The sequence below is a fragment of the Marinobacter sp. F4206 genome (assembly GCF_019392195.1).
GTDB lineage: Bacteria > Pseudomonadota > Gammaproteobacteria > Pseudomonadales > Oleiphilaceae > Marinobacter.
Map to the genome: position 1 here is coordinate 1 of NZ_JAHXKI010000002.1, position 57262 is coordinate 57262.

Here is a 57262-nt window from a genome sequence, read left to right on the forward strand (position 1 = left end):
TTGGTGGGTCGTGAAGGATTCGAACCTTCGACCAATTGGTTAAAAGCCAACTGCTCTACCAACTGAGCTAACGACCCGTAACTGCTGATCAGCGCCTTGACCCTGACCAATTCCGGAATGACTCAGCACACTCCGGAACTTCTAATTTGGTGGGTCGTGAAGGATTCGAACCTTCGACCAATTGGTTAAAAGCCAACTGCTCTACCAACTGAGCTAACGACCCAAACGAGGCGCATATAGTAATGATTTTTTGGCGTTGATCAACCCTTTTTTCTCAGGTTTCTCAACATTTTTCCCATGACGGCCTGATAGTGGTTTCAGGACTCCAGAAACTTCTGCGCCAATTTGGCGGCACTGCTCTGCGGGTAGTCCCTGACCACACTTTCCATTCGACGCTTGGCTTCCTGCTTCTCGCCTAGCCGGTCCAGAGTGACACCCAACTTGTAGACCGCATCCGGGGCCTTGCGATGATCAGGATAGCGCGTTGCAACAATGGTGAAGGCCTGTTTGGCCTGCTCCAACTGGGGTTTAACCAGGTATACCTCACCCAACCAGTAATAGGCATTAACAGTCAGATCCCCTTCCGGATATTGATCGATAAACTCGTACAGGCGGCTGATCGCCTCATCGTAGTTTTTCTGATTCCGAATCAGATCCTGAATGGCCTCGTACGCCTTACGCTCCTCGGCATCAGGCTGACGATACTCCCTGGTCGGTGTACCGGTATTCCCGGCGCTGCTGGCTGCCCCCTCACTGGTCGGAGCTGCAGGTGGTTCAGCGACTTTCTCCGACAGCTCAAGGATGCGCTGGTCAAGATCAATATAACGATCTCGCCCCTGCTCTTTCAGCCGATCAATTTGATATTTCTGCTCTTCCACCTGTCCCTGGAGGCGCCGGATTTCACCCTGGAGCTGCTGGATCATGTAGAACAGCTCGGCGGTGGCCTGACTGCTATTCGCCTTGCGCTGGGCTTCCGAACTGCTGTTCTGGAAAGCCTGCGTGGATGATTGCGCCAGCGCCCCCCCCGTTTGCCCAAGGGCAAACGGGAGGATCACTGCCGCCATGAGTCTTTTTCTCATGGGCATTCCTGACATCTGATGCGTTTACTCGAACACGAGCTCCACACGACGGTTTTGAGCCCAGGCACTTTCAGTCGAACCCATGACCGCCGGCTTTTCTTCACCGTAGCTTACGGTTTCCATCTGGCCACGTGAAGCGCCGTTGACAACCAGGAAGCGCTGAACGGCGTTGGCACGACGCTCACCCAGGGCCAGGTTGTATTCCTTGGTTCCACGCTCGTCAGCGTGGCCTTCGAGACGCACCTGCTGACCGGGGTTGTTGGCCAGGAACTGGGCATGGGCAACCAGAACGTCACGAGCTTCAGCTTTGATCTCGGCAGTGTCGAAATCGAAGTAGAACGTCGTGATATCGCGCAGAGCTTCCTGTTCCGCCTGCTGCTGAGCAGCCATACGCTCTTCTTCTGTCATCGCAGAAGAGGATACGCCATCCTGATCGCCGCCGCCGTATACAGTGGAGCCACCTTCCTGATCAATCGCGTCCACATCAGAACCGTACGCACCCTCGCCTACGGTTTCACCGGTAGAGCTACAGCCAGCGAAAAGGCCAGCAGACAGCAGAACGGCAAAAAACTTGGATTGAGCTGACAACTTCATAAAACGTTCCTTTCAGTTGATTGACTAGTTTACTGAATCATTTGACGGGCAGCAGAAGGCTCCCGTTACCGCACCAGCGGGCCCCAGGCCGGTTCACGCACGTCGCCTTCCGAGGCGGGCAGACTGTAAGCCGCACCACCATCGACGGAAATAACCGTGAGCACGCTGTCTGAACCCTGCTTGGTTGCATAGATCAGCATTCGACCGTTTGGAGACACACTTGGGGATTCATCGGATTCTGTACGGGTGAGAACTGTTTCCTCACCGCTTTCAAGATTCGTTCGGGCAATGTGAAATGCGCTGTTCCGCTGATGCACGTAATAGACAAAGTCGCCGGTATTATCAGGCCGGGGGCGTGCGTTATAGCGGCTGCCAAAGGTAATACGCCGGGGCGCAGCACTCTCGCTTTTCTTGTAATAGATCTGGGGCCCACCGGACCGGTCGGACGTGAAGAAAAGGCCGTCACCGGAATGATCCCAGCTCGCCTCGGTATCAATGGCCCAGTGATTGGTTACCTTGGTCAACTGACGGCTTGCCAGATTCATCCGGTAGATTTCCGCATTCCCGTCTTTGGACAGGGTCATAAGCAATGATCTGCCGTCATTGGACCAGGCTGGCGCCGAATTCAGCCCGGGGAAATCCGCCACTTTGGTCCGGTTCCCGGTTGCCAACTCGTGGACGAAGATGACCGGTTTTCCGGTTTCAAAGGAAACGTACGCAAGCTTCTTGCCGTCGGGCGACCATGCTGGCGACAGAATTGGCTCCTGGCTTTCCAGCCGGATTCTGGCACGCTTGCCATCCACGTCGCTTACCTGCAACCGGTAGCGGGGCTTGCCATTGAACCTGTCCAGCGTTATGTATGCCAGCTTTGTGGAAAAAGCTCCGGGTACTCCGGTGATGGCTTCGTACACCTTGTCGCTTACGTGGTGAGCCAGAGACCTTATATTCGAGACCGGCGCGGCGGCCGTTTCACCCAGCAGACGCTCTTCCGTATTGACATCAAACAGTTCGTACCGAGCAGAGACCCGGTCACCCGTTCGGGTAAGGCCACCAACCAGGACGTAACGTTGGCCAAGCAGACGCCAATCCCGGAAAAAGACCTCTTCACGCCTGGACGGAAGACTCAGCATTTTTTCAGCCGGCAATGGGCTAAACTCACCGCTCATGGCCAGATCACTGTGGACAATGTCCCCGACTTTATCGCCCGGAGGCACAGCACCGCTCTCTGAAAACGGCACGACGGCAATCGGAATGGCAGCGTCCGCGCCTTCGGTGATGCGGATCAGCAGTTCCGCGTGTGCAGAGTTCGCCACCAGAACGGCCAGAGTGATCACTGCAAAGAGTTTTCGTAACGGCATAGTCCAAACCCGCTGTGTCATTGTGTCATCCCTTCCTTATCTCAACCGGCGAGGGTTGAACTCAATGGTAAACTGACGGAAATACCGCTCGAAAGTGTCTCGCTCATCCGGAATTGGATAACGGTTCAGCGAGCGAACTGCGCTGAGCGCCGAGTTGTCGAACGCGGTATTGCCACTGCTACCTACCAGTTTAACGCCCGCCAACTCGCCGGTTGGCAGCAAGGTAATCTGAAGGCGCGCCGTCATCTCTTCGGTCGCCGAGGAAGGCGGATACCAGGCCTGACTGAGACGCTCCCGGATCAGCGCCTGATACTTTTCGCTCTCTGTCAGCATCTGCGCTTCGCGTGCTCTGGCTGCAGCCGCCTGTGCCTGCCTGCGTGCCTCCGCTTCCTGCGCCTGTTTTGCCTCCTGGGCCAGCGCTTCCAACTGCTGCTCTTTCAATCGGCGTTCGGCCTCGAGCCGCTTTCGCTCAGCCTCCTTCCGCGCCTCTTCCTCGCGCTTCTTGCGCTCGGCTTCTTCGCGCTTTCGCTGCTCTTCCTGGCGCTGCTTCTCTTCTTCCGCCTTGCGCCGAGCCTCTTCCTGTTTACGCTGCTCTTCCTCCGCCTTCCTGCGCTCCCGCTCCTTGGCTTCTGCCTCGGCCTTCTGGCGGGCGGCCTCTTTTTCCCGGGCGGCCTCTTCCTTCTTACGCTGTTCGGCGATTTGGCGTTTGCGCTCTTCCTCTCTGGCCTGGCGCTCGGCTTTTTCGCGGGCCTTCTGTTCGGCTTCCCGGCGAGCCTCTTCCTGACGCTTCTGCTCTGCCTTGCGTTTCTGCTCCTCCTGACGCCTCTCTTCCTCACGATCAGGCTGGTCAACCGGTTCCACAATTGGACTGGGCTCCGGTTGCTGCTGAGTGATCAACCGGGCTGAAATACTCCGGGGTGGCGGCTCGTGATCCGGACTGCTCCAGGTCCAACCCGCCAACGCAACGCCAATAATCACCAGATGCAGGGTTACCGACAATGCAACCGGGGATTTCCAGGGCGGAACGCCAGTGCTGGTAACTTCACGCTCGTGACCTATCACAACAAACCTGCCCGCACTGATGTCACTTGTCGTCCAGAGGCGCTTCGGTAATCAAGCCGATACTGCTTGCCCCCGCACCCTGCAATTCCGCCATGAGGCGGACCACCGTTCCATATTCCACGTGCTCATCACCACGCACCAGAATCTCGCCGTTGGCACGCTGGGAAAGAATTTTCCCGACCTGCTCGCGAACCTCACCCAGGGACATCGGGTCACTGCCCTTATCCCCCACTTCGACGTAATAGGCGCCATTGGTGTCTATAGACACCACAATCGACTCGACGTTCTTATCGGCTTGAATTGGGTCTGAGGTTGTTTCCGGCAGATCCACCTTTACACCCTGAGTCAGCATCGGGGCGGTGACCATGAATATCACGAGCAGCACCAGCATGACGTCAATGTACGGTACGACGTTAATCTCTGACATCGGCTTTCGCCGATGCTGTGGCATCATCCCCATGCCCTTCATCGCGCTACCCTCCGACCTTTACCAGAAACAATCATTTACGCCGCACTCTTTTCGCTGTTATGAACGCGACGATGCAAGATGCTGGAGAATTCCTCGGCAAAGGTTTCGTAGTTTTTGAGGAGCGCATCGGACATGGCCGAGAAACGGTTGTAGGCGATGACCGCGGGAATGGCCGCAAAAAGCCCCATCGCCGTCGCAATGAGCGCTTCCGAGATACCCGGCGCCACGGTTGCCAAGGTAGCCTGCTGCACCTGGGCCAGACCACGGAACGAATTCATGATGCCCCAGACGGTACCGAACAGCCCCACGTAAGGACTGGTCGAGCCGACCGTTGCCAGAAACGGCAGATGGGTTTCCAGGCGCTCCTGCTCCCTTGAGAAAGCAACCCGCATGGCCCGCTGCGTACCCTCCATAACAGCATCCGCATCACGGCTCTGCTGGCGCAGACGGGAGAATTCCTTAAAACCGGCCCTGAACACGGATTCCATGCCGGAGAACGGGGTCGGTTCGGCGTTGACTTCGCGATAGAGTTGGCCCAGATCCATACCCGACCAGAACCGCTCCTCGAAGGCCAACTGGGATTGCCTGGCTTTGCGGAAGACCTGGAGACGCTGGAAAATCAGCGCCCAGGAAACGACGGATGCCAGGGCAAGAAGCAACATAACGAGTTGCACCAGCACACCGGCATTGGACACGAGATACCAGACTGAAACTTCTGATTCCACCTTTTGCTCCTGGCTTATTCTGTTGTCTGAACGTTGTTGACTAACAACGCCTGCATGTTCTCGGGTAACCGGCGTGGACGGCCGCTATCCAGCGCCACACACGCCACGCGCACATCCGCCTCACACAGCAGTGCTCGGTCGTCCGCCCTGAGGACCCTTTGTTTAAAGTCCATCCATACCCTGCCAAAGGCTACAGGCTCAGCGGTGACCAGCAATTGATCATCCAGACGAGCCGGCACCGAGTAATGAATATTCATACGCTGTACAACATAGCTGATGTTGTCAGCGAGACCGGCTCGCAGCCCCACCCCGCAGCTACGCACCCACTCGGTACGTGCTCGCTCCATGTAATGAAGGTATTTGGCATGGAAGACGATACCACCGGCGTCCGTGTCTTCAATATAGACACGTATTGGCAACTCAAAAGCACCATTCGATTGCCGCTCAGCCAAAAAGATCGTCCTCCCGACCGGATTTTGGCGGCACCACACCGAAATGCTGGTAAGCATTAGAGGTAACCATGCGCCCCCGAGGCGTTCGAACCATGTACCCCTGTTGGATCAGGAAGGGCTCCAGCACATCCTCAATGGTGCCTCGTTCTTCACTGATTGCGGCGGCGAGGCTCTCGACCCCAACCGGGCCACCGTCAAACTTCTCGATCATGGCAAGCAGCAGGCGACGATCCATGTGATCAAACCCCTGACTGTCTACCTTGAGCATGTTCAGCGCCTGATCTGCAATATCCGAACTGATGTGCCCGTCGGAACGGACCTCAGCGAAATCGCGCACGCGACGCAGCAGGCGGTTCGCGATACGGGGCGTCCCCCTGGACCGCCTTGCAATTTCAAAAGCACCCGCTTCATCGATATCGACGGTCGACAAACGGGCGGACCGCAAGATGATGTGGGTAAGATCTTCGGTATTGTAGAACTCAAGACGCTGGACAATGCCAAATCGGTCCCGCAATGGAGACGTCAGCAACCCCGCACGGGTCGTGGCACCCACCAGCGTGAACGCCGGCAGGTCCAGCTTGATAGAGCGCGCTGCCGGTCCCTCACCGATCATGATATCCAGCTGATAATCTTCCATCGCTGGATACAGGACTTCTTCGACCGCCGCACTCAGGCGATGAATTTCGTCGATGAAGAGAACATCGCCCTCTTCCAGGTTGGTGAGCATGGCGGCGAGATCGCCCGCCTTTTCCAGTACCGGCCCGGACGTCGTTTTAATGGATACGCCCATCTCATTGGCAATAATGTTGGCCAGCGTCGTCTTACCGAGACCGGGCGGGCCGAAAATCAGCACATGATCAAGCGCTTCCTGACGACCACGAGCTGCAGAGATAAAAATATCCATCTGCTCACGCACCGAGGGCTGGCCGACGTACTCGGACAGTAAGGTAGGACGAATCGCCCGATCCTGCACCTCTTCGTATTCACCGGCCCGGGCTGAAATCAGTCGGTCGGATTCGATCATGGCATCATCCATTTGTGAGGAATCAACATCGTGCCTTAGCGCTTGCGTCGGAGTTAAATCGTTGCCCCAATTGTACAAACAGTCCAATGGGTGTCACGTTACGCTCTCTACAGGTTTGACACCATATTGGCGGCATATTAACCAGTTATGGTCAAGCTGGAATCATATTACGCAAGGCGAGCCTGATCAGCGCTTCACTCGTCATACCTTCCTCGGCGACCTTGCTGATCACCTTGGCAGCTTCCTGGGGCTTATACCCGAGGGCAATGAGAGCCGCTTCAGCCTCATCTCTAGGATCCTGGCCTCTCACCGGCAGCTCCTGCCCGGTTACGCCCGCTCCTGTCGCCTCTGGCGACGCGGGCACAAACTGACCTTCAAGTTGCCCTATCCGATCGGTCATTTCAATAAGCAGGCGCTCGGCGGTTTTCTTGCCAACGCCCGGCAGCTTGACCAGGGCATTGGCATCACGTGCTTCAACACAGCGAATGAATTGCTGGGCATCCAGTCCCGAGAGGATACCGACGGCCAACTTGGGACCGACGCCATTTACCTTGATCAAAAGCCGGAAAAGGTCCCGATCCAGGCGCGATGCGAAACCGTAGAGGTGCTGAGCATCTTCCCGGACAGCGAAATGGGTATGAAGGGTCACTTCCTGACCGTTTTCAGGGAGGTGGAAGAAGGTGGTGTACGGGATATCGATTTCGTAACCCAGTCCGGCACACTCCACCAATACCTGACCAGGCGCTTTCTCAATCAGTAATCCTCGGATACGACCTAGCAAAGGGAATCTCCTGTCGCTCCTGAGAGCGGGTTATTGTTCTCGTACGCGCCCGCTGCGGACCTTGCCTCCTACGCCGGCGACCCTCAATACGCTCTGGCTCATGTGCGCATGGCAGAGGGCAATGGCAAGCGCATCGGCGGCATCAGCCTGGGGTTTACGGGAAAGGGCCAGCAGGGCCTGAACCATATGTTGTACCTGGGACTTGTCCGCCCCACCCTTGCCGACTACGGCCTGCTTGACCTGGCGGGCGGAGTACTCATGAACGGCCAGGCCGCTGTTGGCTGCACTGACGATAGCGGCACCACGCGCCTGGCCCAACTTCAACGCAGAATCAGGATTACGCGCCATGAAAACCTGTTCGATCGCGAATTCTTCAGGCCGGTACTCACCGATGAGCGTGCCAAGACTGTGGAAAATCGTCTGCAGACGTTCCGCCATCGGCTTTTCGCCGACCCGAATACAGCCGCTATCAATATACTCAATACTGCGGCCTTCGGCGCGAATAATTCCAAAGCCGGTGATCCTCGATCCGGGGTCTACACCCAGAATGATCGCCAAATCGATACCCCTGTCGCCTCAGAGCGAGTCCATGATGTCGCCGGCAATATCGGCGTTGTAATACACGTTCTGGACGTCATCCAGATCTTCCAGCGTATCGATCAGCTTGAGAATAGTTTCCGCACCATCCCGATCCAGCTCAACCCGGGTGGCCGGCACCATGGTCACCTCCGCATTGTCTGGCTTGAGTCCGGAAGTCACCAGCGATTCCTTAACATCCAGAAACTGCTCGGGCGTAGTCACAATCTCGAAGGAACCGTCCTCCTGTTCCGCGAGATCCTCAGCCCCGGCAGTCAGCGCGGCTTCCATCAGCTTTTCCTCAGACACGTCAGGACCGTAGCTGATGATACCCTGCTTACTGAAAAGATAGGCCACCGAACCGTCGGTACCGAGATTGCCTCCCATCTTGTTGAAGGCATGTCGGATTTCCGCCACCGTGCGGTTCTTGTTGTCGGTCATTGCTTCCACGAAGACGGCAACACCGCCTGGACCGTAGCCCTCGTAGGTAAGTTCTTCGTAGTTGCTGTCATCACCACCGCCAGCGCCCCGCTCTACGGCACGCTCAATGGTGTCTTTCTTCATATTGGCTGTGAGCGCCTTGTCGATTACCGCACGCAGACGCGGATTATCTTCAGGATTACCGCCGCCCTGGCGGGCGGCGACGGTCAGCTCACGGATAATCTTGGTGAAGATTTTACCCCGCTTGGCATCCTGCGCTGCCTTGCGGTGTTTGATGTTGGCCCATTTACTGTGACCAGCCATAAAACAACTCCCACCAGCACCGGGGCGCGCTAAACCAGCCGCACACCCGGCTCTCAAGAATTTACTCGCCTGCCGCGCTCTCGCCTTCTGCCTTGTTGCCTTCCACGGCCTTGGCGGATTTTCTCCGGCGAATGTGCAGCTCGCGCAGTTGCTGATCATCCACTTCGCCCGGCGCTTGGGTCATCAGACAGGTGGCGCTCTGGGTTTTCGGGAAGGCAATGACGTCACGAATGGACGACGCGCCGGTCATCAACATGACCAGACGATCCAGACCAAAGGCCAAGCCGCCGTGTGGCGGGCAACCGAACTTAAGCGCATCCAGAAGGAACCCGAACTTGGCGCGAGCCTCTTCCTCTTCAATACCCAGGATGCGGAAAACCGCCTCCTGCATTTTTTCGTCGTGGATACGGATAGAACCGCCACCCAGCTCGGTACCGTTCAGCACCATGTCATAAGCGCGTGATAGCGCTGTTGCCGGATTGGCTGCCAGCTCCTCTGCGCTGCAGGACGGCGCCGTGAAGGGATGGTGAATCGCGGTCAGGCCGCCGTCCGGAGTTTCCTCAAACATCGGAAAGTCGACAACCCACAGCGGCGCCCACTCGCTGGTTAGCATATCCAGGTCATGGCCGACCTTGATCCGCAGCGCACCCAGCGCTTCGTTAACCACCGTTGTCTTGTCGGCGCCAAAGAACACAATATCGCCGTCCTCGGCACCCACACGCTCCATAATGGCCTGAGCGACGTCGTCGCCGAGGAACTTGATGATCGGCGACTGAAGACCTTCGACACCCTTGGACAGATCATTGACCTTGATGTAGGCCAGCCCCTTGGCTCCGTAGATCCCGACAAACTTCGTGTAGTCATCGATCTGTTTACGGGTCAGTTCGCCGCCTTTCGGCACTCGAAGCGCAGCAACACGGCCTTTCGGGTCCTTGGCCGGACCGGCAAAGACCTTGAAGTCAACACTCTCGACCAGATCCGCAACATCAATCAGCTCCAACGGGATACGGAGATCCGGCTTGTCGCTACCATACCGTTGCATAGCCTCGGAATGAGGCATGCGAGGGAAGCTTGGCAGCTCAACGTCGAGCACATCCTTGAACAGGGAGCGGATCATGTCCTCATTCAGGCCCATCAAGGTTTCTTCATCGATGAACGAAGCCTCGATATCCACCTGAGTGAATTCCGGCTGGCGATCGGCACGGAGATCCTCATCACGGAAGCACTTGGCGATCTGGTAATACCGGTCAACGCCCGACACCATCAGCAACTGTTTGAACAGCTGGGGCGACTGGGGCAACGCAAAGAAGGAACCCTCGTGAGTGCGGCTGGGAACCAGGTAGTCTCTGGCGCCTTCGGGCGTGGCACGGGTCAGGATCGGAGTTTCCACGTCCATGAATCCATTGCCATCCAGGTAGTTCCGGATATAACTGGTCACACGCGAACGGAACCGCAAACGATTGATCATTTCCGGACGTCGCAGGTCCACGAACCGGTAACGCAGGCGCACGTCCTCGCCCACATCCACATGCTCGTCCAGGGGAAACGGCGGCGTGGCCGCCGCGTTCAGGATATTCAGTTCCTTACCCAACAACTCAACCTGACCTGTCGGCATGTTGCTATTCTCGGTGCCCGCAGGACGACGACGAACCCGGCCAGTGACCCGGATGACAAACTCACTGCGAACTTTTTCCGCCAGGGCAAAGCTTTCGGGGGTGTCTGGATCAACAACCACCTGGGAGATGCCATCCCGATCCCGCAGATCAAGGAAAATGACACCACCATGGTCACGGCGGCGATGTACCCATCCGCAGAGAGTGACTTCCTGATCGATGTGGGATTCGTTGATCCCACCGCAATAATGACTGCGCATACCGGTTCCCGTTGTATCTGATGTGTGCTTAATGTCTGCCAAGCAAGCGGGCATGGCTTACTGTGCTTCAAAATTGGGCCGCAAAAAAGACGTGGCGACCATACTGGAAAAGCCGCCCATTATAAACACAATGGCGCTGAAAATCAGGCGTCAATCTCGGCGCTCCGCGCAGCCGGATGACTCACCGACAACAGCCCGCTAGAATGCCCCGTTCACGCAGTTGATGGAGCCCTACCTTGTCGTCCAGAGCCGAGCAAAAACTTCGTACCCGTCGCGCCCTGATGGATGCTGCCCTGGCACAGCTGAGCGCCGACCGGGGCTTTGGCAGCCTGAGCCTGCGGGAAGTTGCCCGGGAGGCCGGAATCGCCCCGACTTCGTTCTACCGCCACTTCTCGGAACTGGACGAACTGGGCCTTGCCCTGGTCGACGAGGGCGGCGTGGCTCTACGCCAGCTGATGCGCCAGGCTCGAAAGCGAATTGCCCGGGACGGAAGCGCCATTTCCACGTCCGTGGAAACCTTTATGGAATACCTTGGCAATAACGCCAACCTCTTCCGGCTGATGCTCCGGGAGCGTACCGGCGTCTCCAAGCCCTTCCGAACCGCGATCAAGGCGGAGATTGACCACTTCGTAACGGAGCTTGCGGACGACCTTCACCGCGTTGCCGAGGAACAGGGCAAGCCACTGTCGGATTCGCGACTGGCAGCTGAAGCCATGGTTACCCTGGTATTCAATCAGGGCGCAGAAGCACTGGACGCGACCCACAAGGAACGGGACGAGTTAAAGGTGAAGCTTAAAACGGAGCTGAGGATGATTCTGGTTGGATCGCAGACGCTGGCCCGCAGAAAGGCACCACAAAAAAGCTAGGAGGTTCAGAGTCTTCTTGAGAGGCTTTTTTCATTGGCTACGCCAACGACGCCAGAACCGGAGCCAGCCGCTCCCTGGCCACCTCAAGCTCGTCTTCGCTGTAGGGCACCGGAGGCTGCACGCCCCAGACCGGCCCCGGCCAAGCCGGATCGCCTTCAAAGCGGACAATGTGGTGCAGGTGAAGCTGGGGAACCATGTTGCCAAGTGCGGCCACGTTCATCTTGTCGCCCGAGAACAATTCCATCATGCCGCGACTCAGGACTGACGACTCGTATATCAGCCGCTGCTGCTGCTCATCACTTAACTCAAAAATTTCCCGGATACCACCCACAGCCGGCACCAGAAGCAACCAGGGCCAGGTGCGATCGTTCATCAGGCGAATGTCACATAGTTGGCTACGGCTCAGATCAATGGTATCCGCCGCCAACCGTTCGTGAAGCTGGAACTCCGCCACCTGGCTCATAATCACACCGTATGAAACTGATTTCTGCCCCGCCCTATGGCGTAGTAAATCAGGCCATAGCGCTCAAGCATTTCGGGTTCGTACAAGTTCCGGCCATCGAATACGACAGGCTCTCGCAGTGCTGCAACAACCCCATCAAAGTCCGGGGAGCGGAACTCCTTCCACTCCGTGCAGATCGCAAGAACATCTGCGCCTTTCAGGGCCTGCTCTTTAGTTCCGCAAAGCGTCAGTCCGTCGCGATCACCATAAATGCGCTGAGTTTCCTCCATTGCCTCGGGATCGAAAGCCTGGACTGTGGCGCCGGCTTTCCACAGATCTTCCATCAGCGTACGCGACGAGGCTTCCCTCATGTCATCGGTGTTGGGCTTGAAAGCCAGCCCCCACAACCCAACGACCTTCCCGTTAAGGTTACCCCGAAAGTAATGGGAGATCTTGTCGAACAGAACATGCTTCTGCGCGTAATTTACCGACTCCACCGCGTTTAGCAGCCGGGCGTCGTAATCGCAGTCGCGGGCGGTGCGGGCGAGCGCCTGAACGTCTTTGGGAAAACAGGAGCCACCGTAGCCGCAACCCGGGTAAATAAAGTGGTAGCCAATGCGAGGATCAGAGCCAATCCCCTGACGAACCGCTTCGATGTCGGCGCCCAGGCGCTCGGCGAGATTGGAGATCTCGTTCATAAAGCTGATCTTGGTCGCAAGCATGGCGTTGGCCGCGTACTTGGTTAGCTCCGCCGACCGAACATCCATGAAAATCATCCGGTCCCGAGACCGGTTGAAGGGGTAATAGACCTCGCGCAACAGGTCCGCCGCCCTGTCGCTGTCGGTGCCGACCACAATCCGGTCGGGCTTCATGAAGTCATTAATTGCCGCCCCTTCCTTGAGAAATTCAGGATTCGACACCACGTCAAACTCAAGCTCCAGGCCCCGACTGTCCAGCTCCGCACGCAAAGCCGCCCGGACTTTGTCGGCGGTGCCCACCGGCACGGTGGACTTGTCCACCACCACCTTGTGGTCATCCATGTACTGACCGATGGCCCGGGCAACCGCGGTGACATACTGCAGGTCTGCAGACCCGTCCTCATCGGGGGGCGTACCTACCGCTATGAACTGGAGGGTGCCGTGCCTGACCGCCTTTTCGGTGTCCGTTGTAAAGGCCAGCCGCCCTGCCTCCACGGTGTGATTAACGATCGCTTCGAGGCCGGGCTCATAGATGGGAATCTGACCATTCTCAAGTTTGTCGATCTTGGCCTTGTCGACATCCATGCACAGCACATGATGCCCTACATCAGCGAGACACGCGCCTGTCACCAAACCAACGTACCCGGTCCCAAAAATCGTAATGTTCATCCAATCAATCCTGATACTGTTAAGGGGCGAATGTCAGATCTCAGCTCGGGAGATCTTTTCTTTTCTGCCAGATGGCTTCCCAGGCCAGCGCGGTCCCGACGATGGTGTCGAGATTGTCGTAATCCGGCGTCCAGCCTAGGGTCTCTTTAATCCGCTTGTTATCAGCCATCAGGGCCTCAGGGTCCCCGGCACGACGCCCGGTCTCGGTGACCGTAAAATCGACGCCAGACTGCTTCTTGACCACATCAATCACCTCATTGACCGTGAATCCTCGACCATAACCGCAGTTCAGCACCTTCGAATCTCCGCCCCGAGCCATATAGTCGAGCGCCATCACATGGGCCTTGGCAAGGTCTTCCACGTGAATGTAATCGCGAACGCAGGTACCGTCACGGGTGTCGTAATCCGTGCCAAACACACTCATTCCCTCTCTCTGGCCGGTCACGCATTCACAGGCAACCTTGATCAGGTGAGTTGCCTCCGGCGTTGCCTGGCCCAGCAAGCCGTCGGGGTTTGCACCCGCCACATTGAAGTAACGAAGGATTACGTAATTCAGGTCAGAAGCAGCGGCCAGATCCATGATCATCCGCTCGCTCATCATCTTGGAGGCGCCGTAGGGGTTGATCGGCGCCAGCGGCATATCTTCCGTCAGCACGCTTTCATCCGGCATGCCATAAACCGCCGCTGTTGAGGAAAACACCATGTACGGAACCTGGTGTCGTTCCACCGCTTTGAGGAGATTCAGCGTATTACGGGTGTTATTGCTGTAGTACTTGAGAGGATTGGCTACGGACTCGGGCACCACGATATTGGCAGCGAAGTGCAATACCGCATCAAATCGATGGCTGGCAAAGACTTCCTCGATGGCTGCCTCATCGGCCAGATCACCAACAATGAGCTCCCCGGCTGTGACCGCCCAGCGATAGCCGGTCGAAAGATTATCAAAGACAATGATGTCATGCCCTGCCTGACCCAGCTGGCGCACAACATGGCTACCTATATATCCGGCTCCGCCGGTGACTAGAACTTTCATGGGTAATGTTACTCCTTCCCTGAAGACTGATTACGCTTTTCCCGGATCTCTTTCCGTCGTGCGCTGAAGAAGCCGCTGATCATCTCACTGGAACGCCGGCCAAGCACCCCGGAAACCACCGCCACGTCCCAGTTGAGATGGGGCTCTTCCAGCGTCCGCCGCGCCGACTCCACGGCACCGGCCTTGGGTTCCGGAGCACCATACACGAGGCGACTGATGCGACTATGAACGATGGCGCCAACGCACATGGTACAAGGCTCAAGCGTTACATAAAGCGTAGCACCGGACAAACGATAATTGCCGACCCGGGCAGCGGCATCCCGAAGGGCCCGGATTTCAGCATGGGCAGTGGGATCACACCCTGAAATAGGGGCGTTGAAACCCGCCCCTATTTCCCGTCCGTCTAGCACTACGACAGCCCCAACCGGAACCTCGCCAAGACTCGCTGCCTGTGCCGCTAATTCCAGCGCACGCCCCATCCAGCGCTCGTCAGCCGCAACTGGCTCGGACAGTGGATCCATGCGCGCCGGTTTACTCCCACTCAATGGTTGCCGGTGGCTTTGACGAGACGTCGTACGTCACCCGGGAAACCCCGGTTATCTCATTGATAATCCGATTGGAGACGGTTTCCAGCAAGTCGTACGGCAGGTGAGCCCAGCGCGCAGTCATGAAGTCGATCGTCTCGACGGCACGCAAGGCAACGACATACTCGTACCGTCGGGCGTCGCCCACCACACCTACGGACTTCACTGGCAGAAACACGGCAAATGCCTGACTGGTCTTGTGGTAAAGGTCAGCCCGATGCAGCTCTTCCAGGAAGATCGCGTCGGCACGGCGCAGGATATCCGCGTACTCTTTTTTGACCTCACCCAGAATACGCACACCCAAACCCGGCCCCGGGAATGGATGGCGGTAAACCATGTCGTAAGGCAGACCCAGCTCAAGACCGATCCGGCGAACTTCGTCCTTGAACAGCTCCCGCAGAGGCTCCACGAGCTTCAACTTCATGGTTTCCGGCAGGCCACCGACGTTATGGTGGGACTTGATGACATGTGCCTTACCGGTTTTGGAGGCGGCTGACTCGATGACGTCGGGGTAGATGGTCCCCTGCGCCAGCCAGTTCACATCCTTGATGGTCGTCGCTTCTTCGTCGAACACGTCGATGAAGGTGTTGCCGATGATCTTGCGCTTTTGCTCCGGATCATCCACGCCCTTCAGCTTGGACAGGAACAGATCCTCGGCGTCCACCCGAATGACTTTGACGCCCATGTTACTGGCGAACATATCCATGACCTGATCGCCCTCGTGCAGCCGCAACAGACCATTGTCCACGAACACGCAGGTCAACTGCTCGCCAATCGCCTTATGCAGGAGCGCCGCAGTTACCGAAGAGTCAACACCGCCTGACAGGCCCAGGAGGACCTTGTCGTTGCCAACCTGTTCGCGGATCTGACGCACGGCATCATCGACGATTTTCGCCGGCGTCCAGAGCGCCTCACACTGACAGATATTGAGGATAAAGTGCTCAAGGATGCGTTTGCCCTGAAGGGTGTGGGTCACTTCCGGGTGGAATTGAACGCCATAAAGGTTGCGGCTCAGATCCTGCATCGCCGCAATCGGTGCACTTTCGGTCGAGGCCAGGAGCTCAAAGCCCTCGGGCATGACCACCACCTTGTCTCCGTGGCTCATCCAGACATCCAGGAGAGAATCGCCAGTGCCCGTCAGGTGGTCGGTAATGTCCTGGAGCAACGGCCCTTCTGCGCGGACCTTCACCTGGGCATAGCCGAACTCACGCTTTTCAGAGCTGGCCACCCGACCACCGAGCTGCTCCGCCATGGTCTGCATGCCGTAACAGATGCCGAGTACGGGAATGCCTCGTTCAAAAAGGCCTTCCGGAGCACGCGGGCCACCCAGCTGGGTCACTGATTCGGGACCGCCAGCGAGGATGATGCCCTTGGGGTTGAAATCATCAAGCTCTTCGTCAGTGATATCGAACGCCTTGATTTCACAGTAGACGCCGATCTCGCGAACCCGTCGCGCAATCAGTTGGGTGTACTGGGAACCGAAATCGAGAATCAGGATGCGGTGGTCGTGGATATTCTGGGCCATGGAGTCCTCGGGGCAGAAACAAACAACGCGGCTCAGGGGAGCCGCGTTCAGATAAGGCAGTGATTAACCGATACGGTAGTTCGGCGCTTCCTTGGTGATCGTCACATCGTGGACATGACTCTCACGCATACCAGCGTTGGTGATGCGCACAAACTCAGGCTTGGTGCGCATCTCTTCCATGGTGGCGCTGCCGGTGTAGCCCATGGAAGCGCGCAAACCACCGATGAGCTGGTGAACGATGTTCCTCATGGGCCCTTTGCAGGCAACGCGCCCTTCAATACCCTCTGGGACCAGCTTCTCGATACCCTTGCTGGCATCCTGGAAATAGCGGTCGCTGGAGCCCTGCCCCATCGCGCCAATGGAGCCCATGCCGCGGTACGCCTTATAGCTCCGCCCCTGGAACAGCTCAACCTCACCCGGCGCTTCGTCGGTGCCGGCAAGCAGGCTGCCGATCATAACGCTGTGGGCACCAGCGGCGATGGCTTTGGCAATATCACCGGAGAATCGGATACCACCGTCGGCAATCAGCGGTACACCCCGGTCTTTCAGTGCCGCGGCCACGTTGGAAACGGCCGAAATTTGCGGGACACCGATACCGGCGACGATACGGGTAGTACAGATGGATCCCGGACCAATACCGACCTTGACCGCGTCCGCACCGGCATCTGCCAGCGCAATCGCGGCGTCGGAAGTGGCAATGTTACCGCCAATCACCTGAACTTCCGGGAAATTCTGCTTCGCCCAGCGAACACGTTCGATGACACCCCGGGAATGGCCATGGGCGGTATCGATCACGATGACATCCACGCCGGCTTCAGCCAGTGCCGAGATACGCGCCTCAGTGTCGCCGCCAGTACTCACCGCAGCCCCGACACGCAGCCGACCCTGGTCATCTTTGCAGGCCAGCGGATAGTCCTTGGCCTTCTGGATATCCTTGACGGTAATCAGACCGCGCAACTGGAAATTGTCGTTGACCACCAGCACCTTCTCGATGCGGTGACGGTGCAGCAGCTCCTTCACATCATCAAGGCTGGCACCCTCTTGCACGGTTACCAGCTTGTCTTTCGGCGTCATGATATCCCGGACCGGCGTTTCCATGCGGCTCTCGAACCGAATGTCGCGACCGGTAACAATACCGACCAGGTCGTTGCCGTCAACAACCGGCAAACCGGAAATGCTGTTCGCCATGGTGATGTCCACCAGCTCACGGACAGTGGTATCCGGGGCGACCGTGATGGGGTCCTTGACCACCCCGCTCTCGAATTTCTTGACCTTGCGAACGGCTGCTGCCTGTTGTTCAACCGTCATGTTCTTGTGCATGATACCGATGCCGCCTTCCTGAGCCATGGCAATGGCCAGCTCGGCGTCAGTAACCGTGTCCATTGCTGACGACAGCAAAGGGATATTGAGGGTAATTCCCCGGGTCAGCTGAGTCTGCAGACTGACCTCGTGAGGGAGAACTTCGGAATATCCGGGTACCAGCAGAACATCATCAAACGTGAGGGCTTCTTCGGCAATTCGCAGCATTGGGATCCGCCTTTTGAACGTGCTAAGTTGGGAGTTTCCCTGCTGCACCCGCGGCGGCACAGCAAAGCAAAATCCTTAATCGATCTATTATAAAGGGGCGCTGGAAGACAGTAAACCGCGCCTTTTTGAAGGTTTGATTGCATCCTTTTGAAATCCGGCAACTTTTACTCTTCCACTTTCGGCTATTGCGTATGGATGACTACGGCACACCCCGGGAAACCCCCCTGCTTCAAGACACCAGGCCAAGAGCCCTGAGCGTCAGTGAACTCAATCACCAGGCCCGACACCTGCTGGAATCCAGTTTCATGCAAGTCTGGGTGGAGGGCGAACTGTCGGGCTTTTCCCGGCCGTCCTCTGGTCATTGGTACTTCTCACTGAAAGACCGGAAATGCCAGGTCCGCTGCGCCATGTTCCGGGGCTTCAACCAGCGCATTCGGAGTCTTCCCAAGGAAGGCGACCAGGTCCGGATTCGCGGCAAAGTGACACTCTACGAGAATCGCGGCGATTTCCAGATCATAGTCGAGCACATTGAGCCGGCCGGCCTGGGGGAACTCCAGCAAGCCTTTGAGGAACTCAAGCGCAAGCTGCAGATCGAGGGCCTGTTCGATACCGCAAGAAAAAAACCGCTGCCAAAAACACCCGGGCACATTGGCGTAATCACCTCGCCGACCGGCGCTGCCATTCATGACATCCTGACCGTCCTTGCTCGCCGATGCCCTGCCATCCCCGTCACCCTCTACCCGACGGCAGTACAGGGCAAAGCAGCCACAAAGGATATCGTTAAGTCTATCGAACAGGCACAGGTCCACGGGGTGGCGGATGTCCTTATTATCGGTCGTGGCGGCGGTTCGCTCGAGGATCTCTGGTGCTTCAACGAAGAAGCCGTCGCCCGCGCTATCGCCAATTGCGGAATACCCACCGTGAGCGCGGTCGGACACGAAGTGGACGTCACCATCGCCGATTTTGTGGCCGATCTTCGCGCACCAACGCCCTCGGCGGCTGCCGAGAAGATCTCGCCCGACCAACAGGACTGGCTGAGACAGATCCGGGAACGGGAGCACCGGCTCGCGAATGCTGCACGACGCACCATCAAACGATTTGCAACCCAGCTCGAACACCTCGGCGCTCGCCTGCGGGATCCGCGCAGGGAGTTATTAGAGAAGGCACAGAGGATGGATGATTTGGAACTTCGCCTTCGCAAGGCCATGATCCAGCGCACGGAACGCCTCAGGGTGAAGAGCGAGCATCTCGGCCAACGCCTTGCCCTGCAGTCTCCACGCCGTCAACTGATCGACAGTCGGGAGTCGCTCACCCGCAGCAGTGACCGCCTGGACTCGGCCATCCGCCTGCAGCTTAAGCAGCGTCGGGAACGGCTGGAACACGTCGCACAGACCCTCAACGTCGTCAGTCCGCTGGCGACTCTCGGCCGGGGCTACGCCATTGTGCGGGACGACCAGAGCAACATTATCCGCGAGGCTACCGATCTCACGCCCGGCGACGGAATCACAGTCCGCATCGCCCGGGGAGAAATAACCGCCAGAGTGACCTCCGTCAATTCACCAGAGAATTAGCGCACAAAAATGGCGCAACTAAGCCAATGGTCTACTAGTCCATGATTTCAAACGGCCTAGAGTTGTTCAGAAAGACAATAAAACAACAATAGGCAGAATGAGGTGGAATGTATGGACTACCACTCCGAGTTTCGGCGGTCGATTGACCAATCGACCGACTTCTGGCGTGAACAGGCAGAGCAAATCGAATGGATCGAGCCGCCTAAAACCATCTGGACACCGACAGAAAACGGTCACGGACGATGGTTCCCCGACGGCGTTCTGAACAGCTCCTACGTTGCCCTGGATGCCAATATCCGTGCCGGACGCGGCGACCAGACCGCATTGATCTACGACTCTCCCGTGACAAACACCAAACGCTCCTACACCTATCAGGAACTGACCGACGCTGTCGCCCTGTTCGCCGGTGCACTGAGCGAGCGTGGAATCTCCAAGGGCGACCGGGTGATTATCTACATGCCGATGATCCCCGAAGCCGCCATCGCGATGCTCGGCTGTGCCCGCATTGGCGCTATTCATTCGGTCGTTTTTGGCGGCTTCGCCTCTCACGAACTAGCGGTCCGGATCGATGACGCCAAACCCAAAGCCGTGGTCACTGCGTCCTGCGGCATCGAGATAAATCGGGTGATCGAATACAAACCGCTGGTAGACAGGGCGATTGAGCAGGCAACTCATAAGCCGGATAGCTGCATCGTTTACCAGCGCCCTCAATCCAAAGCCGAACTGCAACCCGGCCGGGATTTTGACTGGAACGATTCCGTGGCCTCGGCCACGCCGGCAGAGCCCGTTCCGGTCAAATCAACAGACCCGCTGTACATCCTGTATACCTCCGGTACGACCGGAAAACCCAAGGGCGTCGTTCGGGATAACGGCGGGCATGCGGTTGCGCTGAACTACAGCATGAAGCTGGTCTACGACGCCAACCCCGGAGATGTGTATTGGGCGGCCTCTGACGTCGGCTGGGTGGTTGGCCACAGCTACATTGTCTACGGGCCATTGTTCGCCGGCTGTACAACCATTCTCTACGAAGGCAAGCCGGTGAAAACCCCTGACGCCGGCGCGTTCTGGCGTGTGGTTCAGGATCACGGCGTGAATCTTCTGTTCACCGCTCCTACCGCTTTCCGGGCCATCCGCAAGGAAGACCCGGAGGCCGACCACCTGTCCCGGTACGACGTCAGCTCGTTGAAGCGGATTTTCCTGGCGGGCGAGCGCCTTGATCCGCCGACCTATGACTGGCTGAAGGAGCATACCAATCTGCCTATTCTCGACCACTGGTGGCAGACCGAAACCGGCTGGGCAATCTGCTGCAACCCTGCTGGCATTGAAATGATGAAGACCAAGCCCGGTTCGGCGACCGTGCCCTCGCCTGGCTTCAACGTGCAAGTCGTCGACATGAATGGGCGCCAGATGCCGGCGGGCGAACAGGGACAGATCGCGGTCAGACTGCCACTCCCTCCCGGGTGCCTGCTGACGGTATGGGGTGACGATGCCCGTTTCCGCAAAAGCTACCTCGAACCCATTCCCGGATTTTACAGTTCCGGCGACGGGGGCTTCATCGATGACGATGGCTATGTCTTCATCATGGGGCGCACTGATGATGTCATTAACGTGGCCGGACACCGACTGTCCACCGGCGAAATGGAGGAAGTGGTTGCCTCCCACCCGGCCATCGCCGAGTGTTGCGTGGTTGGCGCCCATGACGATCTGAAAGGCCAGGTACCGATAGGCCTGGTGCTGATCAAGGATGGCGCAACCATCGACCACGATGAACTCGAGGATGAACTGGTCGAAATGGTTCGGGAAAAAATTGGTGCCATCGCCTGTTTTCGCAGGGCCATAGTCGTTGATCGTTTACCGAAAACCCGGTCCGGCAAGATACTGCGGCGAGTCATTCGCCAGATTGCCGACGGCGAGGAGTATACGGTTCCGAGCACCATTGACGATCCCGCCATTCTGGAAGAGATCAGCGAACACTTCAGAGGCTGACTCGTCTGCCCGGGAAAACCTCCCGACCTCCAATCGGAGGCTCGGGAGTCTTTGCCTGCCCGCCTGGTCAAATGCTTGTTTTTAAAACACTAAAAACACGCAGGAAACCACCAAAAAAAGCGTTGACGACCCCCAAAGTCGGTCTATACTGAAATTGCTGTGAAAATACAGCGGTATTTGGTGAATGCGCTATAACGTCCTGCCGCAGTGCTCTTCGTTGCTCCTTCCTCAGTACTCTCTGGATTTCTCAGCATGGATTCCATAAGGAATATGAAGGTCCCGTGAGGGCAAATTTCAGAAAGACAGGAAAGATCAATGTCCGATACAAAAACCGGCCACGTAAAGTGGTTTAATGAGTCCAAAGGCTTTGGCTTCATCGCTCAGGACGGTGGCAGTGACGTGTTTGTTCACTACAGCGCAATCAACGCAAGCGGTTTCCGTACCCTGACCGAAGGTCAGCAGGTACAGTTTACCGTAACGCAGGGACCGAAAGGCCCTCAGGCGGAAAACGTAACCCCGGTCTGAGGTTACCACTTCCGTCCTCTGCCCCTCACGGGCATGGGAAAATCAATAAGCCGGCACTCGTGCCGGCTTATTACGTTTGACTCCTACACTCTCTCAGGCATCGACAGCTTCCGGGCTCCTCCGCGGAGTCGGCATCTCGGTACCTACTACTTGGGCCACCGCTGAGAACAGTGCCTGCAAGGTCGCAGACGTGGTGTCTTCAGCCAGGGCCGCTGCGCTGCAGTGCTGCCCGCCCGCCATCAGGCGAATGCAGGCCAGGGCATTTGCGTTCGTGCCCTCACCCAATGCGAACTCATCGTAGGCCTCAACGGCAATCGATATTCCGAATCGGCGCTCCAGTGCATCGGACACCGCTTCAACGGCTCCCAGTCCACGCCCTTCCAACGACACCGGCGCGCCCTCCGACCCCACGGTTACGTCGGCTTGCACACCGTCAGCATCGCGATGCAGGTCATAGGCATGCAGTGCCCAGTCATCGTGGATTTTCAGGTAGCGATCCTCGAACAACCGATGGATAGTAAGGGAGTCGATTTCCCCGCCATTGGTTTCTGCCTCCCTTTGCACCATCTTGCTGAACTCGATCTGCAACCAGCGTGGCAGGCTGATGTTGTAATCCCGCTCCAGCACATAGGCAACACCACCCTTTCCGGACTGACTGTTGATGCGCACAACTTCTTCGTAGCGGCGCCCAACATCGAACGGGTCAATCGGGAGATAGGCAACATTCCAGGCCTCACCCTGCTCACGCCGCGCGAGGCACTTACGAATGGCGTCCTGATGACTGCCAGAGAATGCCGTAAAGACGAGTTCTCCCGCGTAGGGATGCCGGGGATGTGTCGAAATCTCGGTACAGGCCTCTACCACTTCGGTGATCTCGGCCATTCCGGAAAGATCCAGTGTCGGATCAACCCCCTGGGAATAGAGGTTCATGGCCATGGTGACCAGATCCATGTTACCGGTACGCTCACCGTTGCCCATCAGCGTGCCCTCAACACGGTCAGCACCTGCCATAACGGCCAGCTCAGCGGCTGCCACCGCGCATCCACGATCATTATGGGTGTGCACACTGATGCTCAGGTGTTCTCGACGCTGGATGTTGTCGCAAATCCATTCAATCTGGTCGGCGAACACGTTTGGCGTTGCCATTTCCACCGTTGCAGGCAGGTTGATAATGACCGGCTGTCCCTGGTCCGGGCGCCAGACGTCAGTCACCGCGTCTACTACCTCGGCCGCAAAGTCCAGTTCGGTGCCTGTAAAACTCTCTGGCGAATACTGGAACGTCCACTCGGTCTCCGGGTGTCGAGCGGCAATATCCCGCACCAGCTTGGCGCCGTTTACCGCAATGTCCCGGATACCTGCCCGATCAAGCCCGAACACCTGCTCCCGCTGAACCGTGGAGGTCGAGTTGTAGACGTGGACGATTGCCCGCTTGGCGCCTTTCAGTGCTTCGTAGGTGCGCTCAATCAACTCCGGCCGGGCCTGGGTCAGAACCTGAATTTTCACATCCTCGGGGATGCGGTTCTCCTCAATCAATTTGCGACAGAAATCGAAGTCAGGCTGACTGGCAGCCGGAAATCCAATCTCGATTTCCTTGAAACCGAGCTTCACCAGCAAGTCAAACAGCCGCTGTTTCTGGGCTACCGTCATCGGCTTGACCAGTGCCTGATTACCATCCCGAAGGTCCACCGCGCACCAGGTCGGCGCCGCTTCGATGACCTTGTCGGGCCAGCGACGATCGGTTTTGCCTACAGGCTTGAAAGCAACGTATTTACGGTAATCAAAAGCCATTTGAGTCAGTCCTTGCGGTTACCAATAGGAAGTCTTGCAACAGTTTTAATAGGTTAACGTTAAAATTCGAGCATATGATTGCTATTTCAGCCTTTCAACACTATTTTTAGCTACATTATGCTTATTATTTTATTTTTTGTGGAACTTTATGGCTATCAAACCCGAAAGTCTTATCAAAATAGACAAAACCGATCGTCGAATTCTCGAGCAGGTGCAACAGTATGGCTCTCTGACCAACCAGGAACTGGCTGACAAGGTCGGACTTTCGCCGTCACCTTGCCTGCGCCGTGTCAGGGCTCTGGAGGAGGCGGGTATCATCGTCCGGACGGTCACCATTCTGGATCACAAGAAGCTCGGCCTGTCCTTGACGGCCATCATCCTGATCGGCATGGATCGGCATACTCCTGAGCGGTTCTCGGCGTTCGAGGAGCAGGTCGCCCAGTACCCGGAAGTGCAGGAGTGTTACCTCATCACCGGCCAGGACGCCGATTACATGCTGAAGGTCGTGGTTCCGGACATGGATCATTACCACCATTTCCTGCTGAACCGGATAACCCGGATTCAGGGCGTAAGTGGCGTGCATTCAAGTTTCGTTCTGAGAAGGGTCATCGACAGCACCTCGCTCCCGCTGGGTTACCTGTCCTGACAGGTCGACTGGCTTAATCCGGCCAGCGGCAGGACTTCAAACCAACATCACCGTTTAAGTCGATCGCCGTCTGTACCTTGCGAAGCAGGCTCCGTACAATAACGGCCACTTTATGAAACAGTGAGCCTAAACAGGCTTCGGCGGCCCCGTTACTGCCTGCCTGATAGGCTGACACCCCCTGATTCGAACCAAACGGAAGACACGATGCGAGCAAGCCGCTATCTGATTGCGACCCAGAAAGAGACACCGGCAGACGCCGAGATTATCAGCCACCAGCTCATGCTGCGTGCCGGCATGATCCGCAAGCTTGCGGCCGGACTCTACACCTGGCTGCCAATGGGTTTGCGAACCCTGCGCAAGGTTGAACGAATTGTTCGGGAAGAGATGGACAAGAGCGGTGGCCAGGAAGTCCTGATGCCGGCGGTTCAGCCAGCGGAATTGTGGGAAGAATCCGGGCGCTGGACCCAGTACGGTGGCGAGTTGTTGCGTATGCACGACCGTCATGGCCGGGATTTCTGTTTCGGCCCTACCCACGAAGAAGTCATTACCGACCTGATCCGCAACGAGCTGAACAGTTACAAGGAACTGCCGTCCAATTTCTATCAGATCCAGACCAAGTTCCGGGATGAGCGCAGGCCCCGTTTTGGTGTCATGAGAGCACGCGAATTCGTCATGAAAGACGCCTATTCGTTTCACCTCAATGGCGAGTCGCTGAACGAGACCTATCAGGTCATGCACCGCACCTACTGCGCCATCTTTGACCGGCTGGGACTGGATTATAGACCGGTACAGGCTGACTCCGGAGCGATTGGCGGCAGTGCGTCCCACGAATTCCACGTGCTGGCTTCCTCTGGCGAGGACGACATTGTGTTCAGCACGGAAAGCAGCTATGCCGCCAACATCGAGAAAGCCGAGGCGGTAGCACCGGCCGGCGAACGTGCAGCCCCCGGCGAAGAGCTCAAGGAAGTCTCCACTCCGGGTCAGCGCACGATTGACGCGATCTCCGAATTTCTCGGCGTCGATGCTACGCGCACCGTTAAAACGCTGCTGGTCAAAGCCGAGGCGGACGAAGATGAAGAAGCGGGCCTTGTCGCCCTGATCTTGCGGGGTGATCACAGCCTCAATGAGATCAAGGCTGAAAACCTCGCCGGTGTCGCATCACCCCTGACCATGGCCACCGATGAGGAAATTGAAAAAGCCGTGGGCTGCAAAGCCGGCTCAATTGGCCCGGTGAACCTGAATGTGCCGATCGTGATAGATCGCAGCGCCGCTCACCTTGCGGATTTCGTCTGCGGTGCCAACAAGGACGATTTCCACCTGACCGGGGTGAACTGGGATCGTGACGTCCCGCTTTCCAGGGTCGAGGACATCCGTAATGTCGTGGAAGGCGACCCCAGTCCGGACGGCAAAGGTACTCTGGAAATCCGCCGAGGCATTGAGGTCGGCCACATCTTCAAGCTCGGCAACAAGTACAGCAAGGCCATGAACGCGACAGTGCTCGATGAAAATGGCAAAAGCGTCGTTATGGAGATGGGGTGCTATGGCATCGGGGTCTCCCGCATCGTCGCCGCGTCCATCGAACAGAACCACGACGACAAGGGTATTATCTGGCCAGACGCGATCGCCCCGTTCCAGGTTGCCATCGTGACCCTGAACGCCCACAAGTCGGCTACCGTCGCCGAAGCGGGCGAAAAGCTCTACGAACAGCTCCGTCAGGCTGGGTATGATGTTCTGCTGGACGACCGGAATGAACGCCCGGGCGTGAAGTTCGCCGACATGGAGCTGATCGGCATTCCCCACCGGTTTGTGGTTTCCGATCGCGGCCTGGCGGCTGGCACACTTGAATACAAAGGTCGCCGTGACGCCGAGAAACAGGATATTCCGGTTGCCGAAGCCCTGCCCTTCCTGATCAACGCATCGCCACGCAAAGGGCTCTGAATTCGGAGCCCGGCGTCGCTAGCCTATGACGCCGGGCTCCATCTCAAGCTCCACGCCGAACCTTGCCTTTACCGAATCCCGTATTTTTCCAGCCAGCTCAAGAATATCGTGCCCGGTGCCCCCGGAGTGGTTGATAAGCACCAGGGCCTGGCGATTGTGAACGCCGACCCGCTGGTTCCTGAATCCTTTCCAACCGCACTGATCAATCAACCAGGCGGCTGCCAGCTTGACGCCCTGGGGCTGTGGATAACCAACGACGTCCGGATAGGCGGACCGGAGACCTTCGTATTCAGCCGAAGCCACCACAGGATTCTTGAAAAAGCTGCCAGCGTTGGGAATAAGATCGGGATCAGGCAGCTTGCGCCGCCGAATGGCCATGACAGCTTCCGCCACATCAATCGCACTCAGCTCGGACCGAGGGCGATCACCCAGGTACTCCTCGAGATCCCGATAACCTAGCTGCAGCGGCTTGTCCCGGGAAAGTCTGAGGCGCACCTCCAGAATTGCGTAGTGGCCCGGCAACTGTTTGAACAGACTATCCCGGTATGCGAAGCGGCATTCGTCATTATCCAGCCGGACCACTTTGCCAGCCTGGCGATCCAGTGCTGTTACGGACTCCAGTGTGTCACACAATTCCACTCCGTAAGCGCCGATATTCTGGACCGGGGCCGCACCCGCGGTGCCCGGTATCAACGCCAGGTTTTCGATTCCCCGGTACCCAGCCCCGGCAGCATAGAGCACGGCCTCGTGCCAATTTTCACCGGCACCCAGTACCAGGGTCGCTTCATGGTCCCTGGCGCGCTCCCAATAGCGACCGCGCACACAGATCCGAATGACCAGACCGTTAAAATCGCCATTGAAGACCAGGTTGCTGCCACCACCGAGGATCAGGACCTTGATACTCCGCTGTTCAGCCCAGGCAAGGGCGTCCATCAACTCATCAGCATCGCTGACGTCCTGATAGAATCGCGCAACAGCAGGCACATGCAGGGTATTGAGATTGTCGAGTTCCACGTACTCGCTCGGTTCTGCTTTGTGGCTCAAGCCAGACGCTCCCGAATCTTGGCCAACAACCCTTCTCCAGCCTCATGAATCAAATCCAGGACCAATTCGAACCCCTCGTCGCCGCCATAATAGGGATCGGGTACCTCCTCGTGCGTCGACTGTCCGTAGCTGAGAAACAGGGCGGGACGAGTACCACCTGTGCGATGCCAGACTTCGCTGACCTCCGCCAGATTCTGATGGTCCATCACCAACACGTAATCAAAGGCTTCCAGGTCGTCGGCAGCGAACTGGCGGGCCCGCAGCCTGCTGATATCAATGCCGCGCTTGCGGGCGGCCTGTGTCGCCCGCGCATCCGGAGCCTTGCCAATATGCCAGTGGCCAGTGCCGCAGGAATCAATCTCAATCCGGTCATCCAGACCCGATTCTTCAACCAGCGCGCGGAACACGCCTTCAGCGCTGGGAGATCGACAGATATTCCCCAGGCAGACGAAAAGAACGCTTATTCGATCGGTCATTGCACCCTCCCGGAGTCCAGCCACGCCCTGATCCGTTCCAGGTCCGCCTCGGTATCGACGCCAGCGGGCGGCTTTTCCGCCGCCACGTCCACGTGAATTCTGGCACCATTATAGAGCGCCCGAAGCTGCTCCAGGGACTCGACCCTCTCAGTAGGAGCCGGAGCCCAGTTGACGAATTGCCCCAGCACACTGGCGCGGTAGCCATAAATACCAATGTGGCGGAAGTAGCCAACACCATCCGGCAAAGACACGTCCGCCCCAGCCAGCGGGCGACTATCCTGCCAACGATCGCGGGCCCAGGGGATCGGGGCCCGGCTGAAATAGTGGGCCATGCCCTGATGATCGAAGACGACCTTTACGACATTGGGATTGAAAACGTGTTCAACGTCATGAATGCGCTCGCAAAGGGTCGCAATTGCGGCATCAGGATAGCGCTCGAGATTGTCCGCGACCTGATTGATCAGGGCGGGCGGAATAAGTGGCTCATCCCCCTGTACGTTCACCACTCTGTGGTCCGGCGCGAAGTCCAACTTTCTCGCAACCTCTTCCAGACGATCAGTGCCGCTGGCATGGTCAGGTGACGTCAGGACCACATCGGCTCCGAAGCGCTCACAGGCCGACCGGATGCGTTCATCATCAGTCGCTACGACTACCCGGTCCGCACGGCTTTCCAGGGCACGTCCATAGACATGCTGCACCATGGGTTTGCCGGCAATCTCTGCCAAGGGCTTTCCGGGTAGGCGACTGGAAGCGTATCGGGCCGGAATAACGACAGTAAAAGACATGGGTAAAAATCCTGAACGGGTGACTTAACGCTTATCGAGACGCTCGTCGGTCGTGAGTGTCCGGGCTTCGCTCGCCAGCATTACCGGTATCCCTTCACGAATCGGAAAGGCCATGGCGTCCTGATAGCAGACGAGTTCGGTGCGGGCATCGTTCAGTTTCAGATCGCCCTTGCAAACCGGGCAGGCCAGCATTGTCAGCAGTTTTTTATCCATGATGTTTTCTCACCAACGTTTAAGAGATTATCTGTTCGGAACCTTGCCGGATTCTGGCGATCACCGACGCGATGAATTCAGGAGCCAATCGGGCCCGAACGGAAAACACCCAGGTATTGTCCGTGGCGAAGCCTCGACATTTCACCGCGTCCTTGGCCGTCATGACCACCCACTGCCCGCTTTCTACTTCCAGATCGGCGGGCCTGAAATCATGATGATCCGGAAAAGGTATGCCTTCCACAACCGCTCCGAGATCCCGCAGCGTGTCAAAAAACCGCTCCGGGTTGCCGATACCTGCCACCGCCCGAACGGCTTGCCCCTTCAGATCGTCCAATGGGCGTGATTCTCCGGTTTTCAGGTTGGTCAGTGAAAACGGCTCAAGCGCCATGGTGTAAATCTGCGGATGCTCAATGCCATGGAAGGACTCGATATGCTCGCCACCCTCGAACTCACCGCCGTTGACGACCACAAAATCTACTGAAGAAAGCCGTGACACTGGTTCGCGCAGCGGTCCAACCGGGATGATGGCGCCGTTGCCGATGCCCCGCACACCATCAAAAACCGCTATTTCGAGGTCTCTGGGGAGCGCATAGTGCTGCAGGCCGTCGTCGCAGATCAAGAGATCTCCGAGCCCTTGTTCAAGGGCCCAGACTGCGCCTCGTCGGCGCTCGGGGTCCACCACGACCGGCGCCCCGGTAGCCCGGGCGAGCATTACCGGTTCATCCCCCGTCTGGGCAGGCTCGCTGTCCTCTTGCACAAGCAACGGGTATCGCGGAGATTTGCCGCCATAGCCCCGACTGAGCACCACCGGCCGCCATCCGGCCGACCGGAACTCGGCAACCAGCCAGGCGGTCAACGGTGACTTTCCGGTACCGCCCGCAGTGATGTTACCCACAACCACGACAGGTACCGGCAACTCCTCATCCCGGGCATCCCAGGCCTTGCGCCGTCTCGAGGCTGAAACCGCCTGGTAGAGCCAGCTTAGTGGCGCGAGAAGCCGCAAGGGGCGACCGCTCCCGTACCAAAACCGGTCAACCAGGGAACTCATGCCGATTCGCTGAACTGCATCTGATGCAACTGGGCGTAAGCACCACCCGCAGCCAGCAACTCGTCGTGGCGGCCTGATTCCACAATCCGCCCGTTATCCATGACCAGAATCCGGTCTGCTTTCTCGATCGTGGACAGGCGGTGCGCAATCACCAGTGTGGTCCGCCCTTCCATCACCGTTTCCAGGGCATCCTGAATGTGACGTTCGGATTCGGTGTCCAGAGCCGACGTCGCTTCGTCCAGAATCAACACTGGCGCATCTTTCAGCAGTGCCCGCGCAATCGCCAGCCGCTGCCGCTGGCCGCCTGACAGCATGACACCATTATCACCAATCATGGTGTCCAGGCCTTCCGGCATACGATCAATGAACTCAAGAGCGTGAGCCTTGGCAGCGGCTTCGCGAATTTCCTCGCGAGTACAGTCACGCAAGGCGCCGTACGCAATGTTGGCGGCGATCGTGTCATTGAACAGCACGACACTCTGGGTCACCAGGGCAATCTGGGCGCGCAGGGCCTTAAGGGAATAATCCCGAAGGGAGTGGTCATCAATCAGAATGTCGCCGCCGGTGTATTCATAGAATCGCGGCAACAGGCTGACCAGTGTCGATTTTCCGCTGCCGGATCGGCCGACCAGAGCCACACTCTGCCCCGCCGGAATGGTCAGGGAAATGCCTTCCAGTACGTTGTCGAGTTGATCCCTGTATCGGAACGAGACATCATCAAAGCAGATGCTTCCCTCAACCCTGGTCGGGGCGAACGTGCCCGGATCCTGTTCCGGGCGCTCATCGATGGTTTCGAATACGTCGTAGGCCGCGGCAACACCCTTCTGGATCTTGGCATGGACAGAGGTCACCTGCCGGATGGGTTTGGCCATCGTGGTTGCCGCAGTAATGAACGCAACCAGCTGGCCCGTGGTCATCTCACCGCGTATTTCCGGCGCCAGCATGGTCCAGACGAGCGCCGCGATGGCGATTGCCACGAGAACCTGAATTACCGGCACACTGATCGCCTGGGTCGAGGCCATTTTCAGGCTCTGCTTGAGATTTCGGTCGTTGACTTCACGAAAGCGCTGCTGCTCATAGTCTTCGCCACCGAACGTGCGGACTACCCGGTAACCGGCGATGGATTCTGAAGCCACGTGGGTTATGTCACCCATGGAGCCCTGTATCCGCTTGCTGATTCTACGAAAACGTTTGCTGGCATAGCTGACCACGCCACCGATTATGGGCCCAACAGCAAGGAAGATCAGTGTCAGTTTCCAGTTGGTGTAGAGCATATAACCCAACAAACCGGCAATTGTCAGGCCTTCCCTGAGGGTAATGGTCACCGCGTTGGTGGTCGCTTCCGCTACCTGCTCCACGTTGAACGTCAGCTTTGAAACCAGTCGCCCGGCCGCATTGTCGTCGAAGTACCGGGATGGGAGGGTCAGAAGCCGGTCAAATACATCGTTGCGCAGCGCATTGATCACCTGGCGTCCGACATAGCTAATAAAGTACTGACTCATGAAGGTACCGAGCCCCCGAAAAGCAAAGACGCCCACAATCACGAGTGTTAGTAGCAGCCGGTTGTCATCAGTAGGATTCTCGATCGCCGCTATCACGTATTCCATGGCTGCGGCCATGCCGGTGGATGCCGCCGCATAGATAACGTTGCCGACCACCGCGAGCGCAAACGCCAGCCAGAAAGGCTTCACATACGCCAGAAGACGCTTGTAGGTTTCCCAGCTGCCGGACGGTGTTTCCGGGGGCTGCGTAGCAAGCGGTTCGGTGCTGCTCACGGGCTTTCAGCCTCCCGCTCGGTGGTAATGCTCAGTTTGGCAAACCCGAGCCGACCGGCAACGTCCATGGCACGAACCACAAACTCATGGGGCGTGCGAGCATCCGCGGTGATGATGTATGGAAGCGCATTGTTGCCTTCAGCCAATTCCCGAACGCCTCTTTCAAGAGTCTCCCGTCGGTTGTTGACGAGGGTCCGGTCGTTCAGGATGTATTGTCCCTCGGCATTGATCACCACATCAATCTGCTTCACCTCTGCTGGTGACACCGGCTCGCCGCTGGCTTCCGGGAGCTCGACCTGAAGGTGGCTCTCACGAGTAAAGGTGGTGGAAACCATAAAGAAAATCAGCAGCAGGAATACCACGTCGATCAGTGGCGTCAGGTCTACCGCGACTTCCTGACTTCTCTGGCGCTTGAACTTCACGGTGTTCAGGCTCCTTCCACGTCAATTTCGCGGTCTCCGTGGACTACCTCAACCAGCTTGATCGCTTCCTGCTCCATGCTGACCACCAGTTCGTCTACCCGCCGGATAAAGTAACGGTGGGCAATCAGGGCGGGTATCGCAACACTGAGCCCGGCCGCGGTGGTAATCAGAGCTTCGGAAATACCCCCTGCCAGGTTGCCGGCATTGCCGACGCCGGCCAACTGAATCTCGGCAAAGACCTTGATCATGCCAATCACGGTTCCGAGCAGGCCAAGAAGGGGCGTAATGGTGGCAACCGTACCCAGTGGGTTCAGGAAACGTTCAAGGTCATGAATGACCTGACTGGCTTCGTGCTCGATGCTCTCTTTCATGATCTCACGACCGTGCTTGGCATTGAGCAGACCGCCGGCAAGAATCCGGCCCATGGGAGAGGACCCCTGGAGCGCTTTCAGCTTGCGGCCATTGAGCTCTTTCTTCTTGATCCAGCGCCATAACTCGTTGACGGTCTGGGATGGAGCAACCCTGGATGCGCGAAGGGTCCAGAAACGCTCCATAATGATGGCTAGCGCCAGAATGGAACACGCAACAATTGGCACCATCAAAATGCCACCGGCTTTCAACAGCTCGAACACGCTCGGTCTCCCTGATAATTTACAAGCCGCGCTACTTTAGCATAGCTGCCGTTGGAGGCCACACCCGTTATGTCACGGTATTTTACATCCGGCCCGGGCCTGATCCGCACCGCTAATCCAGAATGGCGCATCGCGTCGCTTTTCTTTGATGGTCAGACGGTTATGGTCAATGGCCAGAATCAGCATTCCGGAACAGGCAGTACTGAAGGAACGGCCACCCCGGCTCCGGTATCGGGCCGTCACCATTGGATGTGGGTGCCCGAATCGATGGCGGTACCCCGCCGAGTAAATCACCACGTCCGGGCTTAGCGAATCCACCCAATTCACTGACGAGGAGGTTCTGCTGCCGTGATGAGGCGCGAGCACCACCCGAGTCACGCCACTTGCCAAGTCGGCAACCTCGTTCAGATAGGCTAGATAGTGTGCCTCTACATTCGCGCCGATATCCCCCGGGAGAATCCACTCGGTGCCTGATTCCGGGTGCTCTATCCTCAGCACACAAGAGGCATCGTTGCCTTCACGCCTTCCCGGCGCCCGCCAGTAGCTGACTTTCAGACCGCCCAACATTTCACTGCCCTGCAAACAGGGGACAACCGGGAAACTGGCCGGACCATCCAGCTTTTGCCTCACGTCAGGAACTTCACCTGACACCAGCTGCCCTATTTCCAGCGAATCCGTCAGCAAAGCGAGACCGCCAGCGTGATCGCTGTCCGCGTGACTGATCACCAGTGTATCGATTCGACGAACGCCCAAGGCTTTCAGGTTAGGCAGCAGTGTGGATTCTACCGATGAAAACACCCCCGGTACCGCCGGCCCCGTATCGTAGAGGAGAACCTTATCCCCGGCGCGCACCAACACCGACAAGCCTTGCCCCACGTCCCAGATTCGTACCTCGGGCTCAGGCATTGCCCGGTTCGACGACGACTGCAGCAGAGCGAGCCCCAACCAGGACAGAATTGCCAACACTCCGGCCACCCGGCCACCCCGAAACGGCATCCGGAACAGCACCAGGACAAGGCAAGCCAGAAACGCGACCTCCACCGGCCCGGCGTCGAGTTCGGGTGACCCGAGCTGCGCCAGCTCGGTGAGCAGACTCCATAGGACGCCCAGTACCGTATCGAATACACCGGTCACGACCCCGGCCCCCACTGGGACAGCTGCCACCAACAAGCCTCCGACCACGAGCACCGGCATAACGACCGTCGAAACCAGGGGGATGGCAACCAGGTTTGCCAGCCCGCCAATCAAGGGCTGATCCTGCCCGAAAACCTGAAGCACCGGCCAGAGGCCCGCAAATACGGCACACTGTGAAACCAGCAGTGCCCTGAGCCAGCCGGAAACCGCCAGGGCACCTGCGAAGACATAGATCAGCACCGAGACCGCACTGAACGAGAGCCAGAATCCCTGATCAAGAGGTGCAAACGGATCCAGCAACAGGATAACGGCCAGAGCCAGGACCAAGGCGTGCCACGCCGCCCTCTGCCGGGCGAACAACAAGGACCAGCCCCCAACCACCACCATCAGCAAGGCTCGTCGGGTCGGCACAGTGAAACCTGCGGCCAGCGCGTACAGGAGGCAACACAGCATCACGACCATGAACACAAGCGCGCGTTGAGTTGCCTCATTCAGACGAACCGGCGGCAATGCCAGCAGGAGTCGCTTGACAATGAGCCCGGCACCCAGGGCAATAAGCCCGAGGTGAAGGCCTGAGATGGCAACCAGATGGACCGTCCCCGTTGCCTGCAGAACCTGCCAGTGGGCATTAGTCATAGCGCCCCGATAGCCCACCAACAAGGACGCAATCAGCGGCAGGTGTTCAGCGTTGGCAAACCTCACTTCAACCCAGCGGGCCAGCCCGGCATGGACCTGTCGATAGAGGCAATGGAGACCGCAGCGGATCGTGTCATCCGGCTCGACGGCGCGCACGGTTCCGGTTGCACGATAGCCCTTCCGGAACAGCCAGTCCTCGTACCGAAACCCTTCGTCATTCAGCGTTCCGTGAGGACGCTTCAACACAACCGAGAGCCTGAGACGATGAGCGGGAAGCTTTGATACCTCTGCCCCGTACCAGGCCAACCGGAGCAGTCTGGGCACAGGCCGGGCTTGGCCTCTGTCCTTCGGAAGGTCGTGCCAACGCGTGACACAGAAACTGAATCGCAGACTTCGGAAGCTTCCGGGAGCAGGCACGTCACAAACGTAACCGGACACCGACACCCTCTGGCCCTCGGCACCCGCCGGTAACTGCTCGCTCAAACGCTGGCTGGCATGCCAGCCTGCCCAACCACTCCCCAAGGCCAGCGCCATAACCACAAGGGCACCTTGCCGAAGCATCGGACGACGGGAACGTACCGCAATGCAAAAAGAAGTGATAAAGCACGCCACGAACCATTCTGGTGGTGGCAACACCGATAACCGATACAGTAAGATAACGCCGCAAGAGAAGGCGAAAACGCCCACAACTGCTGTACCGTGCCCCTCCAGGGGCCGGCGTTGATCATTTGAACTTCCGGACAATCCTTGTCCTCCCGGTTTGAGACATCACCGGCAGCATCCTTGCTACCGGGTTTTACACTTTTCAACAGGCAGCGCTTCCAATGCCAAAGAAGTTCATGAAACGCTATCTGCCATCACCGGAGAAGGTGCAAGCGATGAAGTCGCTGCGCTTTCTTGGCGATATCCTTCATGAACCCAACCTGTGGCACATCAATCGACACAGTGTCGCCCGTGCTTTCCTGGTGGGCATATGGTTCTGCTTCATACCCATGCCCTTCCAGATGCTCGGCGCGGCGCTCTTTGCGATCTGGTTCAACGCGAACCTGCCGCTGTCCGTGGTCCTGGTCTGGATCAGCAATCCGGTTACCATGCCGCCGATCTTCTATTTCAACTACAAAGTCGGCGCCTGGATTCTCAACCGTCCGGTACTCAACTTTGAGTTCGAGCTCTCCTGGGCCTGGATCAGCGAACGAATACTGGATATTGGGATTCCGCTGTATCTCGGCTCGCTGATCATAGCCACCATTTCAGCCTGCGTGGCTTACCTGACCATCCAGTTTCTGTGGCGCCGAAAAATACGCTCGGACTGGCAAGAAAGGCGGATCCAGCGGATCCGGCGCAGTCGAGCGGCGGATCAGTTCTCCTGAATCAGCCGCCCCTGCTCCAGTCGCAAGACCCGCCCCAGACTCCGCGCCATCCTCATGTCGTGGGTCACCATGACGAACGAGATGCCCAGCTGATCGCGAAGCGCTTCGATCAACTCGCGTACACCTTCCCCGGTGTGCTCGTCCAGGTTGCCAGTGGGCTCGTCCATTAACACGCACTGAGGCTCATTGACCAATGCCCGCGCAATCGCAACACGCTGACGCTCACCGCCGGACAACTCACCTGGCTTGTGGGCCAACCGCTCTGCCAGTCCCACGCGGGCCAGCAATTCCCCGGCCTTCTTCCTCGCAGCATTGACAGCCATACCGCCCAGCGCGCACGGCATCATCACATTCTCAAGTGCCGAAAATTCCGGCAGCAGGTGATGGAATTGGTAGACAAAACCCAGGTGCCGATTCCGAAAACGGGCCCGACCAGCCTCGGACAGCCGGTGAATATCTTCACCACAGATAGCAATCTGGCCGGATGACGGTCGATCCAGGCCACCGAGCAGGTTCAACAAGGTCGTTTTGCCGGCGCCACTGCTGCCAACGATTGCGACCGTCTCTCCGGACGCCACCTGCAGGGAGATATCGGAAAAGATCGTCAGCCTTTCCGGCCCTTCGGTGTAGGTCCGGGTAACCTGTCGACAATCGATCACAGGCGCGGAACTCGGCTGCATCGTGTTCTCCTTACTCATAACGCAGCGCCTCCGCCGGATCGACCCTGGATGCCCGCCACGCAGGATAGACAGTTGCCACCAAGCTCATGGCGAGACCAGCACCACTGATTATAGAAACATCCTGCCACTGCAACTGGGAAGGCAGGTAGCTTATGAAATACACGTCAGCACTCAGGAACTGGTGCCCAAGGACCCCCTCGAGCCACGAGATAAAGGCACTTATGTTCAGTGCGCCAATGACACCCAGCGTCGTGCCAATCAGAGTACCGAAAACGCCGATGACCGCCCCCTGAACAATGAAAATCCGCATGATTCTCCCTGGCGTAGCGCCCATGGTTCGCAAAATTGCGATATCTGCGGTCTTGTCCGTCACCACCATTACCAATGTGGAGACAATATTGAAGGCCGCCACTGCCACGATGAACATCAGCAGCAAACCAATCATCGTTTTTTCCATCCGAATCGCCTGGAACAAATTGCCGTGGGTCCGGGTCCAGTCAGAGATGTAATAGCGCCCTTCCAGCATTCGAGCCGCCTGCTCTGCCACCTTCGGAGCAGCAAACAGGTCGTCCACCAGCAACCTCACCCCGAGAGCCTTGCCACCGGTACGCATTAGCTTGGAGGCATCGTCCATATGCACGAGCGTGTAGTTGCCATCCAGCTCCGCGCCCACACTGAAGATGCCTTTGACAGTAAACCGCTTGAGCCTTGGCAACACTCCGGCCGGCGTTACTGACGCCTCGGGCAGGACCACTGTAATCTTGTCACCCAGCTGAAGCCGCATGCTGGCCGCCATCAGGCGCCCGATGATAATCCCGAACTCGCCAGACTTGAGATCATCCAGGCTCCCCTCAATCATGTGATTCTCAATGATCGAAACCGTCCTCTCCTGTTCCGGCAGCACGCCGTTTAGCAGAACGCCCCGAACGTTACCCCCTCCGGTGACCATCCCCTGCCCCTGGATAAAGGGCGCGGCAGCCAGGACCCTCGGATGCTGCTGGACTTGCTGATCAACCGATTCCCAATCCTGCAGAGGGCCGGAGCCCTCAATCACCGCATGGGGAACCATGCCGAGAATTCGCTGTTTGAGCTCCCGATCGAAGCCGTTCATAACCGAAAGCACGATGATTAACACCGCGACCCCCAGCATCAGGCCGATCATGGAAGTCAGTGATATAAAGGAGATAAAGTGATTACGACGTTTGGCTGCGGTGTACCGCAAACCAATGTAAAACGATAAGGGTCTGAACATGGGGAGGCGCCTGTCGCTACCTTCAGGTCTGTCGTGGTCTGGTTTTCCCAACCGTCTTCCAGCGACGCGGGAAACTGCTAAACTGTTCTATACCAATAAAAATTTCGTTGTCGGAGTCAGAATGCCGTCACCCAGCACACCCAGTGAACCGGTGGAGTATACCTCCGAACGTCGGGATTTCTTCCGTATCGAAGATCGAATCGGCCTGGAAATCCGAAGGCTTTCACCTAACACCTCCCCCGAGGAAGACGCTTTTGATGGTGATCACCTGGAAAGTCTGAAAGCCGAATTCCGGCGACTGGATCAGGATGTCAGATCGCAGCTCGCCAGTCTCGCTGAGCGAGACCGCCTGCTGACCGGACTGATCAAGTCCCTGAATGGCAAGCTGGATACGCTTGCGCGCATTATGACCTTTGAGCAAAATCCGTTGCAACCTGAAGACTGGCAGGAGGTCACCCTGAGTGAGGGTGGCCTGGCATTTTCCAGCAGCACCCCGGCATGGGCGATCGGCGACCGCCTTGCCATCCGCATGACCCTGCCGCCAGAACTTTTTCAGCCCCGGGCGATCGCACAGGTTATTGACGTGCAGCCCGACAGCACGGGCGGCGCCAGGGTCCATACCGAATTCGAGCGCATTCAGGACAGTGACCGCCAGCAAATTGCACGACATGTGATGCGCTGGCAGATTCGGCAACGTCAAAAAGAGTAACCTTGGAAAAACAGGTGACTTTTGCTTGTCCTTTTAAGATATTACGCTTTATCCATGTCCTTCCGGATGAACCCCGGGAGGCACCAGGCATTAATGGAGATCATTCAATGAATAAACACAGAATAAGACTGAGCACTCTGGCTCTCGCGACGACGCTCACCCTGTTTCCGGCGAGCGGTCTGGTAGCCGAGCAACTCAGTATTCCCGTGGGCTCCCAGGCCGATCGCGAGCTGGTCAGCACCCCCAAAACCGGGATGAGCCAGGCGTCCGTGCGGGCCACCTGGGGAGACCCACTTGAGGTGATGGGCCCCGTGGGCGAACCTCCGATCACCCAATGGCACTACCGCAACTTTGTGGTCTATTTTGAACACGACCGCGTACTCCATGCCGTGCTCAAGCCCAACCGCTGAGACTTAACAAAAAACAAGGTCTAGCAGGTAGCAAATTCCCGGCACAGATCCTGACGCTGCGCCCACCGCTGGTTAGAATGGCGGCTTTTACAATTCAAGGTGGCTCTAAAGTGACATCCAGACGTGTGTTGCCCGCCGAATGGGCTCCGCAAAGTGCAATAATGCTGACATGGCCCCATGCGGGAACCGACTGGGCCAAGGTTCTTGATCAGGTAGAGCCGGTTTTTACAGACATTGCCAAGACCGTTCTGCGCTTCGAGCACCTGCTGATAAGCTGCGAACATGTGGCCCGGCTCCAGCAACTTGAGCAGACCCTGAATGGCTACGCCCGGCAACACGGGCTGCCCGGACGGGCCATCGCCGTTCCGGCGCCCGCAAATGACACCTGGGCGAGGGATCACGGCCCTCTGACCGTACAAACCGAGGACGGCCTGGCACTTCTGGACTTTCGTTTTAACGCCTGGGGCGGCAAGTTCCCGGCAGAAAAAGACAACGCCCTCAACCGACATCTTGCAAACGCCGGCGCCTTCGGGGCCACGCCTTTGCAGCCGGTTGACTTCGTGCTGGAGGGCGGTTCAATCGAATCCGATGGTCAAGGCACCATACTGACCACGAGCGAATGCCTGCTCACACCAACCCGCAATCCATCCGAGGACCGAACGGCCATCGAGAGACTCCTTGCCGAGTTATTTGGCGCGGACCGCGTCCTCTGGCTGAACCACGGTTACCTGGCCGGTGACGACACCGACAGCCATATCGACACCCTGGCCCGCTTCTGTGCTCCGGACCACATCTGTTATGTCGCCTGCTCCGATGTTGCCGACGAGCACTACAGCGCTCTGGCCGCCATGGAAGAAGAGTTGCAGGAATTCCACCAGCGCGACGGAAGCCCTTACCGACTGACGGCCCTGCCCTGGCCTGACCCGATCCACGACGAGGATGGCAACCGCCTTCCGGCGACCTACGCCAACTTTCTGATTATCAATGGTGCGGTGCTGGTACCCACCTATGGGGTGCGCCAAGACGACGAGGCCATCGCCATTCTTGAAGACGTGTTCCCTGATCGGGAAATCATTCCGATCAACTGCCGGGCACTGATTCTCCAGCACGGAAGCCTCCATTGCGTCACCATGCAGATTCCGGCAGGAGTGGTTTCTCCATGAGCAACAACGCCACCCCCCAAACTCTGAACCTGGCTGCTGTCCAGCAGGCCTGCACGGACGACAAGGCTGCGAGTCTTGCCACGACTGAAAAGCTGGTCAGGGAGGCCGTCGCCAATGGTGCGGAGCTGGTTGTCCTGCAGGAACTACACGCCACCCTGTATTTCTGCCAGACGGAAGACACGGACGTCTTCGAACTCGCCGAGCCTATCCCGGGACCAACCAGTCAGAGACTGTCCGATCTCGCACGGGAGCTGGGCATTGTCCTGGTCGGATCCATTTTCGAGCGCCGGATGAATGGCGTGTACCACAATACTGCAGTGGTTTTCGAGAAGGACGGCTCTATAGCCGGCCTGTACCGCAAAATGCACATCCCGGACGACCCGGGGTTCTACGAGAAATTTTACTTCACGCCGGGCGATGCCCAGTTCAACGACGGTCGCAGCGGGTTCACACCCATCCATACCTCCGTCGGCAAACTGGGTGTACTGGTGTGCTGGGACCAGTGGTATCCGGAGGCGGCCCGATTGATGGCGCTGGCCGGCGCTGAAATCCTGATCTACCCCACGGCCATTGGCTGGGATATGACGGATGATCCGGAAGAGCAGGTGCGACAGCTCGAGGCCTGGGTAACGGTGCAGAGAGGCCATGCTGTCGCCAACAACCTTCCGGTCGTTGCACCGAACCGCGTCGGAACAGAACCCGATCCTTCCAATCAATCGGACGGCATTCGTTTCTGGGGTAACAGCTTCATCTGTGGTCCGCAGGGCGAATTCCTTGCGCGCGCGGACGAAAACAGTGAATGCATTCTGGCCACCACGCTTGACCGCACACGCAGTGAATCGATTCGCCGTATCTGGCCGTATCTGAGAGACCGTCGCATCGACGCCTACGGCGACATTCTCAAGCGTGTGAGGGACTGACGCCATAATGAAAAAACTGGTCGACACCGTTGTCAGCGAACTGAACCAGATATTGCTAGGCAAAGAGCAACAGGTGCGTCTGGCACTCTGTGGCCTGCTGGCCAGAGGCCACCTGCTGATCGAAGACATCCCAGGCATGGGCAAGACCACCCTCTCCCATGCGCTTGCCAAGATCATGGGGCTCTCCTACCAACGCATCCAGTTCACGAATGATCTGTTGCCGGCCGACGTACTTGGCTACTCCATGTACGACAAGGAAGCCGGCAGCCTGGTATTTCATCCGGGCCCCATTTTCGCCCAGATCGTACTGGCCGACGAGATCAACCGCGCCTCGCCGAGAACCCAGAGTGCCCTGCTCGAAGCCATGGAAGAGCGGCAGGTATCGATTGAGGGGCAGACCCGGCCCCTGCCCCAGCCATTTTTCGTGATTGCAACCCAGAACCCCATAGAACAGGGGGGCACCTTTCCTTTACCGGAATCCCAGCTCGACCGTTTTCTGATGCGCCTGCGCCTCGGTTACCCGGACCCGAGGGCAGAGAGGGAGCTGTTGGAGGGCGAGGATCGCCGCGCCATGACTGATCGATTGCAGGCTCTCCTGCCCCAGAAGGAACTGACCACACTTCAGGAGGCCGTCAACCGCGTAAAAGCCAGCCCCGCGCTGCTGGACTATGTTCAGCGTCTGCTGGAACAGAGCCGTCGCATGCCGGGACTGCTTTATGGCCTGTCACCCCGGGCCGGCCTCGGTCTGTTGAGAGCGGCAAAGGCATGGGCTCTGATGGAAGGGCGCCATCATGTCCTGCCCGATGACATTCAAGCCGTGTTCCCGGCGGTTGCAGAACATCGCCTTGAACAGGGAGAGTCCGGCAAGAGTGCAGAACGGGTTAGGCAACTTCTCGCCACGGTTTCCGTCCTTGAATAAATAGCAAAGTTTTATAAGCAGAATTGGCCAATTCGAATGGCAGGCTGCCTCATTCGTGTTAGCCTTCTGCCCGTTCTCCGCAAATTTGAGCCCATCAAGGGCATCAACGTCGTACCCGTTTTTAGTGAGAGACAGACACAAATGAGCGAAACCAAACATTCCCGACTGATCATTCTTGGTTCCGGCCCTGCCGGTTACACCGCCGCGGTTTATGCCGCCCGTGCCAACCTCAATCCCACCCTGATCACAGGCATTGAGGTCGGCGGCCAGCTCACCACCACCACCGATGTGGACAACTGGCCGGGAGACAACGACGGCGTTCAGGGGCCCGAGCTCATGCAGCGCATGCTCAAGCACGCAGAGCGCTTCGAAACCAGCATTGTGTACGACACCATCAATGAGGCCGACCTTCGCGAGCGACCATTCCGCCTGAAGGGCGATGGCGGCGAATACACCTGCGATGCGCTGATTATCGCAACCGGTGCCTCGGCGATGTATCTGGGCCTCGACTCCGAGGAGAAATTCAAGGGCCAGGGCGTGTCTGCCTGCGCCACCTGTGATGGTTTCTTCTACAAGAAACAGAAAGTTGCGGTGATTGGCGGCGGCAACACTGCCGTGGAAGAAGCGCTGTACCTTTCCAACATTGCCGATGAGGTAACTCTGGTACACCGCCGGGACAGCCTCCGTGCCGAAAAAATCCTTCAGGACAAGCTGTTCGAGAAAGCCGAGAATGGCAACGTCAAGATTGTCTGGGATCATACCCTTGATGAAGTCCTGGGCGATGGCACCGGCGTAACCGGCATGCGGATCAAGAGCACCAAAGACGACTCAACCCAGGAGCTAGACCTGGCCGGCGTCTTCATTGCCATCGGTCACAAGCCCAACACCGACCTGTTCCAGGGTCAACTTGACATGGAGAATGGCTATATCCGCATCCGCTCCGGTCTTGAAGGTATGGCCACCCAGAGCAGTATTCCCGGGGTGTTCGCCGCTGGTGACGTGGCAGACCATGTGTACCGCCAAGCGGTCACCTCAGCCGGTTTCGGCTGCATGGCGGCACTGGACGCAGAAAAATTTCTGGACCAGCAGGACTGAACTAAACTGCCAATAGACGTTCAATAGTTTGGCAAGGCCTGCGGGTGCCAATTGCTGAAATTGTGCGAAGCCACGGACGGCGTAGTGTGCAATGAAGCATCTTCATGCCATTGGCGCCCACGGACCGAGATCCAGAACCACATACCATGCAGGCAAACTCCCAAACCGGAGCAGGATGACCTCACTACCCTGGCTTGACCCGGACCAACTCTGGTTCCCGCCCGCAGACGAAGCACTGGACGATCCCGACGGCCTGCTGGCCCTCGGTGGAGACCTGTCTACCGAACGACTTCTCCTTGCCTATAAAAACGGGATCTTTCCCTGGTACAGCGACGACCAGCCGATACTCTGGTGGTCCCCAAATCCGCGCTGCGTCCTCGTTCCCCACGACATTCACGTTTCCCGCAGTTTGCGACGAACATTGAATCAGGGGCGATTCAGTGTCACCGCAGATCACGCTTTTGGCCGCATCATTCGATTGTGCGCAACCACCCGGGCCGAAGGCACGTGGATCACCGAAGACATGATTGCCAGCTACTCCGAACTTCACCGCGAGGGGTACGCGCATTCAATCGAGGTCTGGAACCGCGCCGGTGAGCTGGCGGGGGGCATGTATGGACTGGCAATCGGCCAGTGCTTTTTCGGCGAGTCCATGTTCTCGCTTGAAACAAACGCCTCAAAGGTACTGATGGTCCACCTTGCCAATCAACTCCGGGAATGGGATTACAAAATGATGGACTGCCAGGTGGAAAGCCATCATCTGCTCACGATGGGGGCCCGTAGTATTCCCAGAAGCGAGTTTTTATCTATACTCAGGGCATGTGTCGATCGGGAACCGGCTCGGCACAACTGGACATTTCGCTGGCAATGGTCTGGTCCGGAGGCGTGAATGAGCAATCTGAGAACATTGGTGTTCTTCGCAACCCCACCTCATGACTGCAGTTACCTCCCGGACCGTGAAGCGACCACCATGTTTGTCGACCCCAGGGCCCACATCGACAAAAAGCTGTATAGCCAGCTAACCGCGCTGGGCTTTCGGCGAAGCGGCTCCCATTACTATCGACCCCATTGTGAAAGCTGCAATGCCTGCATTCCAGTCAGACTGAGGGTGGATGATTTTGAGCCTGACAGAAATCAGAAGCGCGTGCTCCGGAAAAATCGCGACCTCGAATTCAATTTGGTCCCGGCCAGTTTCAGCGAGCAGTATTACCGGCTTTATGCGGAATACATTGAGGAGCGTCACAAGGACGGAGACATGTATCCGCCGTCCAGGGAACAGTTCACCTCCTTCCTGGTGGATGGTGCTACGGATTCCTGGTTTCTGGAAATCCGGCTGGAGAGCGAGCTGGTCGGCCTTGCCGCCATCGATCTGCTCGACGACGGCCTGTCCGCCATCTATACCGTGTTCAAGCCGGCACTCGAACACCGCAGCCTCGGCACTTACGCCATTCTCTGGCAGATAGACGAAGCAAAGCGGAGGGCACTGCCCCACTTGTATCTGGGCTACTGGATTCGGGAATGTCGCAAGATGAACTACAAAACCCGCTTCACGCCGATTGAAGCGCTGCGGGATGGGCACTGGCGAACCATCGATTTGAACTGATTTTTGCCAAATGCCGATAATTCAGGCAGAATTGCGCAATTTAAAATCACGAGAAGTACATTCCAAGAGAGGTTTCTACTGAATGGCGAAATCAGATGTCATTGAAATGGAAGGCGTTATCATCGACACCCTTCCAAATACCATGTTCCGTGTTGAACTCAGCAACGGCCACGTGGTGACTGCTCATATTTCCGGAAAGATGCGCAAGAACTACATCCGTATTCTGACCGGAGACAAGGTCAAGGTTGAGCTGACTCCCTATGACCTGAGCAAGGGCCGCATTGTGTACCGCGCCCGTTAAGGCTTTCTGGCATCTGAAAAGCCCCGCTTCGGGGCTTTTTTTGTTTCAACCGCTCGGAGAGCATAAAAAAACCGCTGCCTGTTGGCAGCGGTTTTTTGTTGGTTAACGAAAGATCCCGGGCTAGACCGCTTCCGCGGGCTCATCCTCGTAATCAAACACCAGGTCGTCATCACGCAGGTGGATGTAGACATCCCCGCCCTTCTCGGACAGCCGCCCGAACAAGATCTGTTCCGCCAGCGGACGCTTGATCTTATCCTGGATCAGGCGCGACATCGGGCGCGCACCCATGGTGACATCGTAGCCCTTTTCAGCCAGCCAGACCTTGGCATCCTCGTCCACATGAAGGACAACATGTTTCTCGTCGAGTTGCGCCTGCAACTCGGTGAGGAACTTGTCGACCACGTGAGTGATGGTGCTCTTCTGCAGATCGGCAAACTGGATAATGCCATCGAGACGGTTCCGGAATTCCGGGGTGAACGTCTTGCCGATGATTTCCATGCCATCCGTGCTGTGGTCCTGCTCGTTGAAGCCAATTGAGCGGCGGGCCATGCTTTCGGCACCGGCGTTGGTGGTCATCACAAGGATCACGTGACGGAAGTCGGCCTTGCGACCGTTGTTGTCGGTCAGCGTACCGTGGTCCATTACCTGCAACAGCAGGTTGAACACTTCCGGATGGGCTTTTTCGATCTCGTCCAGAAGCAACACGCAATGCGGGTGCTTGTTGACCGCTTCGGTCAGCAGGCCGCCCTGGTCATACCCCACATAACCCGGAGGTGCACCGATCAGGCGGGACACGGTATGCCGCTCCATGTACTCGGACATGTCAAAGCGGACCAGCTCGATACCCAGAACCTTGGCCAACTGTTTGGTCACCTCGGTCTTGCCCACGCCGGTAGGACCGGCAAACAGGAATGCGCCTTCCGGCTTTTCCGGGGCCTTCAAACCGGCTCTGGCCAGTTTGATTGCCGTGGACAGCGACTCGATGGCGGGGTCCTGACCGAAGACCACCATCTTGAGATCCCGCTCCAGATTGCGCAGCAGGTCCTTGTCACTGGTGGAGACATTCTTGGGCGGAATGCGGGCGATGTTGGCAACGACATCCTCGATGTCAGACACATCAATCGCCTTTTTCCGCTTATTTTCCGGCTGGAGACGCTGCCGGGCCCCGGCTTCATCGATCACGTCAATGGCCTTGTCCGGCAAATGACGATCGGTGATATAACGATCTGCCAGTTCGGCAGCCACGCGCAGTGCCTTGTCGGTATATTTCAGGTCGTGATGTTTCTCGAAGTTCGGCTTGAGGCCCTTCAGAATCTGGTAGGTATCCTCAACGCTTGGTTCATTGACATCGATCTTCTGGAAGCGACGCGCCAACGCACTGTCCTTCTCGAAAATTCCGCGGAATTCCTGGAAGGTGGTGGAACCAATGCAGCGGATCTCGCCCGAACCAAGCATGGGTTTCAACAGGTTGGACGCATCCATGACACCGCCGGACGCGGACCCGGCGCCGATGATGGTATGAATCTCGTCAATGAAGAGAATGGCGTGCTTTTCTTTCTTCAGCTCCGCCAGCAAGCCCTTGAGCCGCTTCTCGAAGTCACCGCGGTACTTGGTTCCCGCCAGCAGCGCTCCCAGATCGAGCGAATACACCACCGCGTCCGATATGATTTCAGGAACCTGGCCATCCACGATACGCTTCGCCAGGCCTTCGGCGATTGCGGTCTTGCCGACGCCCGCCTCGCCAACCAGCAATGGATTGTTCTTGCGCCGACGCACCAGGATCTGAACAACCCGTTCAACCTCGTGCTCCCGGCCGATCAGGGGATCGATCCGGCCCTGACGGGCCTGTTCATTCAGATTGGTCGCGTAGCTCTCCAGTGGCTTGGAATGCCCACCCTCTTCGCCTGCTTCATCGGGAGCTGCCTGATCATGACCTTCCTGATCTTCAGCACCCTGAACCCGGGAAATTCCATGGGAGACGAAGTTGACGACATCAATGCGCGCAATGCTCTGTTTTTTCAGAACATAAACCGCCTGACTCTCCTGCTCACTGAAGATCGCAACCAGGACATTCGCCCCGGTCACTTCTTTCTTGCCCGAGGACTGGACATGGAAAACCGCCCTCTGCAGCACACGCTGGAAACCCAGGGTCGGCTGAGTCTCCCGCTCACTGTCGTTACTGGGAATCAACGGCGTGGTGGAATCGACAAACTCCACGAGCTCTTCCTGAAGCCGCTCGAGATCTGCTCCACAGGCTTTCAGAACACCCACCGCCGACTCATTGTCTAGCAGGGCCAACAGTAAATGCTCGACCGTCATAAACTCATGACGCTTGTCCCGGGCATTTTTGAAGGCCGTATTCAGCGTAATTTCAAGATCTTTGCTCAGCATGGGCCACCCCAACGTCTGTCAGTCCGCACGTTCAATCTCGCAAAGGAGCGGATGTTCGCATTCCGAGGAATACTGGTTCACCTGTGCCGCCTTTGTTTCTGCGATGTCTCGGGTATATACCCCACATACGGCTTTTCCTTGCGTATGGACGAGCAGCATCACCTGCGTCGCCTTTTCTTCGTTCATACCGAAGAAGGTCATCAACACGTCCACCACAAAATCCATGGGCGTGTAATCGTCGTTCAATAACACCACGCGATACCTCGCCGGGTGCTTCAGGGCGGGTTTTTCGGGCGCAACGCTGAGATCGTCCTGTCGTCCCGGTTGTTCGTCCTCCCCTTGATTAAATACTAGTAGAGAATCTTCGATAGTCCGCATCATTCTTTACCGGTTTATCGGTGCCCTTGCTGTAATGTGGTTGTCAGTACCCGTGTTTTCAAGCGAAGCCGAAAAACCGGGCGTGAGATATTTATCACTACGATCATGATACCGGTTCCGGACCGCGTTCAACCACACATTCCGGCAATAGAAACTATTGACTCATCGCGCCGTTTGGTCGAAAGTTAACTTGCATTGTTAAATAATGTAAATTCATACGAGCTTTACGTAACAGGACCCGAGTCGGGCAATTACGACCGGAATGCGCACTGCACCAATAATAAAGTGTGACAGCACATGGACAGGGGAGTTCATCATGCCAAGAGGCAAGGTCAAGTGGTTCAACAATGCCAAAGGGTACGGTTTCATTATTGAGGATGGCTGCAGCGATGACCTGTTTGCCCACTTTTCGTCGGTACAGATGGACGGTTACAAGACACTGAAAGCCGGCCAGACCGTAACCTTTGACAAAAAACCCAGCGATAAGGGCGTTCACGCAATCAACATTGTTCCGGACGAACAGCCCCAAAAACAGTCTCAGGATAGCTCTGGATCGTCGGCCGAGAAAAAATCGGGTTCGGACGATTCCGGCCGGGGCGACTACCCGCCCCGAGCAGCGAATGCCTGACTGAGTTTCGCTGAATGTTCCGGCGCGCCTACTGGCCTACCAGTCGAAAGGTAGGCGCACCCAAGCCGGTATGAGTCAATCCAGCTCGGTCGAAGCCCGGGCAAGGTTTTGTTTGTGCCCTGAAAAACACCCCTTAGAAGACAAACCGGCCCGCTTTGCCATTCACCTCTGTTGCAGTACCCTTCCAGTCCTAACCCAACCTAACACCCCGGATGCACTGACTGGAATGGCCGATCTGATTCTTTTCAATAAACCGTTTCGAGTTCTGAGCCAGTTCACAGATGACCGCAAGGATCCGTCCAAGCCAGTCCGGGCAACCCTGGCAGATTGGATCTCGGTGCCCGGCATCTATCCGGCGGGCAGGCTTGATTACGATTCGGAGGGACTTCTGCTGCTAACGGGCGACGGCGCGCTCCAGCATCGAATTGCTTCGCCGTCGCGGAAAATGCCCAAGACCTACTGGGTACAGGTGGAAGGCCTGATTACCGACGCCGCGCTGGCCCAGTTGGAGCGCGGCGTCAGCCTCAAGGACGGCAACACCGCGCCCGCCAAAGCCGCCAGACTGGACGAGCCCTCAGTCTGGGGAAGAACCCCGCCGGTTCGGCATCGGGACTCCGTGCCGACCAGCTGGCTGGAACTCACAATCACCGAAGGCCGAAATCGGCAAGTCCGCCGCATGACGGCTGCCGTCGGCTTTCCAACACTCAGACTCATCCGCTACCGTGTGGGAGACTGGACCCTGAACGGTTTGAATCCCGGCGAATTCCGAACTGTCGCGGTACACGTTCCCGCGCCCAGGCCTCGCCGGAAGCCCACGACGGCCAGAAAGTCAGGCAAGCCAACAAGGAGCGCCAAAAAACGATGACCTGGACCCCTCACGCCACCGTTGCCGTTATCGTAGAAGACCAGCAAGGCCGCTACCTCGTTGTCGAGGAACATAGTAGCGGTCGCATCGTCTTCAACCAGCCCGCAGGCCATGTTGAAGAGGGTGAAGCCATTCTCGACGCCGTCAGACGGGAGACCCTGGAAGAGACCGGCTGGCGCGTTGAACCGGAACACTTTCTCGGTGTTTACACCTACAAGGCGCCAGCCAATGGTGTTACCTACTACAGATTCTGTTACTCCGCCCGCGCCCTGGAACACGTCACAGACGAGCTCGACACCGGCATTATTGCCGCACACTGGATGCATCTGGAAGACATACGCCAGTTGGGGGACAAATTACGAAGCCCCCTGGTCCTGGAGTGCATAGAAGATTACCGAAACGGTCGTCGCTTTCCTCTGGATGTCGTTGTGGATGCGCAGACGTAACGACTGACAAATGATAAACTTGGCGGCTTTTCAGGCAGATTGAAGTATTCATGACACACGCAACCGAAACACGTCCCACAGCACGCACCCGAGTGATCGTCGGCATGTCCGGCGGTGTGGACTCGTCTGTCGCAGCCTGGCTGCTGAAAGACCAGGGTTACCAGGTCGAAGGGCTGTTCATGAAGAACTGGGACGAAGATGACGGTACTGAATACTGCACGGCCATGACCGACCTGGCAGACGCGCAGGCGGTTGCCGAGACCATCGGCATCAAGCTTCACACCGCCAGCTTCGCCGCCGAGTACTGGGATCGGGTGTTTGAACACTTTTTGTCCGAGTACACCGCTGGACGCACGCCCAATCCCGACATCCTTTGCAATAAGGAAGTAAAGTTCCGCGCGTTTCTGGATTACGCCGTTACCCTGGGGGCCGACTACATAGCCACCGGGCACTACACGCGTCAGCGTCCGCTCGATGATGGCTCGGGCAAAGCCCAACTGCTCAAGGGGCTCGACCCCAATAAGGACCAGAGCTACTTTCTGCACGCGGTCTCCGGCGAACGGATCGCCCGAACCCTGTTCCCGGTGGGAGAGCTGGAAAAACCGGAAGTCCGACGGATTGCCGAAGCCCAGGGCTTTGTCACCCACGACAAAAAGGACTCCACCGGTATCTGTTTCATCGGCGAACGCAAGTTCACTGACTTCCTGAAGCAGTATCTTCCGGCCCAGCCCGGTGACATCGAAACGCCGGACGGCAAGGTTATTGGCCGACATCAGGGCCTGATGTACCACACCATCGGACAACGCCAGGGGCTTGGGATCGGCGGACTCAGCGATTTCGGAGACCAGCCCTGGTACGTGGCGGAAAAGGACCTCGACAGAAACGTGCTGATCGCGGTGCAGGGCAAACAGCACCCGCTGCTGTTCTCTCGAGGGCTTGTATCCGGCCCCATTGACTGGGTGGCAGGCGAAGCACCAGCCCATCGCTTCCGTTGCAAGGCCAAGACCCGCTACCGGCAGCCGGATCAGGACTGCGAAGTCCAGGTTCTGGAGCACGGCGTCAAGGTGATCTTTGACGATGCCCAGAGGGCCGTCACGCCTGGTCAGTCGGTCGTATTCTATGACGGCGAGGTTTGTCTGGGCGGTGGTGTAATAGAAGAAACCTGGCGCGATGGCGAAGCACTGCCCGCGCGTGTAGCCGCATTGCCACAACAGGAAGCCGGTGCATGAGCCGTACCCTAAACGATCAAACCCTCGCACTGGCAGGTGTGTTCCAGGCCGCCAACCTGGTCCAGCAGATCGCCCATAACGGCCAATGCACGGAGGCCAGCCTGGAAACCTGCATCCGCTCCCTGTTTGCAACGGACCCGGCATCAACCCTGGACGTGTACGGTGGTGATCTGGCGGATATCCGCGAGGGCCTGGTCACGCTCTCGTCGGTCCTGAGCGAGCAGAGCAAACAGCAGGACATTGAAGTCTTGCGTTACGTACTGAATCTGATCCACCTTGAGTCAAAGCTCAACCGTCGACCGGATATGCTGGACGTGATTGGCAGCCGAATCGATCAGGCCCGGCACACGGCCAGTCATTTTGGCTACACGCACGGCAACCTGATCAGCAATCTTGCTTCAATCTATGCAGACACCATCAGCACCTTCCGCCTGAGAATCCAGGTCAGCGGCAACCCCACTGTGCTGCAGCAGGAGGAGAACGCCGCGAGGGTTCGCGCCCTGCTCCTTGCGGGCATTCGTTCAGCAGTACTCTGGCGCCAGACCGGTGGCCGGCGGTGGCAGTTGATCTTCGCCCGCAAAAAAGTCATCCGGCACGCCCGGGAACTCGCAGAGCAAGCCAATCGGCCCCTGTAATTCCAATACAACTGCTTCGGACGCAGCGCTGGTGTATCATATTCGCCCCACATTTTCTTTTGTCCCGTTTCTTTGATGATTTGAGAGGTTTTCGATGGAACTCACCGCCCTGACCGCCATTTCCCCGGTCGACGGACGTTACGGCAACAAAGTCAGCGTCTTCCGAGACATATTCAGTGAATATGGCCTGATCAGGAACCGCGTAACCGTCGAAATTCGCTGGCTCCAGAAGCTGGCAGCTCACCCGGAGATTGCGGAGGTTCCCGCCTTTTCATCCGAGGCAAACGCGTTTCTCGACAAGCTGGTCAGTGAATTCGGGCTGCCGGATGCGGAGCGCATCAAAGACATTGAGCGCACGACCAATCACGACGTTAAAGCCGTCGAATACTTTATCAAGGAAAAGATCGCTGACGTTCCAGAGCTTCACGCCGTCACCGAGTTTGTGCATTTTGCCTGCACCTCTGAAGACATCAACAACCTCTCTCACGCCCTGATGTTACGGGAAGGTCTGGACCATGGCCTGTTGCCAGCCATGGACCGCGTGGTCGCCAGGCTTGGCGAACTGGCCCAGACCCACGCGGAACAGCCGATGCTCTCCCGCACCCACGGCCAGACCGCCTCCCCGACCACCGTCGGCAAGGAACTGGCGAATGTGGTTCATCGCCTGCGGCGACAGCTGAAACAGATTCGCGCCACCGAATTGCTGGGCAAGATCAATGGTGCGGTTGGCAACTACAACGCTCACCTGTCGGCCTACCCCAGCATTGACTGGTCGGCCAATGCCCGAGAATTCATCGAAAGCCTCGGCCTGGACTGGAACCCTTACACCACCCAGATTGAGCCCCACGACTACATCGCCGAACTGTACGATGCGGTTGCCCGCTTCAACACCATTCTGATCGACCTGGATCGCGATATCTGGGGCTACATCTCCCTGGGCTACTTCAAGCAGAAGACCGTGGAAGGCGAAGTGGGTTCCTCCACCATGCCCCACAAGGTAAATCCGATCGATTTCGAGAACTCCGAAGGCAATCTGGGAATCGCCAATGCGCTGCTCGGGCATCTGTCGGCCAAGCTCCCGATTTCCCGCTGGCAGCGAGATCTGACTGACTCCACCGTACTGCGCAACCTTGGGGTCGGATTTGCCCACAGCCTGATCGCCTATGAAGCCACCCTGAAGGGCCTTGGCAAGCTGGAGATTAATCCGGCACGTCTTGATGAGGACCTTGACCATGCCTGGGAAGTACTCGCCGAGCCAATTCAGACGGTCATGCGTCGATACAACATCGAAAAGCCCTATGAAAAACTCAAGGCCTTGACCCGCGGCAAGGCAATGACGCCAGAAGTGATCAAGAATTTCGTTGAGACACTCGACATCCCCGAGGCTGCCAAAAACGAGTTGATGGCGTTGACTCCGGGCAGCTACATTGGCAACGCCATCGATCAGGCACGCAACATCTGAACCCGGGAGCGGACACATGGACATGCTTGGCGGACTGACAGCCTCCGAATTTCTGCGGGATTACTGGCAGAAGAAACCGCTGGTTATCCGCCAGGCTTTTCCAGACCTGGAATCTCCGGTCAGTCCGGACGAGCTCGCCGGCCTCGCCTGCGAGGAAGCCGTCGAGTCCCGGATCGTTATCGAAAACGACGACGGCAAACCCTGGCAGCTGCACAACGGCCCGTTTACGCCCGAACGTTTCAGCCAATTACCGGAACAGGACTGGACCTTGCTGGTTCAGGGCCTTGACCACTGGGTTCCGGAGATCGCCGACCTGCTGGAAAACTTCCGCTTCGTGCCCAACTGGCGACTGGATGACATCATGGCCAGCTTCGCGCCGAAAGGCGGCAGCGTGGGCCCCCACTACGACCAATACGATGTTTTTTTGCTCCAGGCCCAGGGCAACCGTCGCTGGACCTTCGGTGGACACTGCGATCATACGTCGCCCCGCGTCGAAGGCACCCCACTGCGCATTCTGAGCAGTTGGGATGGCGAAGAGACGGTCACCCTGGCCCCGGGCGACATGCTGTACCTGCCCCCGGGAATCGGACACCATGGCATTGCCGAGAACGACTGTATTACGCTGTCGGTGGGCTTTCGGGCTCCGACCGTCGACGACCTTCTGACGGGCTTCACCGATTTCCTCTGCAGCCAGTCTGATGCCTCTGACCATCTCAATGATCCGGAACTTCAGGTTCAGGACAATCCCGGCACCATACAACCGGCGGTGATCGACAAACTGGACGCCGTATTGCGTGAAAAACTCGGCGATCGACGCCAGCTTTCCCTCTGGTTCGGCCAGTACGCCACCGCTCCCAAGAGCATGGATATTGTCGTGCCCGCCGAGGAACCGGCGTCGACCGAGGAATTTGCCGGGGCCATCCGATCCGGCGAGCAGCTTCGGTGGAACGAAGGCTCCCGCTTCGCCTACTACGATTTCGATGATGAAACCGCCTTGTTCGTGGATGGTGAACAGTACCTGCTGAAAGGTGACGCCCGGCCGATGGCAGCGCTGTTGTGCGCCGGCGCGCGGGTTGATTCCGCCAGGCTGTCCCGGTTTGCCGACGACGAGGCACTGCTGGGATTGCTCTGCACCTTGTATAATCAGGGCTCGGTCTACTTCGAATAGTTTGGTCGCCATGAGAGTGAAATTCAGGAAGTACAGCTGGCAACTGGCTCCGGGTCATATCCGCGACATCCGTCAACGGGTCTTCATTGACGAACAGAAAGTGCCACCCGAGCTGGAATGGGACGACACTGATGAGATTGCCGATCATTTTCTCGCCGTGTTGCCAGACAACACGCCGGTGGGCGTGGCAAGACTCTTCTCAACGCTCGGTGAAACCGGACATATCGGTCGCATGGCGATTCTCCCCGGCTTCCGCGGGAGAGGCATTGGCGAAGCACTCCTGCACCACCTGATTTCCGAGGCCGCTGGGAATTATGACGAGCTGAGGCTCTCGGCTCAGGAACATGCCATTCCTTTCTACCAGCGCTCCGGATTCCACGTCTGCTCTAGGCCGTATGACGATGCCGGGATTCCTCACGTCGATATGCGCTGCCTGTCCCCGGCACTGGTTGTCGATGCCATCGAAAAGCGCACCGCCCCAATGCTCCTTGGTGAAGACGCAGAAACATGGCTGTTCTCCGGCGAACACCAAATGGTCAGCCTGATGGATTCGGTTGTGGGCCAGGCCGGACAACGACTCTGGCTCTACGACCGATTGCTGGATCATGATCTGTACGACCGCCACCGTTTCCGGGAATTGATCTCCGCCCTCGCCCGACGGCACCGACTCAGTGAAATCCGGCTACTGATTCATGATGACAAGCCGCTGGTCAAACGCCGACATCAGCTGGTTGAGTTAATGCGTCGGCTGCCGAGCCGGATCGAGCTGCGGCTCGTGAACGACGATTACCCGATTGAGGACCAGCCGTTCCTTCTGGCGGACCGCTCCGGAGTACTCTACCGCCACGACTTCTACAAACCCGAAGGGTTTGCAAAATTTGCCGACGGCGGCCGTGTAAAACTGCTTTCGGAGAGCTTCCAGCGCATGTGGGATGCCGGTCGAAGCTCCCTGGAGCTAAGGGAATTACCGCTCTGAATGATGCACACGGGATGCTTCCGCTGATTCAAACTGGGCACCGAAAGGCGCAAACTCCGTATCTACCTCTTCGGCCACCTCCGCAATCAGCTTACGCAACCACTGATGATCACTGTTGTGTTGCAGTAACGGGCTCCACGCCATTTTCAGTTCGAAGGGCGGAATTTCAAACGGCGGCACTTTGACCACCAGGTCAGAATTGTCCTTCTGCAACCAGGCCGCGCGGGACGGCAGGGTCGCGATCAGATCATGCTGCTCGGCCAACAACATTGCCACCTGGTAGTGGCGTGTAAACACCGATATCTGGCGCTTTCGCCCCATTCGTGACAGCGCCTCGTCCACCCAGCCCAGGCGCTGGACGTCCTTGGGATTGACCCCCACGCCAACGCCAAACCCCGTCTTGCTGACCCAGATATGACTGGCATCCAGATAGGTGTCGAGGGTAAACGGTTCCTTCAGAATGGGATTTCGCGCGTTCATCAGGCAGGCAAAATACTCGGTCCACAGGGTTTTCTGATGAAAAGACTGCGGGATTTTATCGAACCGGTTGATTGCCATGTCGAGCCGGCCCTGCTCGACGTCCAGAAAACTGACGTCGCTGGGCGTCAGTACATCGAGCGTGACGTGCGGGGCTTCCTGTCGAATCCGCCGCAAAACCCGAGGCATCAGGCAGGACTCTGCGTAGTCACTGGCCATGATGCGGAATACGCGTTGGCTTTCGAGCGCCGAAAACGGTGTTTTTTCCTGTACCGCCTGCTCGATATCCGACAGGATACTGCGTACCAAAGGTTGCAGTTCCCGCCCCCGCTCGGTGGCTGTCATGCCCTCACTGGTCCGGACCAGCAAGGGGTCGCCAAATAGATCGCGGAGTCGCCGCAGGCCATTACTCATGGCCGGCTGAGTGATACCCAGATGGTTCGCCGCTTTGGTGACGTTCCTTTCCCGTAGAAGGACATCCAGATAAACCAGAAGATTCAGGTCGACGCGGGAAATATCCATTGGCAACTCCGGAAGGTACTGCAGGTTTGCGGTAAAGAAGAAAGCCTCGCGCGACCTTCATTCACCACAGCAATATACACGAGATTTAAAATTCATTAAATCAATAGACCGCAGTAGCTTTCACATTTTGCAACGGTTTCAACGCCGTATTTCTGCTAGTCTTTCTCAGACTTGCTGAATAATATCGGTACCTTGAGGCCGGCATTCCCACCTGCCATCAATTGATCCAAAAGCCGGAGTCATTACTGACAAAATGGATACAACAACCATCGTAATTTTACTGGCTGCTATCGTTACGACCTCCATCGTGATTATCGTTCTGAGCCAGATGCGCGAGAGGGCCAAAATAGAGCGGGCCCGAAAAGTGACCGCGCAGGAAGATGCCTACAACCGGGCCCAGCGCCTTCTTTCAGAGATCCCCGGCCAGTATCTGACCACTGACCTCAAACTTCTGCTCATCAAACGGATGGAAGAGGCCTGCTCTGAGCTTGCCGCGCTCAAAGCCAACCTTCCGGTCAAGAAGTGGCAGGAATCCACACTGCAGCTCAAGAACCAGGTTCTCGAAAAACAGGACGCCCGGACACCGGTCAAAATTGACTCTCCTGAAAAGTCCACTTACGTCAAAGAGTTGCTCCAGAATCTGTTTAAAATGATCGAGAGCATGCACAAAAATGGTCGGATTGACGCTGGAACGGCCAAGAAAAACCTGAAGTACGTTTTGTTTCTCGTACACAAGACCCATGCCGACCTGCACGTCTTCCAGGCCCGGGATTATGTTCGTCAGAACCAGCTACGGAAAGCCATCCACGCCTATCACCTGGCCAGCACCGAGATGGGGAAATCCCGGGACAACCCCTTGGCCATGAAGGCCGTCAAGAGCTTCCGGACCCGAATCAAGGAACTGGAGGCAATCAGTACTGAGGGCAAAGACACCGCAAGCGCCGAGTCGCAATCCAAGCTGGA

General features: G+C 57.5%; 58 protein-coding genes and 2 tRNA genes (1 of these 60 cut by a window edge). 25 read left to right on the forward strand and 35 right to left on the reverse strand.

All coding sequences use genetic code 11. The features are described from left to right. Position 1: 1 nt before the first annotated feature. The 14 genes from KZO34_RS02255 to aspS all read right to left on the reverse strand — a co-directional run bounded on the left by KZO34_RS02255 (position 2) and on the right by aspS (position 10737). Positions 2-77, reverse strand: a tRNA-Lys gene (locus KZO34_RS02255). A 70-nt stretch (positions 78-147) separates the two neighbouring features. Beyond that, positions 148-223, reverse strand: a tRNA-Lys gene (locus tag KZO34_RS02260). A 94-nt stretch (positions 224-317) separates the two neighbouring features. Beyond that, positions 318-1079 carry a tol-pal system protein YbgF gene (gene ybgF / locus KZO34_RS02265; RefSeq protein ID WP_219472975.1) on the reverse strand — a complete coding sequence of 254 codons (762 nt, stop codon included), beginning with the start codon at positions 1077-1079 and terminating at the stop codon, positions 318-320. Between the two features lie 24 nt (positions 1080-1103). Further along, entirely contained in the window at positions 1104-1673 is a 570-nt protein-coding gene (gene pal, locus KZO34_RS02270; RefSeq protein WP_219472978.1) for a peptidoglycan-associated lipoprotein Pal, read from the reverse strand. A gap of 65 nt (positions 1674-1738) precedes the next feature. Next, the gene (gene tolB / locus KZO34_RS02275; RefSeq protein WP_257900283.1) at positions 1739-3031 is read right to left on the reverse strand and encodes a Tol-Pal system beta propeller repeat protein TolB; all 1293 of its coding nucleotides are present in this window, start codon (positions 3029-3031) and stop codon (positions 1739-1741) included. A gap of 36 nt (positions 3032-3067) precedes the next feature. Beyond that, positions 3068-4093, reverse strand: a complete 1026-nt coding sequence (gene tolA, locus KZO34_RS02280; protein WP_308318756.1) for a cell envelope integrity protein TolA — start codon at positions 4091-4093, stop codon at positions 3068-3070. 22 nt (positions 4094-4115) lie between these two features. Continuing rightward, a complete protein-coding gene (tolR, locus tag KZO34_RS02285) occupies positions 4116-4562 on the reverse strand; it encodes a protein TolR (RefSeq protein WP_219472981.1) in 447 nt (148 codons plus the stop codon). Between the two features lie 35 nt (positions 4563-4597). Next, positions 4598-5287, reverse strand: a complete 690-nt coding sequence (gene tolQ, locus KZO34_RS02290) for a protein TolQ (protein WP_219472983.1) — start codon at positions 5285-5287, stop codon at positions 4598-4600. A 14-nt stretch (positions 5288-5301) separates the two neighbouring features. Further along, positions 5302-5739, reverse strand: a complete 438-nt coding sequence (ybgC, locus tag KZO34_RS02295) for a tol-pal system-associated acyl-CoA thioesterase (RefSeq protein ID WP_257900184.1) — start codon at positions 5737-5739, stop codon at positions 5302-5304. Continuing rightward, on the reverse strand, positions 5732-6763 hold the full coding sequence (gene ruvB / locus KZO34_RS02300) for a Holliday junction branch migration DNA helicase RuvB (RefSeq protein WP_219472987.1): 1032 nt from the start codon (positions 6761-6763) through the stop codon (positions 5732-5734). Before ruvB ends, ybgC begins: the two co-directional genes overlap by 8 nt. Before the next feature lie 151 nt (positions 6764-6914). Beyond that, positions 6915-7544 (reverse strand): Holliday junction branch migration protein RuvA, encoded by a 630-nt coding sequence (ruvA, locus tag KZO34_RS02305; protein ID WP_219472989.1) that lies wholly within the window; start codon positions 7542-7544, stop codon positions 6915-6917. 30 nt (positions 7545-7574) lie between these two features. Next, the gene (ruvC, locus tag KZO34_RS02310; RefSeq protein WP_219472991.1) at positions 7575-8102 is read right to left on the reverse strand and encodes a crossover junction endodeoxyribonuclease RuvC; all 528 of its coding nucleotides are present in this window, start codon (positions 8100-8102) and stop codon (positions 7575-7577) included. A gap of 18 nt (positions 8103-8120) precedes the next feature. Next, positions 8121-8864 carry a YebC/PmpR family DNA-binding transcriptional regulator gene (locus KZO34_RS02315; RefSeq protein WP_219472993.1) on the reverse strand — a complete coding sequence of 248 codons (744 nt, stop codon included), beginning with the start codon at positions 8862-8864 and terminating at the stop codon, positions 8121-8123. A 61-nt stretch (positions 8865-8925) separates the two neighbouring features. Further along, positions 8926-10737 (reverse strand): aspartate--tRNA ligase, encoded by a 1812-nt coding sequence (gene aspS, locus KZO34_RS02320; protein WP_219472995.1) that lies wholly within the window; start codon positions 10735-10737, stop codon positions 8926-8928. Between the two features lie 236 nt (positions 10738-10973). Between aspS and fabR the strand changes: the two genes are divergently transcribed. Further along, entirely contained in the window at positions 10974-11603 is a 630-nt protein-coding gene (gene fabR, locus KZO34_RS02325; protein WP_219472997.1) for an HTH-type transcriptional repressor FabR, read from the forward strand. A gap of 37 nt (positions 11604-11640) precedes the next feature. Here fabR and KZO34_RS02330 read toward each other — a convergent pair whose 3' ends face one another. The 6 genes from KZO34_RS02330 to guaB form a co-directional block, all read right to left on the reverse strand. Further along, complete coding sequence (locus KZO34_RS02330; RefSeq protein ID WP_219472999.1) at positions 11641-12066, reverse strand: HIT domain-containing protein; 426 nt, start codon at positions 12064-12066, stop codon at positions 11641-11643. A gap of 2 nt (positions 12067-12068) precedes the next feature. After that, on the reverse strand, positions 12069-13412 hold the full coding sequence (locus tag KZO34_RS02335; RefSeq protein ID WP_219473001.1) for a UDP-glucose dehydrogenase family protein: 1344 nt from the start codon (positions 13410-13412) through the stop codon (positions 12069-12071). A 40-nt stretch (positions 13413-13452) separates the two neighbouring features. Further along, positions 13453-14445 (reverse strand): UDP-glucose 4-epimerase GalE, encoded by a 993-nt coding sequence (gene galE / locus KZO34_RS02340; protein ID WP_219473003.1) that lies wholly within the window; start codon positions 14443-14445, stop codon positions 13453-13455. An 8-nt stretch (positions 14446-14453) separates the two neighbouring features. Beyond that, a complete protein-coding gene (gene tadA, locus KZO34_RS02345; protein WP_219473005.1) occupies positions 14454-14966 on the reverse strand; it encodes a tRNA adenosine(34) deaminase TadA in 513 nt (170 codons plus the stop codon). Positions 14967-14976: 10 nt separating this feature from the next. Next, positions 14977-16554 carry a glutamine-hydrolyzing GMP synthase gene (guaA, locus tag KZO34_RS02350; protein WP_219473007.1) on the reverse strand — a complete coding sequence of 526 codons (1578 nt, stop codon included), beginning with the start codon at positions 16552-16554 and terminating at the stop codon, positions 14977-14979. Between the two features lie 63 nt (positions 16555-16617). Further along, positions 16618-18081, reverse strand: coding sequence for an IMP dehydrogenase (gene guaB / locus KZO34_RS02355; protein ID WP_219473009.1), 1464 nt, complete (start codon positions 18079-18081; stop codon positions 16618-16620). A 191-nt stretch (positions 18082-18272) separates the two neighbouring features. On the opposite strand from guaB, the gene xseA reads away from it, so the two are divergent. The 3 genes from xseA to KZO34_RS02370 all read left to right on the forward strand — a co-directional run bounded on the left by xseA (position 18273) and on the right by KZO34_RS02370 (position 22163). Next, positions 18273-19652 carry an exodeoxyribonuclease VII large subunit gene (xseA, locus tag KZO34_RS02360; RefSeq protein ID WP_219473011.1) on the forward strand — a complete coding sequence of 460 codons (1380 nt, stop codon included), beginning with the start codon at positions 18273-18275 and terminating at the stop codon, positions 19650-19652. A 102-nt stretch (positions 19653-19754) separates the two neighbouring features. After that, positions 19755-21638: a propionyl-CoA synthetase gene (locus KZO34_RS02365; protein WP_308318757.1), complete on the forward strand. Its 1884-nt coding sequence runs from the start codon at positions 19755-19757 to the stop codon at positions 21636-21638. A gap of 315 nt (positions 21639-21953) precedes the next feature. Further along, positions 21954-22163, forward strand: a complete 210-nt coding sequence (locus KZO34_RS02370) for a cold-shock protein (protein WP_008169155.1) — start codon at positions 21954-21956, stop codon at positions 22161-22163. 93 nt (positions 22164-22256) lie between these two features. Here the strand turns inward: KZO34_RS02370 and leuA are convergent, their stop codons facing one another. Further along, positions 22257-23951: a 2-isopropylmalate synthase gene (leuA, locus tag KZO34_RS02375; protein ID WP_219473015.1), complete on the reverse strand. Its 1695-nt coding sequence runs from the start codon at positions 23949-23951 to the stop codon at positions 22257-22259. A gap of 148 nt (positions 23952-24099) precedes the next feature. Between leuA and KZO34_RS02380 the strand changes: the two genes are divergently transcribed. Together KZO34_RS02380 and KZO34_RS02385 are read left to right on the forward strand one after the other, a co-directional pair. After that, the gene (locus tag KZO34_RS02380; RefSeq protein WP_219473017.1) at positions 24100-24597 is read left to right on the forward strand and encodes an Lrp/AsnC family transcriptional regulator; all 498 of its coding nucleotides are present in this window, start codon (positions 24100-24102) and stop codon (positions 24595-24597) included. 204 nt (positions 24598-24801) lie between these two features. Beyond that, the gene (locus KZO34_RS02385) at positions 24802-26535 is read left to right on the forward strand and encodes a proline--tRNA ligase (RefSeq protein WP_219473019.1); all 1734 of its coding nucleotides are present in this window, start codon (positions 24802-24804) and stop codon (positions 26533-26535) included. Between the two features lie 18 nt (positions 26536-26553). Here KZO34_RS02385 and murB read toward each other — a convergent pair whose 3' ends face one another. From murB to KZO34_RS02430, 9 genes are all read right to left on the reverse strand, one after another. Next, positions 26554-27579, reverse strand: a complete 1026-nt coding sequence (gene murB / locus KZO34_RS02390) for a UDP-N-acetylmuramate dehydrogenase (RefSeq protein WP_219473022.1) — start codon at positions 27577-27579, stop codon at positions 26554-26556. Next, positions 27576-28055, reverse strand: a complete 480-nt coding sequence (locus KZO34_RS02395) for a low molecular weight protein-tyrosine-phosphatase (RefSeq protein ID WP_219473024.1) — start codon at positions 28053-28055, stop codon at positions 27576-27578. Before KZO34_RS02395 ends, murB begins: the two co-directional genes overlap by 4 nt. Continuing rightward, positions 28052-28840, reverse strand: coding sequence for a 3-deoxy-manno-octulosonate cytidylyltransferase (kdsB, locus tag KZO34_RS02400; RefSeq protein WP_219473026.1), 789 nt, complete (start codon positions 28838-28840; stop codon positions 28052-28054). The genes KZO34_RS02395 and kdsB overlap by 4 nt, the downstream gene beginning before the upstream one ends. Before the next feature lie 24 nt (positions 28841-28864). After that, complete coding sequence (locus tag KZO34_RS02405) at positions 28865-29053, reverse strand: Trm112 family protein (RefSeq protein ID WP_219473028.1); 189 nt, start codon at positions 29051-29053, stop codon at positions 28865-28867. A 19-nt stretch (positions 29054-29072) separates the two neighbouring features. Further along, positions 29073-30101: a tetraacyldisaccharide 4'-kinase gene (gene lpxK, locus KZO34_RS02410; protein WP_219473030.1), complete on the reverse strand. Its 1029-nt coding sequence runs from the start codon at positions 30099-30101 to the stop codon at positions 29073-29075. Beyond that, positions 30098-31876 carry a lipid A export permease/ATP-binding protein MsbA gene (gene msbA / locus KZO34_RS02415; RefSeq protein WP_219473032.1) on the reverse strand — a complete coding sequence of 593 codons (1779 nt, stop codon included), beginning with the start codon at positions 31874-31876 and terminating at the stop codon, positions 30098-30100. Before msbA ends, lpxK begins: the two co-directional genes overlap by 4 nt. Then, positions 31873-32298: an ExbD/TolR family protein gene (locus KZO34_RS02420; RefSeq protein WP_219473034.1), complete on the reverse strand. Its 426-nt coding sequence runs from the start codon at positions 32296-32298 to the stop codon at positions 31873-31875. Before KZO34_RS02420 ends, msbA begins: the two co-directional genes overlap by 4 nt. 5 nt (positions 32299-32303) lie before the next feature. Continuing rightward, positions 32304-32930, reverse strand: a complete 627-nt coding sequence (locus KZO34_RS02425; RefSeq protein WP_219473035.1) for a MotA/TolQ/ExbB proton channel family protein — start codon at positions 32928-32930, stop codon at positions 32304-32306. Positions 32931-33002: 72 nt separating this feature from the next. Next, on the reverse strand, positions 33003-35387 hold the full coding sequence (locus KZO34_RS02430) for a DNA internalization-related competence protein ComEC/Rec2 (RefSeq protein ID WP_308318814.1): 2385 nt from the start codon (positions 35385-35387) through the stop codon (positions 33003-33005). A gap of 137 nt (positions 35388-35524) precedes the next feature. Here KZO34_RS02430 and KZO34_RS02435 point away from each other — a divergent pair, with 137 nt between their 5' ends. Then, complete coding sequence (locus KZO34_RS02435; RefSeq protein WP_219473037.1) at positions 35525-36070, forward strand: DUF2062 domain-containing protein; 546 nt, start codon at positions 35525-35527, stop codon at positions 36068-36070. Here KZO34_RS02435 and KZO34_RS02440 read toward each other — a convergent pair. Beyond that, the gene (locus KZO34_RS02440) at positions 36058-36768 is read right to left on the reverse strand and encodes an ABC transporter ATP-binding protein (protein ID WP_219473039.1); all 711 of its coding nucleotides are present in this window, start codon (positions 36766-36768) and stop codon (positions 36058-36060) included. The genes KZO34_RS02435 and KZO34_RS02440 overlap by 13 nt on opposite strands. Beyond that, positions 36761-38002, reverse strand: coding sequence for a lipoprotein-releasing ABC transporter permease subunit (locus tag KZO34_RS02445; RefSeq protein WP_219473041.1), 1242 nt, complete (start codon positions 38000-38002; stop codon positions 36761-36763). Before KZO34_RS02445 ends, KZO34_RS02440 begins: the two co-directional genes overlap by 8 nt. Positions 38003-38123: 121 nt before the next feature. On the opposite strand from KZO34_RS02445, the gene KZO34_RS02450 reads away from it, so the two are divergent. The 9 genes from KZO34_RS02450 (at position 38124) to infA (ending at position 45122) form a co-directional block, all read left to right on the forward strand. After that, positions 38124-38711: a PilZ domain-containing protein gene (locus tag KZO34_RS02450; RefSeq protein ID WP_219473050.1), complete on the forward strand. Its 588-nt coding sequence runs from the start codon at positions 38124-38126 to the stop codon at positions 38709-38711. 107 nt (positions 38712-38818) lie between these two features. Next, positions 38819-39121: an outer membrane protein assembly factor BamE gene (locus KZO34_RS02455; RefSeq protein WP_219473051.1), complete on the forward strand. Its 303-nt coding sequence runs from the start codon at positions 38819-38821 to the stop codon at positions 39119-39121. Positions 39122-39231: 110 nt separating this feature from the next. Further along, the gene (locus KZO34_RS02460; RefSeq protein WP_308318758.1) at positions 39232-40284 is read left to right on the forward strand and encodes an agmatine deiminase family protein; all 1053 of its coding nucleotides are present in this window, start codon (positions 39232-39234) and stop codon (positions 40282-40284) included. Further along, the gene (locus KZO34_RS02465; RefSeq protein WP_219473055.1) at positions 40281-41204 is read left to right on the forward strand and encodes a carbon-nitrogen hydrolase; all 924 of its coding nucleotides are present in this window, start codon (positions 40281-40283) and stop codon (positions 41202-41204) included. The genes KZO34_RS02460 and KZO34_RS02465 overlap by 4 nt, the downstream gene beginning before the upstream one ends. Before the next feature lie 7 nt (positions 41205-41211). Continuing rightward, positions 41212-42123: an AAA family ATPase gene (locus KZO34_RS02470; protein ID WP_219473058.1), complete on the forward strand. Its 912-nt coding sequence runs from the start codon at positions 41212-41214 to the stop codon at positions 42121-42123. A 141-nt stretch (positions 42124-42264) separates the two neighbouring features. Beyond that, the gene (gene trxB / locus KZO34_RS02475) at positions 42265-43218 is read left to right on the forward strand and encodes a thioredoxin-disulfide reductase (protein WP_219473061.1); all 954 of its coding nucleotides are present in this window, start codon (positions 42265-42267) and stop codon (positions 43216-43218) included. Positions 43219-43393: 175 nt separating this feature from the next. Continuing rightward, on the forward strand, positions 43394-44107 hold the full coding sequence (gene aat / locus KZO34_RS02480; RefSeq protein WP_219473063.1) for a leucyl/phenylalanyl-tRNA--protein transferase: 714 nt from the start codon (positions 43394-43396) through the stop codon (positions 44105-44107). Next, positions 44108-44821, forward strand: coding sequence for an arginyltransferase (locus KZO34_RS02485; RefSeq protein ID WP_219473065.1), 714 nt, complete (start codon positions 44108-44110; stop codon positions 44819-44821). Positions 44822-44903: 82 nt separating this feature from the next. Further along, positions 44904-45122 carry a translation initiation factor IF-1 gene (gene infA, locus KZO34_RS02490; RefSeq protein WP_014421226.1) on the forward strand — a complete coding sequence of 73 codons (219 nt, stop codon included), beginning with the start codon at positions 44904-44906 and terminating at the stop codon, positions 45120-45122. Between the two features lie 120 nt (positions 45123-45242). Here infA and clpA read toward each other — a convergent pair whose 3' ends face one another. Both clpA and clpS read right to left on the reverse strand, forming a co-directional pair. After that, positions 45243-47513 (reverse strand): ATP-dependent Clp protease ATP-binding subunit ClpA, encoded by a 2271-nt coding sequence (gene clpA, locus KZO34_RS02495; RefSeq protein WP_219473066.1) that lies wholly within the window; start codon positions 47511-47513, stop codon positions 45243-45245. Positions 47514-47531: 18 nt separating this feature from the next. Then, positions 47532-47891, reverse strand: a complete 360-nt coding sequence (gene clpS / locus KZO34_RS02500; protein ID WP_257900287.1) for an ATP-dependent Clp protease adapter ClpS — start codon at positions 47889-47891, stop codon at positions 47532-47534. 316 nt (positions 47892-48207) lie between these two features. Here clpS and KZO34_RS18765 point away from each other — a divergent pair, with 316 nt between their 5' ends. From KZO34_RS18765 to KZO34_RS02540, 8 genes are all read left to right on the forward strand, one after another. Further along, positions 48208-48519 carry a cold shock domain-containing protein gene (locus tag KZO34_RS18765; RefSeq protein ID WP_219473068.1) on the forward strand — a complete coding sequence of 104 codons (312 nt, stop codon included), beginning with the start codon at positions 48208-48210 and terminating at the stop codon, positions 48517-48519. Between the two features lie 226 nt (positions 48520-48745). Then, the gene (locus tag KZO34_RS02510) at positions 48746-49384 is read left to right on the forward strand and encodes a pseudouridine synthase (RefSeq protein WP_219473072.1); all 639 of its coding nucleotides are present in this window, start codon (positions 48746-48748) and stop codon (positions 49382-49384) included. Further along, complete coding sequence (locus tag KZO34_RS02515; RefSeq protein WP_219473074.1) at positions 49381-49830, forward strand: NUDIX hydrolase; 450 nt, start codon at positions 49381-49383, stop codon at positions 49828-49830. The genes KZO34_RS02510 and KZO34_RS02515 overlap by 4 nt, the downstream gene beginning before the upstream one ends. 38 nt (positions 49831-49868) lie before the next feature. Next, complete coding sequence (gene mnmA / locus KZO34_RS02520; RefSeq protein ID WP_308318815.1) at positions 49869-51059, forward strand: tRNA 2-thiouridine(34) synthase MnmA; 1191 nt, start codon at positions 49869-49871, stop codon at positions 51057-51059. Next, positions 51056-51694 carry a high frequency lysogenization protein HflD gene (gene hflD / locus KZO34_RS02525; RefSeq protein WP_219473078.1) on the forward strand — a complete coding sequence of 213 codons (639 nt, stop codon included), beginning with the start codon at positions 51056-51058 and terminating at the stop codon, positions 51692-51694. Before mnmA ends, hflD begins: the two co-directional genes overlap by 4 nt. Before the next feature lie 94 nt (positions 51695-51788). Further along, positions 51789-53156, forward strand: coding sequence for an adenylosuccinate lyase (gene purB / locus KZO34_RS02530; RefSeq protein WP_219473081.1), 1368 nt, complete (start codon positions 51789-51791; stop codon positions 53154-53156). Positions 53157-53172: 16 nt separating this feature from the next. Further along, positions 53173-54324 carry a cupin domain-containing protein gene (locus KZO34_RS02535; RefSeq protein WP_219473083.1) on the forward strand — a complete coding sequence of 384 codons (1152 nt, stop codon included), beginning with the start codon at positions 53173-53175 and terminating at the stop codon, positions 54322-54324. A gap of 10 nt (positions 54325-54334) precedes the next feature. Continuing rightward, on the forward strand, positions 54335-55300 hold the full coding sequence (locus KZO34_RS02540) for a GNAT family N-acetyltransferase (RefSeq protein WP_219473085.1): 966 nt from the start codon (positions 54335-54337) through the stop codon (positions 55298-55300). Here KZO34_RS02540 and KZO34_RS02545 read toward each other — a convergent pair. After that, positions 55289-56299, reverse strand: a complete 1011-nt coding sequence (locus KZO34_RS02545; RefSeq protein WP_219473087.1) for a LysR family transcriptional regulator — start codon at positions 56297-56299, stop codon at positions 55289-55291. The two genes, KZO34_RS02540 and KZO34_RS02545, sit on opposite strands and share 12 nt — an antisense overlap. Before the next feature lie 253 nt (positions 56300-56552). On the opposite strand from KZO34_RS02545, the gene KZO34_RS02550 reads away from it, so the two are divergent. Then, positions 56553-57262, forward strand: the 5' portion of a protein-coding gene (locus KZO34_RS02550; RefSeq protein ID WP_219473089.1) for a hypothetical protein. Its footprint extends 64 nt past the window's final position; only the first 710 of its 774 coding nucleotides appear in the window; its start codon is at positions 56553-56555; its stop codon lies off the right edge, out of view.

What these genes read in the sequence shown, in the direction of transcription:
- KZO34_RS02470 (WP_219473058.1), top strand. Translation starts at nt 41,212, where the DNA reads ATGAAAAAACTGGTCGACACCGTTGTCAGCGAACTGAACCAGATATTG.
- KZO34_RS02395 (WP_219473024.1), bottom strand. Translation starts at nt 28,055, where the DNA reads ATGACCGATCGAATAAGCGTTCTTTTCGTCTGCCTGGGGAATATCTGT.
- trxB (WP_219473061.1), top strand. Translation starts at nt 42,265, where the DNA reads ATGAGCGAAACCAAACATTCCCGACTGATCATTCTTGGTTCCGGCCCT.
- KZO34_RS02455 (WP_219473051.1), top strand. Translation starts at nt 38,819, where the DNA reads ATGAATAAACACAGAATAAGACTGAGCACTCTGGCTCTCGCGACGACG.
- aspS (WP_219472995.1), bottom strand. Translation starts at nt 10,737, where the DNA reads ATGCGCAGTCATTATTGCGGTGGGATCAACGAATCCCACATCGATCAG.
- purB (WP_219473081.1), top strand. Translation starts at nt 51,789, where the DNA reads ATGGAACTCACCGCCCTGACCGCCATTTCCCCGGTCGACGGACGTTAC.
- lpxK (WP_219473030.1), bottom strand. Translation starts at nt 30,101, where the DNA reads ATGAGTTCCCTGGTTGACCGGTTTTGGTACGGGAGCGGTCGCCCCTTG.
- hflD (WP_219473078.1), top strand. Translation starts at nt 51,056, where the DNA reads ATGAGCCGTACCCTAAACGATCAAACCCTCGCACTGGCAGGTGTGTTC.
- KZO34_RS02315 (WP_219472993.1), bottom strand. Translation starts at nt 8,864, where the DNA reads ATGGCTGGTCACAGTAAATGGGCCAACATCAAACACCGCAAGGCAGCG.
- tolR (WP_219472981.1), bottom strand. Translation starts at nt 4,562, where the DNA reads ATGAAGGGCATGGGGATGATGCCACAGCATCGGCGAAAGCCGATGTCA.
- KZO34_RS02385 (WP_219473019.1), top strand. Translation starts at nt 24,802, where the DNA reads ATGCGAGCAAGCCGCTATCTGATTGCGACCCAGAAAGAGACACCGGCA.
- guaB (WP_219473009.1), bottom strand. Translation starts at nt 18,081, where the DNA reads ATGCTGCGAATTGCCGAAGAAGCCCTCACGTTTGATGATGTTCTGCTG.
- clpA (WP_219473066.1), bottom strand. Translation starts at nt 47,513, where the DNA reads ATGCTGAGCAAAGATCTTGAAATTACGCTGAATACGGCCTTCAAAAAT.
- KZO34_RS02535 (WP_219473083.1), top strand. Translation starts at nt 53,173, where the DNA reads ATGGACATGCTTGGCGGACTGACAGCCTCCGAATTTCTGCGGGATTAC.
- KZO34_RS02335 (WP_219473001.1), bottom strand. Translation starts at nt 13,412, where the DNA reads ATGAACATTACGATTTTTGGGACCGGGTACGTTGGTTTGGTGACAGGC.
- KZO34_RS02510 (WP_219473072.1), top strand. Translation starts at nt 48,746, where the DNA reads ATGGCCGATCTGATTCTTTTCAATAAACCGTTTCGAGTTCTGAGCCAG.
- KZO34_RS02465 (WP_219473055.1), top strand. Translation starts at nt 40,281, where the DNA reads ATGAGCAACAACGCCACCCCCCAAACTCTGAACCTGGCTGCTGTCCAG.
- KZO34_RS02540 (WP_219473085.1), top strand. Translation starts at nt 54,335, where the DNA reads ATGAGAGTGAAATTCAGGAAGTACAGCTGGCAACTGGCTCCGGGTCAT.
- leuA (WP_219473015.1), bottom strand. Translation starts at nt 23,951, where the DNA reads ATGGCTTTTGATTACCGTAAATACGTTGCTTTCAAGCCTGTAGGCAAA.
- clpS (WP_257900287.1), bottom strand. Translation starts at nt 47,891, where the DNA reads ATGCGGACTATCGAAGATTCTCTACTAGTATTTAATCAAGGGGAGGAC.
- guaA (WP_219473007.1), bottom strand. Translation starts at nt 16,554, where the DNA reads ATGGCCCAGAATATCCACGACCACCGCATCCTGATTCTCGATTTCGGT.
- infA (WP_014421226.1), top strand. Translation starts at nt 44,904, where the DNA reads ATGGCGAAATCAGATGTCATTGAAATGGAAGGCGTTATCATCGACACC.
- KZO34_RS02515 (WP_219473074.1), top strand. Translation starts at nt 49,381, where the DNA reads ATGACCTGGACCCCTCACGCCACCGTTGCCGTTATCGTAGAAGACCAG.
- KZO34_RS18765 (WP_219473068.1), top strand. Translation starts at nt 48,208, where the DNA reads ATGCCAAGAGGCAAGGTCAAGTGGTTCAACAATGCCAAAGGGTACGGT.
- ybgF (WP_219472975.1), bottom strand. Translation starts at nt 1,079, where the DNA reads ATGAGAAAAAGACTCATGGCGGCAGTGATCCTCCCGTTTGCCCTTGGG.
- KZO34_RS02405 (WP_219473028.1), bottom strand. Translation starts at nt 29,053, where the DNA reads ATGGATAAAAAACTGCTGACAATGCTGGCCTGCCCGGTTTGCAAGGGC.
- KZO34_RS02330 (WP_219472999.1), bottom strand. Translation starts at nt 12,066, where the DNA reads ATGAGCCAGGTGGCGGAGTTCCAGCTTCACGAACGGTTGGCGGCGGAT.
- KZO34_RS02450 (WP_219473050.1), top strand. Translation starts at nt 38,124, where the DNA reads ATGCCGTCACCCAGCACACCCAGTGAACCGGTGGAGTATACCTCCGAA.
- aat (WP_219473063.1), top strand. Translation starts at nt 43,394, where the DNA reads ATGACCTCACTACCCTGGCTTGACCCGGACCAACTCTGGTTCCCGCCC.
- pal (WP_219472978.1), bottom strand. Translation starts at nt 1,673, where the DNA reads ATGAAGTTGTCAGCTCAATCCAAGTTTTTTGCCGTTCTGCTGTCTGCT.
- KZO34_RS02435 (WP_219473037.1), top strand. Translation starts at nt 35,525, where the DNA reads ATGCCAAAGAAGTTCATGAAACGCTATCTGCCATCACCGGAGAAGGTG.
- KZO34_RS02485 (WP_219473065.1), top strand. Translation starts at nt 44,108, where the DNA reads ATGAGCAATCTGAGAACATTGGTGTTCTTCGCAACCCCACCTCATGAC.
- KZO34_RS02545 (WP_219473087.1), bottom strand. Translation starts at nt 56,299, where the DNA reads ATGGATATTTCCCGCGTCGACCTGAATCTTCTGGTTTATCTGGATGTC.
- KZO34_RS02380 (WP_219473017.1), top strand. Translation starts at nt 24,100, where the DNA reads ATGGCTATCAAACCCGAAAGTCTTATCAAAATAGACAAAACCGATCGT.
- KZO34_RS02370 (WP_008169155.1), top strand. Translation starts at nt 21,954, where the DNA reads ATGTCCGATACAAAAACCGGCCACGTAAAGTGGTTTAATGAGTCCAAA.
- KZO34_RS02445 (WP_219473041.1), bottom strand. Translation starts at nt 38,002, where the DNA reads ATGTTCAGACCCTTATCGTTTTACATTGGTTTGCGGTACACCGCAGCC.
- tadA (WP_219473005.1), bottom strand. Translation starts at nt 14,966, where the DNA reads ATGGATCCACTGTCCGAGCCAGTTGCGGCTGACGAGCGCTGGATGGGG.
- KZO34_RS02440 (WP_219473039.1), bottom strand. Translation starts at nt 36,768, where the DNA reads ATGAGTAAGGAGAACACGATGCAGCCGAGTTCCGCGCCTGTGATCGAT.
- xseA (WP_219473011.1), top strand. Translation starts at nt 18,273, where the DNA reads ATGGATGACTACGGCACACCCCGGGAAACCCCCCTGCTTCAAGACACC.
- ruvB (WP_219472987.1), bottom strand. Translation starts at nt 6,763, where the DNA reads ATGATCGAATCCGACCGACTGATTTCAGCCCGGGCCGGTGAATACGAA.
- galE (WP_219473003.1), bottom strand. Translation starts at nt 14,445, where the DNA reads ATGAAAGTTCTAGTCACCGGCGGAGCCGGATATATAGGTAGCCATGTT.
- tolB (WP_257900283.1), bottom strand. Translation starts at nt 3,031, where the DNA reads ATGCCGTTACGAAAACTCTTTGCAGTGATCACTCTGGCCGTTCTGGTG.
- kdsB (WP_219473026.1), bottom strand. Translation starts at nt 28,840, where the DNA reads ATGTCTTTTACTGTCGTTATTCCGGCCCGATACGCTTCCAGTCGCCTA.